The sequence below is a fragment of the Flavobacterium psychrotrophum genome, assembly GCF_003403075.1.
GTDB lineage: Bacteria > Bacteroidota > Bacteroidia > Flavobacteriales > Flavobacteriaceae > Flavobacterium > Flavobacterium psychrotrophum.
Genome location: NZ_CP031557.1, coordinates 634,385 through 692,055 on the forward strand (window position 1 = coordinate 634,385; position 57,671 = coordinate 692,055).

General features: G+C 39.2%; 48 protein-coding genes and 1 CRISPR repeat array (2 of these 49 running past the window's edge). Of the genes, 10 read left to right on the forward strand and 38 right to left on the reverse strand.

Features of this window, described 5'->3' with window-relative positions; all coding sequences use genetic code 11:
* Window positions 1–892, reverse strand: partial view of an aminotransferase-like domain-containing protein gene (locus tag DYH63_RS02690; protein WP_116787329.1) — the 5' portion only. It extends 602 nt beyond the left edge of the window; the window shows 892 of its 1,494 coding nt (coding positions 1–892); the start codon lies at window positions 890–892; its stop codon lies beyond the left edge, outside the window.
* Between the two features lie 64 nt (window positions 893–956).
* Between DYH63_RS02690 and DYH63_RS02695 the strand changes: the two genes are divergently transcribed.
* Window positions 957–2,822 (forward strand): TonB-dependent receptor plug domain-containing protein, encoded by a 1,866-nt coding sequence (locus DYH63_RS02695; protein ID WP_116787330.1) that lies wholly within the window; start codon window positions 957–959, stop codon window positions 2,820–2,822.
* A 65-nt stretch (window positions 2,823–2,887) separates the two neighbouring features.
* A CRISPR array of direct repeats spans window positions 2,888–5,702; the repeat unit is 47 nt; unit sequence GTTGTGAATTGCTTTCAAAATTCATACTTTAGTGGATGATTCACAGT.
* A 109-nt stretch (window positions 5,703–5,811) separates the two neighbouring features.
* Here DYH63_RS02695 and cas2 read toward each other — a convergent pair.
* The 13 genes from cas2 to gcvT all read right to left on the reverse strand — a co-directional run bounded on the left by cas2 (window position 5,812) and on the right by gcvT (window position 22,084).
* Entirely contained in the window at window positions 5,812–6,117 is a 306-nt protein-coding gene (cas2, locus tag DYH63_RS02700; RefSeq protein WP_439952029.1) for a CRISPR-associated endonuclease Cas2, read from the reverse strand.
* A 47-nt stretch (window positions 6,118–6,164) separates the two neighbouring features.
* The gene (gene cas1, locus DYH63_RS02705) at window positions 6,165–7,073 is read right to left on the reverse strand and encodes a type II CRISPR-associated endonuclease Cas1 (protein WP_116787332.1); all 909 of its coding nucleotides are present in this window, start codon (window positions 7,071–7,073) and stop codon (window positions 6,165–6,167) included.
* A 51-nt stretch (window positions 7,074–7,124) separates the two neighbouring features.
* Window positions 7,125–11,324, reverse strand: coding sequence for a type II CRISPR RNA-guided endonuclease Cas9 (cas9, locus tag DYH63_RS02710; protein ID WP_116787333.1), 4,200 nt, complete (start codon window positions 11,322–11,324; stop codon window positions 7,125–7,127).
* A 596-nt stretch (window positions 11,325–11,920) separates the two neighbouring features.
* Window positions 11,921–12,061 carry an SsrA-binding protein gene (locus DYH63_RS02715; RefSeq protein ID WP_116787334.1) on the reverse strand — a complete coding sequence of 47 codons (141 nt, stop codon included), beginning with the start codon at window positions 12,059–12,061 and terminating at the stop codon, window positions 11,921–11,923.
* A 103-nt stretch (window positions 12,062–12,164) separates the two neighbouring features.
* Window positions 12,165–14,204 (reverse strand): M56 family metallopeptidase, encoded by a 2,040-nt coding sequence (locus DYH63_RS02720; protein WP_116787335.1) that lies wholly within the window; start codon window positions 14,202–14,204, stop codon window positions 12,165–12,167.
* Between the two features lies 1 nt (window position 14,205).
* The gene (locus DYH63_RS02725) at window positions 14,206–14,565 is read right to left on the reverse strand and encodes a BlaI/MecI/CopY family transcriptional regulator (protein WP_116787336.1); all 360 of its coding nucleotides are present in this window, start codon (window positions 14,563–14,565) and stop codon (window positions 14,206–14,208) included.
* A 176-nt stretch (window positions 14,566–14,741) separates the two neighbouring features.
* A complete protein-coding gene (locus DYH63_RS02730) occupies window positions 14,742–15,464 on the reverse strand; it encodes a head GIN domain-containing protein (protein WP_116787337.1) in 723 nt (240 codons plus the stop codon).
* 117 nt (window positions 15,465–15,581) lie between these two features.
* Window positions 15,582–16,640 (reverse strand): DUF4097 family beta strand repeat-containing protein, encoded by a 1,059-nt coding sequence (locus DYH63_RS02735; protein WP_116787338.1) that lies wholly within the window; start codon window positions 16,638–16,640, stop codon window positions 15,582–15,584.
* Entirely contained in the window at window positions 16,624–17,175 is a 552-nt protein-coding gene (locus tag DYH63_RS02740; RefSeq protein WP_116787339.1) for a hypothetical protein, read from the reverse strand. Before DYH63_RS02740 ends, DYH63_RS02735 begins: the two co-directional genes overlap by 17 nt.
* On the reverse strand, window positions 17,172–17,726 hold the full coding sequence (locus tag DYH63_RS02745; RefSeq protein WP_116787340.1) for an RNA polymerase sigma factor: 555 nt from the start codon (window positions 17,724–17,726) through the stop codon (window positions 17,172–17,174). Before DYH63_RS02745 ends, DYH63_RS02740 begins: the two co-directional genes overlap by 4 nt.
* 333 nt (window positions 17,727–18,059) lie before the next feature.
* A complete protein-coding gene (locus DYH63_RS02750; RefSeq protein ID WP_116787341.1) occupies window positions 18,060–18,770 on the reverse strand; it encodes a YebC/PmpR family DNA-binding transcriptional regulator in 711 nt (236 codons plus the stop codon).
* A 68-nt stretch (window positions 18,771–18,838) separates the two neighbouring features.
* A complete protein-coding gene (locus DYH63_RS02755) occupies window positions 18,839–20,875 on the reverse strand; it encodes a S41 family peptidase (RefSeq protein WP_116787342.1) in 2,037 nt (678 codons plus the stop codon).
* Between the two features lie 126 nt (window positions 20,876–21,001).
* A complete protein-coding gene (gene gcvT, locus DYH63_RS02760; RefSeq protein WP_116787343.1) occupies window positions 21,002–22,084 on the reverse strand; it encodes a glycine cleavage system aminomethyltransferase GcvT in 1,083 nt (360 codons plus the stop codon).
* Between the two features lie 162 nt (window positions 22,085–22,246).
* On the opposite strand from gcvT, the gene DYH63_RS02765 reads away from it, so the two are divergent.
* The gene (locus tag DYH63_RS02765; RefSeq protein WP_116787344.1) at window positions 22,247–22,801 is read left to right on the forward strand and encodes a hypothetical protein; all 555 of its coding nucleotides are present in this window, start codon (window positions 22,247–22,249) and stop codon (window positions 22,799–22,801) included.
* 91 nt (window positions 22,802–22,892) lie between these two features.
* Here the strand turns inward: DYH63_RS02765 and DYH63_RS02770 are convergent, their stop codons facing one another.
* Complete coding sequence (locus DYH63_RS02770) at window positions 22,893–24,470, reverse strand: L,D-transpeptidase family protein (protein ID WP_116787345.1); 1,578 nt, start codon at window positions 24,468–24,470, stop codon at window positions 22,893–22,895.
* Between the two features lie 189 nt (window positions 24,471–24,659).
* Between DYH63_RS02770 and DYH63_RS02775 the strand changes: the two genes are divergently transcribed.
* Both DYH63_RS02775 and trxA read left to right on the forward strand, forming a co-directional pair.
* Window positions 24,660–26,072, forward strand: coding sequence for an MBL fold metallo-hydrolase (locus tag DYH63_RS02775; protein WP_116787346.1), 1,413 nt, complete (start codon window positions 24,660–24,662; stop codon window positions 26,070–26,072).
* Between the two features lie 95 nt (window positions 26,073–26,167).
* Window positions 26,168–26,470 carry a thioredoxin gene (gene trxA, locus DYH63_RS02780; protein ID WP_116787347.1) on the forward strand — a complete coding sequence of 101 codons (303 nt, stop codon included), beginning with the start codon at window positions 26,168–26,170 and terminating at the stop codon, window positions 26,468–26,470.
* 78 nt (window positions 26,471–26,548) lie between these two features.
* Here trxA and DYH63_RS02785 read toward each other — a convergent pair whose 3' ends face one another.
* The 4 genes from DYH63_RS02785 to DYH63_RS02800 form a co-directional block, all read right to left on the reverse strand.
* Window positions 26,549–27,619 (reverse strand): agmatine deiminase family protein, encoded by a 1,071-nt coding sequence (locus DYH63_RS02785; RefSeq protein ID WP_116787348.1) that lies wholly within the window; start codon window positions 27,617–27,619, stop codon window positions 26,549–26,551.
* 101 nt (window positions 27,620–27,720) lie between these two features.
* Window positions 27,721–28,596: a carbon-nitrogen hydrolase gene (locus tag DYH63_RS02790; RefSeq protein WP_116787349.1), complete on the reverse strand. Its 876-nt coding sequence runs from the start codon at window positions 28,594–28,596 to the stop codon at window positions 27,721–27,723.
* Window positions 28,597–28,841: 245 nt separating this feature from the next.
* On the reverse strand, window positions 28,842–29,279 hold the full coding sequence (locus DYH63_RS21425) for an SRPBCC family protein (RefSeq protein ID WP_205528275.1): 438 nt from the start codon (window positions 29,277–29,279) through the stop codon (window positions 28,842–28,844).
* A gap of 136 nt (window positions 29,280–29,415) precedes the next feature.
* Window positions 29,416–29,616 (reverse strand): DUF4134 domain-containing protein, encoded by a 201-nt coding sequence (locus DYH63_RS02800; protein WP_116787350.1) that lies wholly within the window; start codon window positions 29,614–29,616, stop codon window positions 29,416–29,418.
* Window positions 29,617–29,879: 263 nt separating this feature from the next.
* Between DYH63_RS02800 and DYH63_RS02805 the strand changes: the two genes are divergently transcribed.
* Window positions 29,880–30,113 carry a hypothetical protein gene (locus DYH63_RS02805; RefSeq protein WP_116787351.1) on the forward strand — a complete coding sequence of 78 codons (234 nt, stop codon included), beginning with the start codon at window positions 29,880–29,882 and terminating at the stop codon, window positions 30,111–30,113.
* A 93-nt stretch (window positions 30,114–30,206) separates the two neighbouring features.
* Here DYH63_RS02805 and DYH63_RS02810 read toward each other — a convergent pair whose 3' ends face one another.
* The 3 genes from DYH63_RS02810 to clpB form a co-directional block, all read right to left on the reverse strand.
* A complete protein-coding gene (locus DYH63_RS02810; RefSeq protein ID WP_116787352.1) occupies window positions 30,207–33,275 on the reverse strand; it encodes a choice-of-anchor tandem repeat GloVer-containing protein in 3,069 nt (1,022 codons plus the stop codon).
* Between the two features lie 100 nt (window positions 33,276–33,375).
* Complete coding sequence (locus tag DYH63_RS02815) at window positions 33,376–35,790, reverse strand: T9SS type A sorting domain-containing protein (RefSeq protein WP_116787353.1); 2,415 nt, start codon at window positions 35,788–35,790, stop codon at window positions 33,376–33,378.
* Window positions 35,791–35,879: 89 nt separating this feature from the next.
* Window positions 35,880–38,489 (reverse strand): ATP-dependent chaperone ClpB, encoded by a 2,610-nt coding sequence (gene clpB, locus DYH63_RS02820; protein WP_116787354.1) that lies wholly within the window; start codon window positions 38,487–38,489, stop codon window positions 35,880–35,882.
* Between the two features lie 66 nt (window positions 38,490–38,555).
* Between clpB and ytxJ the strand changes: the two genes are divergently transcribed.
* A complete protein-coding gene (gene ytxJ, locus DYH63_RS02825) occupies window positions 38,556–39,011 on the forward strand; it encodes a bacillithiol system redox-active protein YtxJ (RefSeq protein WP_369692816.1) in 456 nt (151 codons plus the stop codon).
* A gap of 209 nt (window positions 39,012–39,220) precedes the next feature.
* On the opposite strand, the gene DYH63_RS02830 is transcribed toward ytxJ, so the two are convergent.
* Together DYH63_RS02830 and DYH63_RS02835 are read right to left on the reverse strand one after the other, a co-directional pair.
* Entirely contained in the window at window positions 39,221–40,333 is a 1,113-nt protein-coding gene (locus DYH63_RS02830) for an endonuclease (protein ID WP_116787355.1), read from the reverse strand.
* Between the two features lie 75 nt (window positions 40,334–40,408).
* A complete protein-coding gene (locus tag DYH63_RS02835) occupies window positions 40,409–41,626 on the reverse strand; it encodes an RsmB/NOP family class I SAM-dependent RNA methyltransferase (RefSeq protein WP_116787356.1) in 1,218 nt (405 codons plus the stop codon).
* A 79-nt stretch (window positions 41,627–41,705) separates the two neighbouring features.
* On the opposite strand from DYH63_RS02835, the gene DYH63_RS02840 reads away from it, so the two are divergent.
* The gene (locus tag DYH63_RS02840; protein WP_116787357.1) at window positions 41,706–42,299 is read left to right on the forward strand and encodes an XAC2610-related protein; all 594 of its coding nucleotides are present in this window, start codon (window positions 41,706–41,708) and stop codon (window positions 42,297–42,299) included.
* Window positions 42,300–42,314: 15 nt separating this feature from the next.
* Here DYH63_RS02840 and DYH63_RS02845 read toward each other — a convergent pair whose 3' ends face one another.
* The 11 genes from DYH63_RS02845 to DYH63_RS02895 form a co-directional block, all read right to left on the reverse strand.
* Window positions 42,315–43,211, reverse strand: coding sequence for a bestrophin family protein (locus DYH63_RS02845; protein WP_116787358.1), 897 nt, complete (start codon window positions 43,209–43,211; stop codon window positions 42,315–42,317).
* Window positions 43,212–43,298: 87 nt separating this feature from the next.
* Window positions 43,299–44,168 carry a carboxypeptidase-like regulatory domain-containing protein gene (locus tag DYH63_RS02850; protein WP_116787359.1) on the reverse strand — a complete coding sequence of 290 codons (870 nt, stop codon included), beginning with the start codon at window positions 44,166–44,168 and terminating at the stop codon, window positions 43,299–43,301.
* An 84-nt stretch (window positions 44,169–44,252) separates the two neighbouring features.
* Window positions 44,253–45,803, reverse strand: coding sequence for a serine hydrolase (locus tag DYH63_RS02855; RefSeq protein ID WP_116787360.1), 1,551 nt, complete (start codon window positions 45,801–45,803; stop codon window positions 44,253–44,255).
* 73 nt (window positions 45,804–45,876) lie between these two features.
* Complete coding sequence (locus DYH63_RS02860) at window positions 45,877–46,371, reverse strand: hypothetical protein (RefSeq protein ID WP_116787361.1); 495 nt, start codon at window positions 46,369–46,371, stop codon at window positions 45,877–45,879.
* A 73-nt stretch (window positions 46,372–46,444) separates the two neighbouring features.
* On the reverse strand, window positions 46,445–48,061 hold the full coding sequence (locus DYH63_RS02865) for a fibronectin type III domain-containing protein (protein ID WP_116787362.1): 1,617 nt from the start codon (window positions 48,059–48,061) through the stop codon (window positions 46,445–46,447).
* 214 nt (window positions 48,062–48,275) lie between these two features.
* Entirely contained in the window at window positions 48,276–49,664 is a 1,389-nt protein-coding gene (gene lpdA / locus DYH63_RS02870) for a dihydrolipoyl dehydrogenase (protein WP_116787363.1), read from the reverse strand.
* A gap of 95 nt (window positions 49,665–49,759) precedes the next feature.
* The gene (locus DYH63_RS02875) at window positions 49,760–50,833 is read right to left on the reverse strand and encodes a sensor histidine kinase (protein ID WP_116787364.1); all 1,074 of its coding nucleotides are present in this window, start codon (window positions 50,831–50,833) and stop codon (window positions 49,760–49,762) included.
* Window positions 50,823–51,587 carry a response regulator gene (locus tag DYH63_RS02880; protein ID WP_116787365.1) on the reverse strand — a complete coding sequence of 255 codons (765 nt, stop codon included), beginning with the start codon at window positions 51,585–51,587 and terminating at the stop codon, window positions 50,823–50,825. Before DYH63_RS02880 ends, DYH63_RS02875 begins: the two co-directional genes overlap by 11 nt.
* Window positions 51,588–51,744: 157 nt before the next feature.
* Entirely contained in the window at window positions 51,745–52,314 is a 570-nt protein-coding gene (locus DYH63_RS02885) for a YceI family protein (RefSeq protein ID WP_116787366.1), read from the reverse strand.
* A 33-nt stretch (window positions 52,315–52,347) separates the two neighbouring features.
* Entirely contained in the window at window positions 52,348–52,986 is a 639-nt protein-coding gene (locus DYH63_RS02890; protein WP_116787367.1) for an NAD(P)H-dependent oxidoreductase, read from the reverse strand.
* Between the two features lie 9 nt (window positions 52,987–52,995).
* Window positions 52,996–53,454 carry a MarR family winged helix-turn-helix transcriptional regulator gene (locus DYH63_RS02895; protein WP_116787368.1) on the reverse strand — a complete coding sequence of 153 codons (459 nt, stop codon included), beginning with the start codon at window positions 53,452–53,454 and terminating at the stop codon, window positions 52,996–52,998.
* A gap of 189 nt (window positions 53,455–53,643) precedes the next feature.
* Between DYH63_RS02895 and DYH63_RS02900 the strand changes: the two genes are divergently transcribed.
* The 3 genes from DYH63_RS02900 to DYH63_RS02910 are packed head-to-tail and all read left to right on the forward strand — an operon-like array spanning window position 53,644 to window position 55,147.
* The gene (locus DYH63_RS02900; protein ID WP_116787369.1) at window positions 53,644–54,177 is read left to right on the forward strand and encodes a TlpA disulfide reductase family protein; all 534 of its coding nucleotides are present in this window, start codon (window positions 53,644–53,646) and stop codon (window positions 54,175–54,177) included.
* A gap of 12 nt (window positions 54,178–54,189) precedes the next feature.
* The gene (locus DYH63_RS02905) at window positions 54,190–54,798 is read left to right on the forward strand and encodes a thioredoxin family protein (RefSeq protein ID WP_116787370.1); all 609 of its coding nucleotides are present in this window, start codon (window positions 54,190–54,192) and stop codon (window positions 54,796–54,798) included.
* Window positions 54,799–54,832: 34 nt separating this feature from the next.
* The gene (locus tag DYH63_RS02910) at window positions 54,833–55,147 is read left to right on the forward strand and encodes a rhodanese-like domain-containing protein (protein WP_116787371.1); all 315 of its coding nucleotides are present in this window, start codon (window positions 54,833–54,835) and stop codon (window positions 55,145–55,147) included.
* A 275-nt stretch (window positions 55,148–55,422) separates the two neighbouring features.
* Here DYH63_RS02910 and DYH63_RS02915 read toward each other — a convergent pair whose 3' ends face one another.
* The 3 genes from DYH63_RS02915 to DYH63_RS02925 all read right to left on the reverse strand — a co-directional run.
* Window positions 55,423–56,472, reverse strand: coding sequence for an NAD(P)-dependent alcohol dehydrogenase (locus DYH63_RS02915; protein WP_116787372.1), 1,050 nt, complete (start codon window positions 56,470–56,472; stop codon window positions 55,423–55,425).
* A 153-nt stretch (window positions 56,473–56,625) separates the two neighbouring features.
* Window positions 56,626–57,330, reverse strand: a complete 705-nt coding sequence (locus DYH63_RS02920) for a LytR/AlgR family response regulator transcription factor (RefSeq protein WP_116787373.1) — start codon at window positions 57,328–57,330, stop codon at window positions 56,626–56,628.
* A protein-coding gene (locus tag DYH63_RS02925; RefSeq protein WP_116787374.1) for a sensor histidine kinase crosses the window boundary here: on the reverse strand, window positions 57,327–57,671 show its end. Its footprint extends 684 nt past the window's final position; the window shows 345 of its 1,029 coding nt (coding positions 685–1,029); its start codon lies off the right edge, out of view; the stop codon is at window positions 57,327–57,329. Before DYH63_RS02925 ends, DYH63_RS02920 begins: the two co-directional genes overlap by 4 nt.

A 57,671-nucleotide genomic window follows, 5' to 3' on the forward strand; every position in this document is an offset into this window, starting at 1 on the left:
ACTGGTTAGCAAGTTCGAGCAGCTCTATCCTCCGTTTGGCACTCAGCGCAGTTGTAGTAGGGTAGTGGTAACTGGAGGTTAGGTACAGTACCCTGATGGTTTTTTCCTGACAAATGGTTTTTAAATCTTTGGTGCTAATGCCTTCTTTATCTGTAGGCACCGGGATAATTTTAGCTCCGGTATCTGCAAGTGTCATGTTAGACCGGTAATATCCGGGAGAAGCAACCACCACATTGTCGCCGGGAGCCAGCAGCAGTTTTGTAACTAAATACAGGCTAACTTCGTGACTGGTTGTGGTAAGCAGGTTAGCGGGAGCAATGCGTATGCCACGTGTAAGGTTGAGGTAATTAGAAAAATGTAATTTAAAACTCTGGTGCGACAGTGTTTGTACCTGTTCCCATGTATTGGTGCTCTTTTGCCGTTTTAGTTTAGAAACATACAGGCGTGCCAGTACATCAGTTTGTACAAGCCTCAGGTCGGGCAGGCCATCATTAAACTGGTGGGGCAGGGTACTTACTTCCACAGGATTTTCCAGCAGGGCAGAGCGTGTAAAGGTAAAGCCGGTATTAATTTTAGAACTTTTGTTTGTAGATTGGCTAACATCAGCCTTGGAATTTTGCTTTGCCTGAGATAGTATAAACGTCCCCTTATTAGGCAAAATCTGTATCCATCCCTGTGCCTCCAGATCCTGGAACGACTTTATGAGCGTATTACGGTTAACCGATAGCAGCTTGCACAGTGTGCGGGTACCGGGCAGTTTTGTACCTTCGGGCAATAGTCCCATTTGTATGGCTTTAATAAACTCAAATACTATTTGCAGGTACACCGCAGTTGGTTCCTGAGGCTTTAGTGTGATGAAGCTTTTAAAAGGAATTTGAACCGGACTATCCATTATTCTTAAACTGGTATACTTTAGTGGTACGGCAAGGTACTACTTTTGACAAAATTTTTAAACCATGAAGAAACTTTATTTTGGTATGTTGCTACTGTTAGGTACTGCTATGTATGCGCAGACTGAAAAAGACAGTACTAAAACCATTGATGAATTAGTAATTAATGAAAACCGCTTTAGTACCCCTATTTCTAAGCAGAACCGTAATGTATATGTTATAAACCACAAAACAATAGAAAAATTGCCAGGCAGGTCTTTAAATGAGATATTGCAGTATGCCAATGGTGTAGATATAAGGCAGCGCGGACCCTTTGGCAGCCAAGCAGACATCAGTATAGATGGTGGAAGTTTTGAGCAGACGGTTGTGCTGCTAAACGGTGCAAAAATAATCGATTCGCAAACGGCCCACAATATGCTTAACCTGCCCATACCGGTAGAAGTTATAGAGCGTATAGAGGTTATACGCGGCCCGGCTGCAAGGATATATGGCATTAACAGCTTAACGGGCGCTATAAATATAATCACCAAGAAACCAGCAGACTCTGGGTTTTTAATAAGTACCTACGCAGGTTCTAATTTTGAGAAAGATGCAGAGGGCAATGGTGATACCTTTTATGGTAAAGGAATTCAGTTAGGGGGTGTTATAAGCAAGCAAAAGCACCAGCATTCCATCTTTGCATCGCATGATAAAAGTAATGGCTACCGTTACAATACAGGCTTTGAAAACAACAAACTGTTTTATCAGGGCAATGTACAGGTAAATGATAATAACGAGATTTTAGGCGCATTTGGGTATATTAAAAACGGATTTGGCGCTAACGGGTTCTATGCTTCTCCGGGCGATAAAAACTCAAGCGAAGTGGTGCAGACAACCTTTGCATCTATACAGTCTAAACACCATCTTTCAGATAAATGGTCGCTGGCACCACGCGTAAGTTACAGGTATAACTATGACGATTACAGGTATTTTGGCATTGCCAATTTAAATTCGGGCAGAAGCCAGCACTACACAAATTCGATAGCTGCTGAGGTTAATACATCGTATAAAATGGAAAAGGGAGAACTGGGCTTTGGCGCAGAGGCCCGTAATGAAGATATAAAATCGTCTAACATAGGCGAGCACAATCGTAACAATGTTGGCGTATATGTAGAATACAGAACCTACCTTACAGAACGTTTCAATGTAAACGTGGGCGCTTACCTTAATTATAATTCAGATTATAAATGGCAGGCTTATCCGGGGCTTGATGCCGGGTACGCCCTTACCGATGCCTTTAAAATTATAGCCAACATTGGCACCAGCCAGCGCATACCTTCCTTTACAGATTTGTACCTTAATCAGCGCCCGGGCAATATAGGCAACCCCGACCTTAAGTCAGAAAACGCTTTCCAGAGCGAAATCGGTTTTAAATTTTTAAAAAAGGCATTTACTTTTAATGCTAATTATTTTTACAGGAACATTACCAATTTTATCGACTGGACACGTAATGTTACTACAGAGCCATTTCAGAGTGTAAACTTTGGCGGCCTAAATACAAGCGGTATTAATATGCGTGCAGTATATAATGTAGAGCTGGCAAATAGTTCTAAATTTAGTTTTAACCTGGGCTATTCTTATTTAGATTCTGAGTTTAAAAACATCAAACAGGATGTGTTTTCTAAATATCTTATTTCCTCGTTAAAGCACCAGGTAACAAATACAGTTGATTTTCAGTATAAAAAATTCACGGTGCTTTTTGCAACACGTTTTAATGAGCGGGCTACCGGAGCATCATATTGGATAAATGATTTCAGGCTAAGCCAGGCCATTAATAAGCTCGTAATTTTTGCCGACGCACAAAATATTTTCAAAACAACCTACTTTGAGGCCGGAGCTATTCCGCTGCCATCAAGATGGTTTAGTGTAGGTGTAAAGTTTACAGACCTTTAGTATTTATTTGAGTAATGTAGAAAGCCGGGAGAATATCTTCCGGTTTTTTATTATTAGCTAATGAATAAATAAATTGCTTTCAAAATTCATACTTTAGTGGATGATTCACAGTTTCTATTGTAGGCGGCAAGAACGATAATGAGTTGTGAATTGCTTTCAAAATTCATACTTTAGTGGATGATTCACAGTCTATTGCAATCGCAACGGGCTTGTTAGCCAGTTGTGAATTGCTTTCAAAATTCATACTTTAGTGGATGATTCACAGTCCGTGACTTTGTCCTGCATTTATACCATGAGTTGTGAATTGCTTTCAAAATTCATACTTTAGTGGATGATTCACAGTCCGACTTTTTGAGCCTGTAGTGTACATTTAGTTGTGAATTGCTTTCAAAATTCATACTTTAGTGGATGATTCACAGTGCTTACGGACCTACAAACACAACGCCTGGGGTTGTGAATTGCTTTCAAAATTCATACTTTAGTGGATGATTCACAGTCTGTCATCCAAGCCCCTGAATCTAATATAGTTGTGAATTGCTTTCAAAATTCATACTTTAGTGGATGATTCACAGTAACTTTCATTTGTCAAAACGGGCAAATGCAGTTGTGAATTGCTTTCAAAATTCATACTTTAGTGGATGATTCACAGTTACCTCTTTAAATTTTAAACATTCAACAGGGTTGTGAATTGCTTTCAAAATTCATAATTTAGTGGATGATTCACAGTACTTTAGGTGTAACAAGCGTTATGCCGGTAGTTGTGAATTGCTTTCAAAATTCATACTTTAGTGGATGATTCACAGTGGCAAGTGAGAGGATTATCGGGGGTTCGAAGTTGTGAATTGCTTTCAAAATTCATACTTTAGTGGATGATTCACAGTTACGTAATTAAGTGGAATAAAGATATAATGGTTGTGAATTGCTTTCAAAATTCATACTTTAGTGGATGATTCACAGTACACCCTCGGTTTGCAAATCTTCTACCGCAGTTGTGAATTGCTTTCAAAATTCATACTTTAGTGGATGATTCACAGTGATAGGGAGAACAAGCATAGAACCGTATAAGTTGTGAATTGCTTTCAAAATTCATACTTTAGTGGATGATTCACAGTTAATCATCAACAGATGCTTTTGTCATTGGCGTTGTGAATTGCTTTCAAAATTCATACTTTAGTGGATGATTCACAGTAATGGCTGTTCAGCGCATAATGGCAGCAGTGTTGTGAATTGCTTTCAAAATTCATACTTTAGTGGATGATTCACAGTTAAACGCAGGTATAACAAAAGGCTCGTTATGTTGTGAATTGCTTTCAAAATTCATACTTTAGTGGATGATTCACAGTACGCACTTGCTACAAAGCTGTCCCCGTCGTGTTGTGAATTGCTTTCAAAATTCATACTTTAGTGGATGATTCACAGTTAACATTGCGGTAGAAAACTATGAAGTTGTGTTGTGAATTGCTTTCAAAATTCATACTTTAGTGGATGATTCACAGTTGTGGAAAGTAGTATTGTAAGCCCGGATTAGTTGTGAATTGCTTTCAAAATTCATACTTTAGTGGATGATTCACAGTGATGCTAGCTGCGTTATCATCGAGGGCATGTTGTGAATTGCTTTCAAAATTCATACTTTAGTGGATGATTCACAGTAGGGTTCAAAATCCTGTGCAAAGCTTTGAAGTTGTGAATTGCTTTCAAAATTCATACTTTAGTGGATGATTCACAGTTCAAAGACTTTTTTTTTCGAATCTTCCATAGTTGTGAATTGCTTTCAAAATTCATACTTTAGTGGATGATTCACAGTTATTTCAAAGTTAAAGAGGAAGATAAAGAAGTTGTGAATTGCTTTCAAAATTCATACTTTAGTGGATGATTCACAGTAGGCCTGGCGGCTCTTTGCCTTGCCTTTGGGTTGTGAATTGCTTTCAAAATTCATACTTTAGTGGATGATTCACAGTGAAATCGGTGTTATTCTAGATATCACACATGTTGTGAATTGCTTTCAAAATTCATACTTTAGTGGATGATTCACAGTAATTGAAAATAACATGTGGCAGCTAAAACAGTTGTGAATTGCTTTCAAAATTCATACTTTAGTGGATGATTCACAGTATATTCATTTGATGGTCTTGGCAGACGTGTGTTGTGAATTGCTTTCAAAATTCATACTTTAGTGGATGATTCACAGTTTTTTTAATACAGGGGTGTGCGGAATTAAGTTGTGAATTGCTTTCAAAATTCATACTTTAGTGGATGATTCACAGTTTAGTAAGTGCCGTCCACGCTGTAGCACTTGTTGTGAATTGCTTTCAAAATTCATACTTTAGTGGATGATTCACAGTTAGTTTAATCGCTTTCATAGTGTTTATTAGTTGTGAATTGCTTTCAAAATTCATACTTTAGTGGATGATTCACAGTATTCGTTACCGCGGGTTTCTGAATGCTATAGTTGTGAATTGCTTTCAAAATTCATACTTTAGTGGATGATTCACAGTGCATTAAATCAGAAGCATCACCCTTAGCCAGTTGTGAATTGCTTTCAAAATTCATACTTTAGTGGATGATTCACAGTTAAAACTGGTTTTGGCAAGACATTGTAAGGGTTGTGAATTGCTTTCAAAATTCATACTTTAGTGGATGATTCACAGTCCATAAGTTCTAAACAACTATCATTGAGCCGTTGTGAATTGCTTTCAAAATTCATACTTTAGTGGATGATTCACAGTTTATCTTATGCGCTGGGCTGTGTTCTATAAGTTGTGAATTGCTTTCAAAATTCATACTTTAGTGGATGATTCACAGTAACGCCCTGTTTTTCTGTTATATACATTCAGTTGTGAATTGCTTTCAAAATTCATACTTTAGTGGATGATTCACAGTATACCAGCTATAAAACGCTGGTATACTTGTTTTTAACTGGTTTAATAGGAATTAAAAACATATACTTTTTATACCCCATTATAAGCATATGATCTGTAATCTGTTAATCCTAAAATAGTTCTAGCTGCTGACCAGGAGTATCTTTTTGAATTTCTTTTTGTGCATAAAATATCTCCATCATCCCAAATTGCTTGTCTGTAATTTGCATAATACCCACCTTACCTCGTTTGGGCAATACGCGTTTTATGCGCTTGGTATGTACATCTGCATTTTCCCTACTTGGGCAAAATCGCAGATAAATGGAAAACTGAAACATTGTAAAACCATCATCAAGAAGGTCTTTCCTGAAACGGGCTGCTGATTTACGTTCTAACTTTGTTTCTGTTGGCAAATCAAAAAATACAAGTACCCACATACTCCTGTACTGGTTTAACCTTGAATAGTAATCAGGTTCCATGCGGTTTAAACTGTTGTTTCAAAAACCGGATATAGTATTTTCCTGCTGATACCTGCATAGCATTCGTACAGGCTGTTTGTTGTACGGCTCATGGCCACCATAAGTGGGCTGCGTTTTCCTTCTAATACCACATCTATTGCCGGAATGCTTAGCATTAAAGCTTTTAGCTCTGGTGTAAGTTCTTCAAAATTATCATTTTTTTGCGTTACGTCATAGACCAGCATATCTACATAAATACGATATGGCTCCATAATATCATCGGCAAGACAAAAAGCATTATATTTATTGCTATGAAAAATGCCTACAGATGGTAACAGCCCAGTACTGATAATAGCCCGCGCGGTAACAGCTCTAAGAATGGCATATCCGTAATTAAGTAATCCATTTGGAGCTATTCCCTTTTGATTACGGCTAAAATCGGGTATATGGTTAAACAAGCTCTGAAAATAGTGTGCCGCAGCTATTGCTTCATGGTTTTCTGTATCGCCACTTTTTACATCTTCTGCCCAGCGTTTTAGCTTCTTGCTGTCTTTGCCTCTTGCAGATAAATGATATGCCTGGTTTGTTATTTTAGCACTTACAGTTTGTTGCCAGAGATTTTTCTTTAGCGGTGTGCTTATATTAAGCTGATGCCTGTAGCGTTCAGTTTGTTCACTATGTCCTGTAAGCGGCTGTAATAGCGCATTTGGCAAATGCTGCTTATCACAGGTTATAACAGCTGTCTTGTTTTCGATTAGCTTGCATATAAGCCCGTTTGTAAGCGTTATTTGCGGATGTTCCAGCACTATATACCCCAAATCTTCAATAGGTATGGTTACGGGCAATTTTACATCATTAGGAAAACTTACAACTAACTGCTCATTCTTGGTACTTAAATAAGCAGGATTACTAAAAAAGAGTGTGCGTTTTACCATAATTGATAGATTTAAAAAGGTCTTTAAAAAAATAAGACCTATTCATATTTGTCAGATTTTAAATATTACAGTGCCATCAAGTGCCATCTCAAAATCCGGCCCCTCTACAATAAAGTTCCATTGCTTTTGGGTAAGACGTAAAAACATTGTTTTTTCATCTGCATTGTAATAAGGTAATTCTTTATTATCCTTTTTAAGTTCCGTATCCATACCAGCCGCCAAATGATGCTTAAACCTTATCCTCCCATCACCTTCAAATCCATACATTTTATACATTCGAGTGGACAATTCAACCTTTGACAATTCTAATAATTCTTCAGGCGAATCCTTATAGAATATTGCTTTTATCCCTGACTTTAAAACAGCGTGTAGAGGAATTCTTTTTGATTTTTTTAATTTCCCTATTTCCACATGATTATAATATGGTTCTTCAAAATATTGTTGGTCATTCATTATTTTTGACTCCGCTAGTGAACCTATACTTAATACTTTTATATTTTTATCATTCCCGTCTTTACTCTTATAAAACAAGCATACAGGATTTCCGCCATTTTCAGCTAATGTGTTATGCTTATAATCTTTTGATGAAGCAAAGCTATGTCTTTGGACACGAATAGCCGAATCATACTTTAATTTATCATTTATACAACGTATCCTCCTAATCTTGTTTATCTTTTCACCATTCTTTCCAAGCATATATACCCCTTCTGTCAAAGCCGTTTTGAAATCCGAGGCCTCCACCTGCTGTTTAATCATCCTGAATAAATCTTTGTCAACTATTTCTTTCTCTATCTGCTCTAAAGATTTATACCCCGGAGAATTAGGGTCTTTACTATAAACTAATGGCTTTCTGATTACTAAATGAATTTTCTCATCAAGTTTCATCTTACCATTTTCTTCAAATAGTATTTTTCCATCTTCATTTCTAAGCGGTAATTTTATAGCTCCGAAAAGTGTTTCTTTATGCAGTTGCCCGCGTATAGTATCACCTTTGGCAACCCGTATGGTTCCATCATTGTTTTTTACAATTTTTCCGCGTTTTCTTACCGTTTTATATGTAGGTAAAGTGGTTTTGTTTTCAGCAATGTTATTAATCAGTATTTGGTGCTCAATACCAAGTATTTTTCCTGCCGAAAAGTTTTTCCAGTCCTTCGGGTTTTCATGATAGCACGAGGTATTGTCTCTATCCTTTTGTTCGTTATACTTTTGTAGTATCTTATCCCTGTCATAAAACGGCGGAATTAACGTAAGTATAGCGGCATCGATGGCATGATGGCTGTGTACTTTTCTGTTCTTCTTTTCAAAAGGCGGATTTACCTCATAAATTTCTTTAAACGCATGTACTACACTGCCTTTTTCTACCGCTACTTTGCTAAATACCGTTTTTAGGTAGGGTAGGGTATATTTAGTAATTATTTGGGTATCGCGAAGCTGGCTGTTTTTCCACGCCGGATTATACTCTACAAGAGTAAAGGTGCGTAGCTTGGATTTCCAGTAATCTAAATCCATCTTAGCCATATGCTTGCGCTGAATGCAGTTATCTTTAATCTCTTTGGTTGAAGCAAATTTTGCCCTGTTACGCCAATCGTCATAAAGTTTCTGAAGATCTTCGATTTTTTTCCAGGATTCCCTTATGTCTTCTTTTCCCTTTCTGTCGGTTACTACTTTTAAAGACCTTTTACCAAAAATGCGCTCCATAGTGCTTAAAATGGCCGGATAGGTTTTGCCGTTAACAGTTGCGTCGTGCTCGTAATTAGGCAGTTGAGTAGGGAACAGCTTACCTTTCACATGCCTGTTGTAATGTGTATCAGCCAGGGTAAGATTTTTAAGTTCGCTATCAAAGCTCATGCTTGCCGGTATGGTATGTTCTATATCAAACATCACTCCGTTAAACACCTCACTACCACTAATAGGCTTACCTGTGTATAGGCATATTCTGCCCTGTTCTTCCCACAGGCGTATTTTACGCACAAGGGTTTTATCATCTTCACTAAAAGTGGTTCCCGATTCGGCATTAATTTCCCTTATAATATCGCGGAACTTCTGGTTTTCACGCTCGCGCTCGTTATTCCATTTTTCAATGGCTTTACGGGTATTGGCATCATTAAGTTCACGTGCAATTTCAATAACTATGCGGGTATCTTCTTCTATGGCATTTGTTTTAAGAAGATGATTAACCAGCTGTTTCAGCTTGTGCATAGTCTTTAATGCCATAGGGTTTTTAAGCCCTTTGCTTATTGGCTCCGGGCTGCCTAGCAGCTTTAATGAACGCCCCTCATAATCTGCGTCCGGGTGTTTATTTACAAAGGTTTCTTTTTTCTTAAACGGTACATAAACATCTTTACCCTTTAGTGTAAAATGAGCATATTCCTGAGCAGCGGTATAGTTTTCCTGTTCAGATGGATGCCATAAAAAGTTCTTTCTTTTATCAGGAAGGTTATATGCTTTTTGAAGGTAATCAAAAACCTGGTCGTGCAGCCGCAGTGGCTGGGTAAATACACCACTTTTTTCTCTGACAGATGTCATTAAAAAAGATTTAAATTTTGCTGATACATCAGCTATTATGCCTTCTTTTTCCTCTTCGGTAAATTCTTCCCAGGTTTTGGTGCTAAATGTTTCTATAATTTTTTTGTACACACGTGCCTGTTCCTCATCATCCAGCAACCTGCCATCTTCTATGGTGTAGCGTCCTGCATTTAGTTCATCGGCTATCAGGCTGTTTACAACTGCATTTATCTGTTTTTGCCTGCCATTCTCTCTAAATATTTTTTCGGTTTCTTCAGAGAAATGCTCAATAAGCCCATCAGTAATGCTATCGGCACCTAAAACCTTATACAAGTTAGCCATATACACAGCCTGGCTGTAAATGTAACCTCTTTGCAGGTAAGGGAGTATCTTTTTAATTGCCGAAAGGCTAAGTGTGGCATACCCTTGCTTTAAGCTTTTTGAAGCAAACTTATTGGCAATATCCTCATCTAAACCAAGCTTATTCACCGCAAATTCTTTCAGGCTTTCGCGGTCATCAAAGGTACTAAGCACATGCCAGATGTCTTCAAAAGTATATCCTGTGCCTGTTTTTTTTTGTTGTCTGGCTTCGCGGTTGTTTATATCATCCCAACCGTATTTATCTTTCCAGTTATCGCCTAAAATATCATTAAAAAACTTTAGCAACTTTGCCGAAACTATTTTAGTGTCTTCCTTAAACCTTGCATTAGTTGCAGCACCATCTTTTTTTAACTGGGTTAAAATTGATTTAAGTTCAAAATCATCAGATGCCTTAAAGAATAGCGGATAAATTTTATCTTTCAGATAATCTGCTTTTGCAATGCCTGCAGGCGGCTCTATGTTTAGGTTATTTATAAAAATCCAGGTACGGTATTCCTCATACAATGGGTGGCTTATAGGGGCACGTTTTTTACCCGGCTCATAAATGCAGTTGCCTATAAGCCCTTTTTGTGTACGCAACGGGCGCTGCCAAATAATGGCTTTCCATAGTTTTTGATAATCTTCATCACTAATGTTATGTACCCGGCATATCTCTTTTAGTTCATTTTCATAATCTTTACGCAGGTTGTAACGTTGCCTTATGCGCCCGCCACGAGCTTTTTGATATTGATATAGTGCGGCACCCAGAGTGCCATAGTCATCTATATAAGCAGCAATGTCATTTCGGCCGGCTGTGCCATTCTTATCACTACCTGTTTTTGCTTCCTCCTCATCACGGCCTTTAAAACCACGGCGTTGTACCAGCTGGTAAAATACCCTGCCCAGTACATGTAGATTATCCTGGTATACATTATGGTAATGCTCATCGGCGGCAAAAGCACGAAACGCATAATAACTCTCATCTTTATCTTTACCCAGCAAATGAAAATCGGGTTTACCATCACCGTTAAAGTCAAAACGTAACCAGTTTATAAATGCTTCAGACTGCGGATAACGGCGCCCGTATGGCTTAGTATATTTTCGCCATTCATTCAGTTCTGCAATTGTAAGCGGACACATATTATGGTCTATAAGAAATTGCAGCAGAGCATACTTTCTGTATTTTTCTGACTGGTAGTTACGGCGTTTGTTGCGGCTTTCGGTACGTTTTTGTACACGGGGAAATTCTATCCCTTTTTCTGAAGCTACACCTTTTTCAAAGGTTAGTACACCGCTATGTATAATTTGGTTATCTCCTGCTGCAGTATCTCTTATAGCCCAGCCTATAGAATTTGTGCCTAAATCAAGGCCTAATGTTTTGCTCATCTTATTGTTGGTTGGTAGAAGGGGTGATTATTTGATCTTAATCAAAAACTAAATTAAGAAAATATTAAACGAAAATGTACTTTGTAAGTTATTTTTTATACATTCGTAGTATTGAAAGCAATTCACAATAAGGCTATAAGCCGAAGAAAATCTTTAGTCCTGCGTCTCGTGGGACTTTTTTTATTTTAAGGGATAAAATAAATCAAACGAGATCATTCAAAAACATTCAGCAAAAATTTTACTTGTAAGCAAAATAGGAGTCAGGTTCTGATTTAACCAAGGATTTTTCTTGGGGAGTATATTACCTGAAAAATAATATTATGGTACAGGGCAATCAATATTTATAATGGGATATTTTAAAAAGGAAGGGGCGGCTTAAAAAACAAAATGCCCTTCTAAGAAGAAGGGCATTTCAAACCAACCAACCAATATAAGTTTTCAGGTCGAAAACTTATAATGCAAATATAAGGCGTACATCTGATACTATTTGTAAATGATTTGTTAATTGGGCAAATCTTAAGAAAATACAGCTAACTTTACAATGCTTCAAAAAGAAACAGTTAATTAGATGATAATATTTCAGCTTTTAAAGCTAATTAATTAACGGCACGTGTTGTTACCCAATACTTCCAGGCTATTATGGCTTTCTGAAATTTAGTGGCTTTAGCCAAATCCAGTTGCTGTTTTGTATAATTAGGCAGTAGTATATGATTTAGTTTTGCTAAAATTTTAAACATGGCGGTACGTTTTTGGTATAATCAAATATAACAAAAGGCAGCCTTTTAGAGCCGCCTTCTGGTCATAATAAATTGTTATTTATTATATTAACTTAACCTCAAATTATTTTTGTGCCTTTTGTGCTTTCTTCCTTTCGGCTTTATATTTTGCACGTTCGGCTTCCATTTCTGCTCTTATTTTTTTCATTTCTTTACGGGCATCATCCATCTCCTGCCTTGATTTCTCCATTTCCATTTTCATCTTTTCGGTAAAGAAACTTAATTTGTAAGCACTCTCTTTTTGTAGTTTCGCTGCTGCCCGTTCACTTATTTGTTGTGGCCTGTTGTCATATCCGTTTGCAGTGGCTGTAGTAAAAATTCCTGCGCTTCTGGTTGTTGCCAGTTCTTTTTTTAGCTCATCAAGCGTTAAATCGCTATAAGCCTCATCGCTGTCTTTTATCAACAGGTACTGGTCATCTGTCATCTCTTCATATGCCTTAACATCGTCATTAACGTAAGAGCCTATAACTACACGTTGCCTTATAGTTGGTGTACTAATAGATGTAGGCTCTGAAGTGTAAGCATATGCCTGGGTACGCGGCAGCATTGCAAACCCTCTTGCTGAAACGGTGCGGCGGGTTGTAATCTCAATTACACCTTCTTTTGCATCTTTACCATACTTCTTTTTAGCTTCTTTATTTTTAAGTACTGTCATTCCTTCTACCTCTTCGCCGGCAGGTAGTTTAAGAACTTCTCCTTTAGGTAATTTTTTACCATTTAAAACTATAAGTACATCTCCCATATTTATTTCTGTTGGCTTCGATACCGTCCTTACAGCACCACCATTTTTAGGAGAGTCGGTATATGTTCTGCTTGAAGTGCTTATAGAATAAGTAGAATCGGCAGCAACAGCATTAGAAATAGCCTCTGCTTTTGCATAAGTAACTCCGGTAAGTTTTTTACTTACATGGCTTCCAAAAACTATTTTAAGAAGGCCTGTATCATCCTTTTCAACTTCAATGGTAAAGGCTGTTATAGGATCGGTACCGTTTACTTCATATACTTTATCCTGGTCTTTTGCCTTAACAGCTACCCTGATGCCGGTAATCTCTTTTTTACTGTTGCGTTTAATGTTACTTATGGTTACGTCGGTATCAAACTCTTCTTTAAAGATGTCTTTTTCGGCCTGTAATTCTTCATCTTTACTGTCTTTTGTAATTTCAATGGACATTTTAATCCTTTCAGAAATTTTAGGCTGCACAGGGAGCTGTTTTTCCTGTGCGACAACTTTTACCTGAAAGGCCAGTACGAAGGCTGTAAGTGCGGGCAGCACAATGGCATACTTCCAGAAATTGCGCCTGCGCGATTTTTGTTTGTTTAACATAACGATTCGTTTTTTGATTAGTGATTGATAAAATTGATTGGTAATGCTTATATATTGTGGCTCTATCGAAAGGCGCAACATGGTTTTTTGATAAGCCTTTACATCTGCAACTAATTTAGTAGCCTCAGAATCTGCAATAAACTCCAGGTTTTGAGAAATAGCCTTTTTATATAGCCATACGATAGGGTTGAACCAAAACACGATGCAAAATGTTTGTGCAAGCAGCATATCTACCGAATGTTTTTGGCGGCTGTGCACTTTTTCGTGTGTAAGGATGCTATCCAGCTCCTGAGGTTGTAGTACACCCGAATTATATACGATATAATTGAAGAAAGAAAATGGCGAATCGACATCGGCTGAGTCTACAAGTTTATATGTTTCTGATTTCGTAACACGTTTACCAGCCAGCATTTTCCTTATCTTAAACACATCTGCTAATAGCCTGATGCCAAAAAATGCAAGCCCGATTGCATAAACACCTAATGCTACATAGAACCAGTTTATTTCAAAAGCAGGTTCCGGTATTTTTTGTTCCTGAAGCATAGCGGTATTCATCATGGTGAGTTCCTGCGATGTAAAGGGACGTGCGGGTATAGGGTCTACAAAAATAACCTTAGTGTACTCTGCCAGTGGCAGTAGCGCAGACGTGATAAGCCCGGCAATCAAAAAAAGGCGGTTAGTACCAAAAAAGGTTTCTTTTTTTAGTAATGTATGATATGCCAGAAAAAATACTGCCAGTAGGGCAGAAGCTTTTAAAATGTAAGGTAGCAGGTTTTCCATATCATTCTTTATTTTCGATCATGTTAAGTATTTCACGAAGCTCATCAGCGCTGATTTTTTCTTCTCTTGCAAAAAAGGATACCATGCTTTTGTATGAATTGCCAAAGTAGTTTTCTATAGCGTTGTTCATAAACGCTTTTCGGTACTCTTCTTTAGCAATAATAGGGTAATACTGGTGGGTGTTGCCAAAGGCATTATGGGCTACATAGCCTTTATCTTCCAGGTTACGTATTATGGTACTGTATGTATTGTAATGTGGCTTATCGTCGGTTACTTCTGCCAGTACATCTTTTACAAAAGCTTTTTCAAGCTTCCAGAGTATGTGCATTACTTCTTCTTCTTTATTGGTCAACTTTTGCATGGGTTATCTTTTTATGTATTTCAAAGCTAAAACTATTTTTTTAGTTACACAACTATTTTTATAGTTTAATAACGATAAAGTTAGTTATGTATTGTGTTGATACTATAAATTTACAAAAAAATAAAGCCCCGCCGGATAGGGCAGGGCTACTAACTAACAGTTTAACAGTACTATATTTAAAAAGCTGAAAACTCTCCGGTACCTTCGCGCATAAGGTCTTGTTTTTCGGGTTCGCCGCCAAAGGCAACACTACCTCCGCCATTTATGCGCCCTTTGATTGATTTATTTGTAGCAACTTTGATCGTACCAGATCCCATAAGTACTACATCGGCAGCATCACTTTGCAGTTCTTTTGCCATAATGGTACCTGATCCGGTTAATTTGCAGGCGATGCTTTCAGAATAGCCTGTAAGGGTTACAGATCCTGATCCTACCATGTTAACATCGGTCTTAGGCGAATGCAATGATAGTTTTATAGATCCTGAGCCATTTAGTTTTATGCCCAGGTTAGTATCAATAGTTTTTTTTGAGGTAATGCTGCCCGAACCATAAAGGCTTACTTCATTAAGGGCATTAAAGGGCACCTTAATAAGTATCCTGTTGTGTTTAGACGGTTTTATTTTAAGTCCGTCTTTTATGGCAATGGTAAGCACCTGGTCTTTTACTTCGGCAGTAATAAGCGGAACAATGTTTTCTGCACCCTCTATAGTTAGGGCATCGGCCTTATCTTTTACTAAAATAACATCAAAGGGGCCGTTTACATAGAGCTTGCTGTAGCTGCTTATGTTGTGCTGTGCTGTAACGTGTTTTTTAGCGGCTTCTATAAAGCCAGATTGGTCTTGTGCTGTGGCTGCAAGGGTACATAACATACCCAGTGCAAGTAAAATTGCTTTTTTCATAAAACTGTTCGTTTTTTGGACACTGCTTTAGGACAGTGCGGTTAATGATTGATTAAAAAATGATTGATGATTATTATAAAGGCAGGGTGATTAAGCCTGCCTATGTAACAGGGATGATTAGTTCCTGCTTAATTTTATGTCTCCGTATTCTGCTTTTGCATACAATTTGCACTGCCCTGTACCGCTTGCGCTGTTACCTTTGTAGTATACCGAGAAATCTTTTTCGATTTTTTCTGTAAACTTTAGCAGGTCTTTGCCGCTTAGGCTTCCGTATTCAAGGCTAAACTCAAAACTAAATCCAAGGTTGTTTGCCAGCCCCAGCTTTGTTGTGCCATAAGTGCTGTTTACTACAATATTCCTGGCAGATGTGGCCACTTCGTTTACGTTTACGTCGCCATAGTTTATGCCTACATTCAGCAGGTTATCTACACGGCCAAATTTGCAGGTAGTATAATCTGCCTTAAGGTTTATTTTATCGGCAGTATTTACTTTAAAGTCGCCATATTGTATGGTCATGCTGGCATCGCCTACATCGCCTATTTTTACGGGAGTGTATTGGGCATCGCCTATTATTTTTCCTGCCCTGGTTATATCCATGTCACTGTATTGCATTTTAAGCTGGGCTGCCTTAATGTATTTTATGTGCGATCCGCCACAGTATTGCAGGTCTATACGGTTATTGTCAGCATGAGCTTCATCAATGGTAAGGCTACCATACTGGCAGTCAATGTTCATACCGCCATATATTTTACCCAGGCGTATGCCGCCATACTGGTTGTTTAAGCCCAGCGTGCCGTTTTTAGGAATCCTTATGGTATAGTTGATCTCCATATTAATGTTCCTACCCCTGGCTCTAAAGTTGCCTATGCGTGTACGTGCAGAAACCAGGCTTTTTGTAGCCTCAAAATCTACATCAAGGCTGTTGAGCCTTTTTACAACGTCTTCTTCATCATTGCCGCTAACGGTAATGGTAACTTCAATATCGGTACGGTCTTCATCCCAGGTAGTAATTACAATGTTGCCATATTTGTTTCCTACCTGTAGGGCGGCGTTATTGTTTACGGCATACACTTTATTTATCTTTTTCTCTTTTGTGTATTTTCCCTTTACAATACCTGCAAATGCCAGTGTGGGTATAAACATCAGAAGTAACAGGTAATTATGTATTGTTTTCATGATAGCTCTCTTTAATTTTTTTGATGTTTTCTATTTGTGTAAGTACCTCTTCTAAAAATGATATCCGTGTTTGCAGGTTGGTTATCATGGCATGTATTATTTTTTTGCTCTCGCCTTTTTGATCTAGTTCCTGTGCCAGGGCATCATAATCTTTTTCCAGCTTATCTAAACGTTGCAGGGCATCGCTAACAAGCTTTTTAGTTGCAGGTGTATTTTCTTTTTCTACCTGTGCCAGTTCTTTTTTAATAACCAGCGAAAAGTATTCCTGTGCCTCACGGTTTTTGGGCGACATATTATTTAGTGCTGTAGCATTATTGCTTACAGAATTGAATATGGCATACAGGCCAAATATCATGGCTATTGCTGCAGCTACGGGTGCTGCCAGCTTTAGCGAAAAGCGTTTTTTAGTTTCTTTCTTTCCTTCTAGCCGTTCCATAAAACGGTGGTGGTGCCCAAGTGCAGGCTCTTCGGTATCCCACTGCCCGTTAAGATGGCTAAAAAGGTTGTCTAACTCGTTTTGATTCTCTTCTTTCATAGTCCTTTCATTTTGTTTAGCAGGCTTTCCCTGGCCCTGCTTATTGTTGTGCGGCAGTTGCCCGGGGTAATATCCAGTATGCTGCAAATTTCGTCCTGGTCATAGCCCTCTATATACAGCAGGGTAAGTATAATGCGGTAACTTTCTTTAAGGCTTGCTATGGCTGCGCCTACCTGTTGTAGCTGTACCTGCTGAAAATTGAGGGTTGCCTCTTCTTTATCATTATCATCCTCCACCTTATACATTATATCTTCCAGCGAATCCATGGCGCCGCGGTTGATCTTTTTGTAACTGTCGAGGCTGTGGTTTACCACAATTTTTTTTAACCATGCACCAAAAGCAACTTCTCCCTTAAACGATGTTATTTTTGTAAAAGCTCTTAAAAAAGCTTCCTGCATTACATCTTCGGCCCAGTGCGCATCTTTTACTATACGCAGTGCGGTATTGTACATAGCTTTATAATAACGGTTGTACACCTCAAACTGCGCATTACGGTTACCCTCCCTGCATAGGGCAACTAAGTGGTCGATATCCTGGTCTGTCTTGGTCAATGTCTTTCTGACTGGTTTTAATATAATGACGTGGCCTTTTTTAAAATGTTACAGTTGGGTAGAAAATATTTAGATTTAAGAGTTAAGATTTTAGAAATAGCTTCACTCTTACCGGTAAAACTGCTTGCCGAACGATATAAGAGCCGTGATTTTAACGTGCCAATGTAGCAATTTTAGAAGTATATAAGGATAAGGCATAAAAAAAGCTGTCTTTTCAGACAGCTTTTGATTATTGTAGTTTAAGGATTGAAGAATTTAAAATTCCGGTCTGATAACGCTCACTAATCCGAGTGAAGCTCATTCTGAAATCTTAATTCTAAAATCTTAAATGCATTATTCCTGCATAGTGTGGTACACGTTCATAACGTCGTCATCTTCTTCAATTTTTTCAAGAAGTTTTTCAACGTCTGCTACCTGGTCTTCGGTAAGTTGTTTGGTTACCTGAGGTATCCTTTCAAAGCCCGATGAAAGTATTTCAATGCTGCGGTGCTCCAGTTCTTTCTGGATAGCGCCAAAGCTTTCAAAAGGGGCATACATCATAATACCGTCTTCGTCAGCAAAGATCTCTTCTACACCAAAGTCGATCATCTCCAGTTCCAGCTCCTCTACATCGCGGCCTTCAGCCGGTATACGGAAGTTACAGGTATGGTCAAACATAAATTCTACAGATCCCTGTGTACCCATGGTACCGTTGCACTTATTAAAATAACTGCGGATGTTAGCTACCGTACGGTTGTTGTTATCTGTTGCCGTTTCTATAAGTATAGCAATACCGTGAGGTGCGTAGCCTTCAAACAGTACCTCTTTAAAGTTAGCGGTATCTTTATCAGATGCTTTTTTAATGGCGCGCTCTACGTTGTCTTTCGGCATGTTTGCCGCTTTCGCGTTTTGTATAACAGCCCTTAACCTGGAGTTGGTTTCGGCATTTGGCCCGCCTTCTTTAACGGCCATCACTATATCTTTACCAATGCGTGTAAACGTTTTGGCCATAGCCGACCAACGCTTCATTTTCCTGGCTTTTCTAAATTCAAACGCTCTTCCCATAATGTTTATGTATTTGCGGCACAAAAGTATAATTATTCGCCGTTTTTACAAAACCAAAATTAGTGCTATTAATGCTTTTTATGATTGCTAAGGTCGTTTAATATATTAATGCTCTCAAAAATGTATGGATCTGTCTTTATACTTTTAATTTTAAAGTCGTTTACCGTTTTTTTATAAGCATCTGTACCTGCAGCATTAAAGCTGCCCGTAACGGTTACAGCATTTTCTTTATCTGCTATTGCAGATACCTCTTTATAAATACCATCAGTACTATGTATCTGGTCGTACACCCGGCTAAAAGTTACCGGCAGCGGTGGCTTTTTAGACTGGTATACCTCGTTAATGCGGCCGTCAAGTGTCTTTATCTCATTCAGGAATTTATTAGTTGTAATGCGCTCTTTACTCAGGGTAACCGCTTTTTTAATTTCGGTATCCGGCATTTTTGTATAGCGAAGGTGCACGTCTATACTATCGTTTGGCATAGCATTAGGCATTGCGCTTTCGCGCGGTATTATCTGGCTAAAAAGCATCGGCATCTCTACATCTGGTATAATGCCGGTATACTGGCTGCTACGCCCGCTTACACGATAAAACCTGTCAACGGTAACCTTTATAAAATTAGCTTCGTCATTTTCTTCCAGTGGCATAATGGTTTGCATAGTAGCTTTGCCCAGAGTAGGGCTGCCCACAATTACGGCACGGTTATAATCCTGCATTACCCCGGCAAAAAATTCGCTTGCCGAAGCGCTGAGGCCATTTACCAACACTACCATAGGGCCGTTGTACAGCATACCGCGGTTGTAATCGCGTATGGTGTTGTATTGCATATTTTTATCTGTGAGTACAGATATGGGGCCAAAGTTAATGAACATTCCCGCCATGCGGATAACCTCTTCCATAGAGCCGCCGCCATTAAACTGAAGGTCGATTATTAGCCCGCTGATGCCTTGTTTCATGAGCGATGTAACTTCTTTTGCTACATCTTCGGCAACACCGCTTTGGCCTTCCTTGTCAAAGCTGCTGTAAAAAGTCGGGATTTTTATATAACCTGTTTTTTGTTTCCCTTCGCCTAAGGCATAACTGTATACCAGGTTCTCATCATCTTTCATTACCTCCTTAGTAAGCGTTACGGTATACATAGTACCGTCTTTTTTGCGAAGCGTAATGTCTACATCTCTGTAGGTGTCGCTGTTTACAATGTTTGTAATGGCATCCATAGATGCGCACGATACTATAAACTCTGTTTTATTAGAACCCAGTTTAATGATCTTGTCGCCCTTTTCTATTTTATTTGTACCAAAGGCAGGCCCGCCGGGAACTACTTCTTCTACCACAATTTCTTCTTCCTGGTTCTGGCTTACATACAGGCCCAGTGAATAATTTTGTGTAGAAATGCCTGATACAAATGATGCCCTTTCGTTATAATTAAAATAGGTAGAATGCGGGTCAAAATAGGAGCAGAACACATTGTAGAATTTGCCATACATACTGTCTTCAAAACCTTCGGCAGGAGCCAGGTCGTTATCTGTGCGGCATATATAAGTATCTATAACCTTTGTTTTAGTGGCAGGAAATAGTTTTGGCAATTGTTTAGTAAGCGAATCTTTATTTTTAGAAAGCTCAGAAATATCTTCCAGTATATCAAAAGTTATTTTTTTGCGCAGGTATTTTTTAATGCGCTGCGGGTCTTTTAAAAAAGGATAACTTTTTTTAGAATAGTAAATGGTATCTGTAGTGTTATAAGTAAGCTGTTCTGTAGCCAGCTCCTGTATAAACTTTTTATTGCGTTGCAGGGCGGTACGATAGGTATTTATAAAATCGGTAAAAAAAGAACAATCTTTCGCTTTTATATAATCGTCTATTTTTAGTTTATGTACAGCTAATTTATTGAATTCATCTTCGGTAAACAGTACGTGGTTATCATCAAGCTGGTCAATAATAGTATTAAACACATAGGCAGAAAGGCTGTCGTTTACAGGCTTGGGCTTAAAATGTTTTTCCTGCAAAACATCGCTTATGCGGCTAAACACCCGGCATGCTTTAGCATTGTCCTGGGCATAAGAAATTGATGTTATAAGGATTGCGAGGGCAGCCAGCTTTTTCATAGTAGTAATGCGGTTTATCTCAAATTTAGAGAAAATCTGTAAGCGATTTTTTATTTTAACCCCATATTTACAAAAAAAGCCGCAAACCTGTAAAGATTTGCGGCTAATATATTGATAAGTATATCCTTACTTTTTGTAGAACGGTAGTTTAACCACTTTTGCAGGGATATCATTCTTACGGATGCGGATAAATATTTCACTATCTTCTGTAGCATAAGCCACCGGCACATAGCCCAGGCCAATACCTTTATTAAGCGATGGCGCCATAGTACCCGATGTTACAATACCTATAACGGTACCCTGTGCATCTACAATTTCGTAATCGTGGCGTGGTATGCCACGTTCTGTAAGTTCAAAGCCTACAAGTTTGCGGCTAACACCGGCTTCTTTTTGCTGTTTAAGCGCTTCGCTGTTTACAAAATCTTTACTGAATTTTGTAATCCAGCCCAGCCCGGCCTCAAGCGGAGAGGTAGTATCATTAATATCATTACCATACAGGCAGAAACCCATTTCAAGGCGAAGAGTGTCGCGTGCAGCAAGGCCTATTGGCTTAATGCCATAAGCAGCTCCGGCTTCAAATACCTTATTCCATATCTGTTCGATCTCGCTGTTCTTGGCATAGATCTCAAAACCACCGCTACCGGTATATCCTGTAGCAGAAATAATAACATTTTCGATACCTGCAAAATCTGCCACTTCAAAATGGTAGTATTTAATGGCAGCAAGGTCTATAGATGTTAGCGGTTGCATGGCCTCCATAGCTGTAGGCCCCTGTATGGCAAGCAGCGAATAATCTTCGCTAATGTTGCGCATGTCTACACCCAGGTCGTTGTGCTGCGATATCCAGTTCCAGTCTTTTTCTATGTTGCTGGCGTTTACTACAAGCAGGTATTGCTCGTCTTTAATTTTATATACAATAAGGTCGTCTACAATACCACCTTCTGCATTAGGCAGGCAAGAATACTGTGCACGGCCTATGGTTAGCACAGACGCGTCATTACTGGTCACTTTTTGTATCAATGCAAGTGCATTAGGGCCGCTAAGCAAAAACTCGCCCATGTGCGAAACGTCAAAAACGCCCACACCGTTTCTTACGGTTTCGTGTTCTGCAGTAACCCCTTCATATTGTACCGGCATATTATAGCCTGCAAACGGCACCATCTTGGCACCTAAAGATTCGTGAATGTGCGTAAGCGCTGTATTTTTCATTTATTATCAGAATAAAATTTAAAAGCGCTAATTTATTGAAAAAAACGCAACCAAACGCGTTATTTTTCGGGTATTACTATTTTAATGTGCAATGTTATAAATTTGTGAGTCCATTTACGGCCGGCTTATTTTTTCATACATTTGCCTATACTTTATTATGTTATGCGGTATCTTTTTTTGCTTACAGTTTTTATATGTTTTTCGGTTAATGCACAGGTAGGTGCTACCATGCACTGCGGTTATGACTTTACCTCTTATTTTGTGGTAGATGCGCATGAGGCAGGTAAAACAGAAAACGTAAAAAACCTTAAGGTAACCATAGTAGACAGCCTGGGGCGCGAAGTAATAAACATTAATAATATATACAGCTGGCAAAAGTCGAACCAGCCAATGGTATTTAGTATGAACTACAGGGTGGGTAATGACAATAAACCGTTGCCGCCGGATGCCGTTATTACGGGAAAAGAGCGCTTTTTCTTTCCGTATGCAAAGGACAATTACTTATTATCAGTTTCTAATAAATTTCCTGCTGAAAACTTTAGCTTTAAGATAGAAGACATAGACGGTAAAGAAAACGGAGGGCATTTTAAAACCGTAATCGTTCCGCTAAATGCTTATAATATGTATGTACTGTGCAGTAGCGAAAGCCAGCAGGCAGCCATTAAATTTGGGCGTAAAATGAACAAGCCCATTGATGTAGTGCTTGAAAAGCAATGAGGTAAAAAAATGCCACGAATTACTCTAAAATGCACAAAATAAATTCGTGTATATTAGTGCAATTCGTGGCAAAATATAATATTAAAAGCTCTTAATTATACAGTAAGCCTGCAAGGCTGTTATCTCTATCGTAGATATCATCAAAAAAGGCTACGTTACCGTTATCATCTGCCCAGGCAGTAAAGTAGGTAATATATACCGGTATTTTGTTTTTAAGGGCATAGGTATTTTCTTTGTCAGCATTCATGGCTTTGTCTACTTTAGCGGCATCCCAGCCACCATCTTTACCCGTAATTTTTATCGCAAGTTCACGGGCTTTTTCTACACGCACACAGCCGTGGCTAAAGGCGCGGTCGTCCTGGTTAAACAGGCTTTTGGCAGGGGTATCGTGCAGGTAAATGTTATTAGAGTTAGGGAACATAAATTTCACCTTACCAAGCGAGTTTTGCCCACCCGGCTTCTGACGAATATTACCATTATTGTAATACTCCATATTGTGGTTAGCAAGGTAATTTGGATTTTTAGCAATGCCCGGTTTAATCTCTTTCTCCACAATACTTTTCGGAATGTTCCAGTACGGGCTAAAAGCCAGATAGCTCATATTACCGCTAAAAACTACAGTTTTATTTAGCTCTTTACCTACTACTACGTTAGATATCAGGTCGATCTTGCCATCTTTAACATAACGCAGCCTGTATGATGGTATGTTTACCGCAATGTACTCTTTTTGTGTATTAATAGCCGGTGTTACCCAGCGGCAACGTTCCATATTTACGGTTATCGATTTTATCCTGTCGTCTATAGATACATTAAGCTCTTTAATAATTGCAGGGCCTACCTTACCGTCAAATTCACGGAAATGATTTTTTTCGTATAAGGTAACAGCGTCTTTAAGGCTGCTGTCAAACACATTGCTTTTACTGTCAGATTTCAGATAGCCTTCGGCAGCAAGCCTCGCTCTTAGTTGGGTAACTGCTACACCGCTGTCGCCTTCTTTAATGGCTTTAACACCTTCAGGCAGAGTAATACTTTCCCAACCGCCTTTCTTTTTTATATCACGGTATTTTACTAATCCTTTTTTCAGGGCAAAATATTGATTAAACATTCCTTCTTTATCACCCTTTACTTTGGCAGGGTCTTTCATTAGTGTGTCCAGGTAAGCTACATAATCGGTACGTTCACGCGGCAGATACCAGCCTGTTTCGCGGCTTTTATCTGCAGGCAGTCCATCTAATGTTTTGTTGGCCCAAAAAAAGTACATTGAGCTAATAAGCAGTTCAGACTGTACATTGGGTTTCTCACCACGTCCGGAATCCTGAAAAAGGTCATCGAGTACATTTTTGTAGGGCACTTTACTAGGCAGGCCGTCATTGCCAAGCTGGTTAACCTGGTTGTACAATGCTTCGGCAAATTCTATTAGCCCACGTTTTTCATGCCATATATAATGTGGATGTTTTTTGTATAAAGCGCTAATCTCGCTACTGTATTTTTTATAATCAGGATATTTATTGTAGAACTCTCCAAACTGAGTAGTGTCTAAAGGAATAGTTTTTTCTGCATGGTCGTGCGTTTCGGTATCGGCACCTACATTGTCTTTGTCCTTTTTACAGGAAGTAAACGAGAGCGCCAGTAGTAGTATGGAGCCAATAATTAACTGAATCTTTTTCATAGTATGGTGTTTGTTTTATTTAATAAATGTAGGAAGAATTTTATATTTAAAAAGTATTAATCCTGTCGTTTAACCAATAATTAGTATTAATTGCCAACGATTTATTAAAGTTTAACAGCATGATAAATATCATAGTTTACGCTCTATGCCGGGTTTACTTTTACATTGCTAATGATAAAGTTTTGAGTGATGAAAGTAGAACAGATTTATACCGGATGCCTTGCCCACGCGGCCTATTATGTAGAGAGTAATGGCGAGGCGGCAATTTTTGACCCGCTGCGCGAAGTACAGCCGTATATATACCGTGCCACCAAAGATGGTGCTAAAATTAAATATGTTTTTGAAACGCATTTTCATGCCGATTTTGTAAGCGGGCATCTTGACCTCGCCGATAAAACGGGCGCTGAAATTGTTTTTGGGCCGTGTGCCAAACCCTTGTATGAGGCTGTAATTGCCGAAGACGGCCAGGTGTTTACCTTAGGCGACTATAAAATAAAAGTACTACACACGCCCGGGCATACTATGGAGAGTACCACATTTTTATTGATTGATGAAAATGATGAGCAGCATGGCATCATTACCGGAGATACCCTGTTTATAGGAGATGTGGGCAGGCCGGACCTTGCACGGCATGTAGTATTTGAACTCACCCAGGAAAAGCTTGCAAAGCACCTTTTCCGTTCGCTGCGCGAAAAGATCATGCCATTGGCAGACAATATTATTGTATATCCTAACCATGGGGCGGGCAGTGCCTGTGGTAAAAAGATGAGCAAAGAAACTACCGACACCCTGGGCAACCAGAAAAAGACAAATTATGCCCTTCGTGCTGATATGACCGAAGATGAATTTGTGCAGGAAGTACTTGCCGGGCTGGCACCACCACCGGGCTACTTTCCTAAAAATGTACTGATGAATATTAAAGGCTACGAGAGTTTTGATACGGTACTGAAACGTGCCAGCAAGCCACTTGACCCAGTAGAGTTTGAAATTGCAGCTAATCTTACCGGTGCACTGATACTCGATGTGCGTAACCCGGCTGTTTTTGCAGATGGCTTTATACCTAACAGTATAAACATAGGACTGGACGGTAGTTTTGCCAACTGGGTGGGAGAGATGGTAATGGACATTGACCAGAAAATATTGTTAGTCGCTGATCCCGGAAGGGAGGAAGAAGCCCTAACGCGCCTGAGCCGCGTGGGGTATGATCATACAATAGGATACCTTAGAGGTGGTTATGCGGCATGGTACAACGCCAATAATCCTGTAGAGACCATTGACAGGATAACAGCGGCGGAGTTTGAGATGATTCACAGCCCGTTTGGTTTTGTAGTTGATGTTCGTAAGAAAAGCGAATATGACAGCGAGCACGTTATTAATAGTATAAACGTACCGCTAAACCGCATTTTTGAGCAACTGGCAGTATTCCCTAAAAATAAGAGATTTGTATTATGTTGTGCCGGTGGCTATCGTAGCATGATTGCAGCATCGATATTAAAGAAACTTGGGCACGATAATTTTTTTGAAGTAGAGGGCGGTTTTGCTGCTATTTCTAAAACTTCAGTACCTAAAACAGATTATACAAGCCCCATAAGTTTACTATAGTTGAGTTCATACCCTTTCCTTTTTTTTAAAGCCCTGTTAATGTATTTTGCAGGGCTTTTATATTTAGCTAATTTTATGGCTTAATACTTTTTAGCATGAATGCATTTCAAACACTTATAAATGGCGATACCCCTGTATTGATAGACTTTTTTGCGACATGGTGTGGTCCCTGCAAGATGATGGCGCCCATACTGGACGATGTAAAAACCGAGCTGGGTGACAGCGTAACCATTATAAAAATTGATGTAGATAAAAACCAGGCATTAGTGGCTACATCGCAATTTCAGGTTAGGGGAGTACCCACGCTGATGTTGTTTAAAAATGGTGAAATGCTTTGGAAACAATCTGGCGTAGTGCCGAAGGAAGATTTGGTGAAAACAGTTAAAAGTTTTCAGTAATCAGTGGTCAGTCCCAGTTTACATTCTATGTTCCGTTGATTGAAACTTCTGTAAACTGCGACTGAACACTGCAAACTGTTACAAAGGCTCCTGCTGGCTCAGGCAATGGAAGCTGCCCAGTCCCCAAATAAGGTCTGTGCTGTCTATGCCTATAACCTCGCGGCCTTTAAAGCAATCTGTAAGTATATCAAGTGCTTTTTTATCATTAACATCATCGCGGAATGTAGGTACAATTACGCTTTCATTTGCAATGTAAAAGTTTGCGTAGGATGCCGGTAGTCTTTGGTCTTCCCAAATAACAGCTTTAGGCATTGGCAACTCAATAATGTTTACCTGCTTACCATCCTGCAAGCGCATGCCTTTAAGCAGTTCAAGGTTTTCGTGAAGCAGGTGATAATTTTCGTCGTTCTTATCTTCCTCTACTACAGTTACTACGGTATCTTCGTTTACAAAACGGGTAATATCATCAATATGCCCATCAGTATCATCGCCTACTATACCATCGCCCAGCCATAAAATATGGTCTGCACCATAATATTCAGAAAGATATTCTTCTATTTGCTTCTGGTTGAGGTGTGGATTACGGTTTTCGTTAAGCAGGCAGGCTGTTGTTGTAAGCAACGTGCCTTTGCCGTTAAACTCTACACTGCCGCCTTCCATTACAATACCCGGGTTAAAAAACTTAAGTCCCAGTGCTTCGCCTATGCGTGTAGGGATAACATCATCCAGGTCGTATGGAGGATATTTGTCGCCCCAGGCATTATAACCCCAGTCAACAATAGCCTTTTCTCCGGTTTGTTTATTAACTAGGAAAGCAGGGCCATGATCGCGGCACCAGGCATCGTTAGTAGGATGAAAGTAAAAACTTACGTTTTCTAAAACAGCTCCTTTTACAAGGGCGGCATACATATGCAGTTCGCTTATCGCGAAGTTTTTCATAGCTTCATCAGCTACGTTTATACACACTTTTTGATGGCGCGATACCTGCAAAATAAATTCGCAGTACGGCTTGTAAATGGTGTGTAATTTACCCGGCCATGAAGCCTCTTTGTGCGGCCATGAAAGCCATAGCGCACGCTGCGGCGCAAATTCTGCCGGAAATGTGAAACCCAGTTTCTTTGGAGTCTCTATGTTTTGGAATTGTGACATTTTTTTCTTTTAACCGTACAAGTAGATTGCCGCGCTTCGCTCGCAATGACAGGCCGGTGTGGAACACTGATTATAAACAATAAACCGTAAACAGCCTGGGGCTATTCTTCATCAAGATAACGCTTTGTAATAGGCTGGTAGCTGTCTATCCTGCGGTCGCGAAGAAAAGGCCAGTGTGTGCGGTAATGGTCTGTAGCCTTAGTGTCTACTTCTACCACGGTTGTTTCTTCTTCTTCGTGAGTACCAAGGTACAACAGTTTACCCTGAGGGTTGGCTACAAAGCTGCCACCCCAGAATTTCATGGCACCGTCCTGCTCAAAGCCTACACGGTTAACGCTTACAACGTGTACGCCATTTGCAACGGCGTGAGAGCGCTGAATGGTTTGCCAAGCGTCATATTGTTCTTTGTTTGTATCTTCATCCTGGTCTGTAGCCCAGCCTATAGCGGTAGGGTAGAACATGATTTCTGCGCCCATAAGTGCTGTTATGCGGCTTGCTTCAGGGTACCACTGGTCCCAGCAGATAAGCACGCCAATTTTGGCATATTTGGTCTGGAAGGTTTTATAACCCAGGTCGCCGGGTGTAAAGTAGAATTTCTCGTAGAACGCAGGGTCGTCCGGAATGTGCATTTTGCGGTATTTACCCAGGTATGTACCATCGGCATCTATAACCGCCGTAGTATTGTGGTATAAGCCTTCGGCACGCTTTTCAAATAACGAAGCTATAATTACTACGTTAAGCTCTTTAGCAACTTCGCTAAGCGTTTCGGTGCTTGGGCCGGGAATGGCTTCAGCCAGTTTAAAGTTTTCATAATCTTCTACATCACAAAAATACAGCGATGTAAAAAGTTCCTGCAGGCACACGATCTGAGCGCCATTTGCAGCAGCATTACGAATTTCTCGGATGGCTTTATCCATATTGGGCTGCTTTTCTTTTTCGCAGCTCATTTGTACCAATCCTATCTTTACTTTACCCATGGTGTTTAAATAAAAATTTGAAGCGCAAATTTACGCATTTTTTCGGGATTTTCTTTGCTATGTGCGTTATGCTTTCAGGGCAAACGCATCATTTCATTTGCTTAAATTTTTTGCCACGAATTGCACGAATTTTCACAAATTTCAGGAATCATCAAATTCTTAATATTCAAAGTGATTAAGGAGGAATCAAAATTTGTGAAAATTTGGGCAATTCGTGGCTTATTTTTATAATGCGTATGCTTTAGCTAAAGTAGTATCTCCTTTTTCTCGGCCAGTTCTTTAATTTTTTGCGAGGCTGTTTTTCCAAAATGGGCACTATCATCAAACAGTTTGTCATTTTCGGTAAGTAATGCAAAATCACCTATTTCAATGCCGAGCCAGGTATAGCCGTCAATGTCCGCATTTAGGGTGTAATCATAGCCAATGTGCGATACACCCTGTTCCTGCCACTCGGGTACATAAAGCTGGTACCGCAGGTTTTTATTGATCTTGTATTCTACCACGTCCATGCGTCCCTGGCCGGCGAAGTTAATAATGGTTGCAGGATGGATATCATAATCGCCAAAATCTTCGGGTAACTGACTCCATTGGCGAATGTAATGGGGTTTTGTAAGTACTTCCCAAACACGGGTTACGGGTGCATCTATACGCACGCTTTGTTTTACTACAAGTGAGGTTTCCATAGCTGATTATTTTTAATGTTAGTTCTCAAATTCAATACAAGTTACCCAATCCATATCCGGAAGGAAAGCCTTTTAACGATACATTAAAAAAGCCCATGCTGTTGCACGGGCCTGACTATAAGTTTCAATATACGTTTTAAACGTTCGAATCGTCTCGTGTGCGCTTTACAAGGCTTATGCCGGCAATAAAGAAAATTAGCCCTAAGATGCCGTAAATGGCAATGGTTTTGATGCTCTGCTCTCCCGTATTGCTGTTTACAAAAATATATCCTCCGTAAATAAGCCCTATAATACCGAGGATGGTGAGTACGGTTCCAAAAATTCGTTTCAGGTTCATAGTAAAGATGTTTTGTTTAGTGTGTTGTAAATTTCAGGTTTATTTAAAAATCAGGCATTGTATTTTATAAAACCTTAACGAAATTGTTACTGAATTATCATCTCATTAGCATTTATTGGGAGTTAAAAACAGTAGGTAGTTTTTTACTTACTAATTATATCTTAAGCAAAAGTTATAGTGTTATAAAGTTCTATATACTAAGGTTTTATTTGCTGAAATTTGAGGTGTAATAACGACTGTTTATCTCATTAATACCTTATGCTATGAAACTACTTTACATTCTTCTGGCTTTGTTCATCACATCGGTTGGTGGATATTTTATAGTAAATAATTTTAGCTTTGACAGTAGTGCGTTTAGCAGTTTTCTGATCAATAGTTTATTTATCCTGATGATCCTGGGGCTTGTAGCGGCAAGTGTTGCAGTAATGTTTACTTTAAAGAAAAAGCAGCAGAACAGGAATGTAATGACAATAAGGCAATACTACGATTATAAATAATAAAGCGTTCGTTAAACAAACGGCTACGCTTTTAAGTGAAACGGGGCTATCTCTAAATTGAGTAGCCCCGTTTCTGTTTAAATACCGGATAAATTATCTTTTTATAAATTTTTCCCTTGTTATACCACCTTCGGTTTGTACTATTGCAAAATATACTCCTGTTTTTACAGATTCGAGGCTTATTTTCGCATTCCCGTAATTTCGTACAACCAACTGCCCCAGTGCATTAAAAACAGCTATTTGTTTTACGGTATTTGATGTAACAATTTCCAGCATATTTGTTTCATTGTTTACAAATAGAAAAGCGCTATTGGCATCATAGCCTTTAATGTCTAAGGATTGTACAGGAGAACAATCTGAAATTACTTCGCAGTCATTGAGTGTTATATTTACGGCATAGCTGCCTATAGCCTGGGCTATAAATACCTGCTGTGTAGCACCACTTATAGATAAACCTGTACCACAGTCAAACCATTGGTACTGCGCATTGGGCTGTTGTGCTACAAGGACTGCATTGTTAGCTACTACTAAAGAGCTTGGCTTACCGGTAATAGTCAATGTCATTGTAAAAGTTACCGTACCGCCATAGCCATCATTAGCAGTTACAGTAAGATTTGTAACGCCTGTCTGTGCATGTAGGGGGGTGTAGTTAAGTGTATAGTTGCCGTTATTTCCTGTTATGGCTATGTTCGCAACCGGTAACAATGTAGGTGTACTACTCGTAACAGTAAACTGTAGCACATCATTATCGGCATCTGTAATTTCAAAATCAAAATTATCTGCTGTGTTGCTGCAAGATGTAACCGCTTGTGGTACATTGCTTACAACAGGTTCCTGATTTGGTATTACTAATGTAAGTTGTGTAAACTTTGGATTTGCACCAAGCACGGGACCATTAATACCGTTAAAAAAAATTACATCAGTGATAGATGCTGTTGCAATGTCATATTCGAAAATACTGCCCATAACCGGCCCCCGTGCCTGCCCGTAACAAAGGCCATATAGTTTGTTATCATATAATGTTAAAGTACCCTGAGGCACAATATTATATCCCCATATGTTACTGGTGCCGGCGCTTAAAGCACCCATCATAATTTTAACATCAAAAGTATTAGTGGCAGGATCCCATTCAAACAGGCTTCCAAAACCCGTTTCGCCGCCTTTGCTTGTAAGCCCATAGAATTTTCCATTCGCCAGGGTTAGTGCTCCCGTGGGATATGTACCCTCAGCATCCGTAAAGATGTGCTTAAGGGTAACAGCATTAGTGGCAGGATCCCACTCAAAAATAGTACCTTTAAAAAGGTAGTTACCATTGCTTGATGTAATGCCATAGTATTTACCGTTATAATAAGCCAGGCTATTTGCTGCAGGTTCGCCCTGATACGTTTCAATAGATCCCTGCGATCCGTCGTTATTCAGTATCTGTATTTCAGTCGAGGTTTGCTCTCCGGCCGTATATTTATGTATTGCCCCACGCTGAGAATTTGCACCCCAGCCCAACGTGTACATATCGGCTGATTGTCCGTTGTTTACCAGCATACCATCGTTAAAACTTCCGCTGACCTTGGGTTCAAATATGTTAGTAGCGGCATCCCATTCAAAAATGCCTGTACCTGAATAAAATTGCTGGCTGTTGATTGGGGCATATGCTGTTTTACCATACAGTTTAGTGCCATTTGGCGTAAGGCCTATACCGCCATACCAACCTGTACTGGCATTAAAACGCACCTTAACGGCAAATTGCTGTGTGGTCATATCCCATTCAAAGATGTTGCCATGATGGTCATAATCGCCGGTGAATGTCATGCCATAGAGTTTACTGCCCACTTGTGTAAGGCTGCCCCGCGGTAACGATCCGTTTGTTGCACCAAAGTGTACCGATCGGGTATGGGTATGCGTAGTTGTGTTGAACTCAAACAATACACCTGAATTGCCCTGCCCGTAAGCTGAACTGGTGCCATAAAGTTTGTCGCCTATAACAATCATAGTAGCATAAGGCATAGCTACTTCTGTTACAATAACCTCGACACCGGGAGCGCAAACCGGATAATTTGCAGCTTCTTCAGTCGTGTTGTTAGTAGCAGGATCCCAACTAAAAATAGATCCTTTGCATACACCATTGCCATCGCTGGCAGCACTTGTTATAAGGTAAAAGATATTGTCTTTAAGGGTAAGAGAGCCCAACGGTTTTGTGGTGCGGTAATTTGTGCCGCTATAAGCCCCACCAAGGTCTTTCTTTTTTAAGTAGGCGTTGGTAGCAGGGTTCCATTCAAAAATAACCCCACCGGCATTACTGCCTCCAAGTGTGGTAACACCATAAAATTTGTTGTTATACAGCGTAAGATGCCCGTTAGGGTTTTCGCCATCAGCGCCGGTAAAGTCTTTCTTTTTGGTAAAAGTATCAGTAGCAGGATTCCACTCGTATATAACGCCTTTACCAGAAGTGCCGCCGGCACTCGTCATGCCGTATAATTTACTGTTGTAGGCTTCAAGCTTTGCTATAGGGACGCTACCATTGGTAGTTGTAAAATCATGCTTTTTTGTAAAGGTGTTTGTGGCAGGATCCCAGGTAAAAAGTACCCCGGAATTTGCGTTTCCCCCTGCTGTGGTAACACCATAGAATAAGCCATTGTATAAAGTAAGCGTGCCAATAGGATTGAAGCCGTTACTTCCGTCAAAGTCTATTTTTTTAGTGTAGACATTCGTTACAGGATCCCATTCATAGATCACACCACCGTTACCGGAGCCTCCCAGGTGTGTCATGCCATAAAATTTTCCATTGTGCAAAACTAAAGCACCACGGGCATCGGTTCCGTTTGCTGTTTCAAAACTATAGGGTTCGGTATAGGTATTTGTGGTAAGGTCCCATTCATAAATAACCCCTGCGTTGTTTGCTCCGCCCAGGGTAGTAGTGCCGTAAACCTTTCCGTTACCGCCATCAGTAACATCAGATTTAGATACTTTGCCATGAACTACTTCGTCAAATGAAAAGTCATGATGAAACGTATGGTCTTCGGGTGTGTAATGAAAAATGGTACCTACATTACCTGTGCCGCCCTTTTGAGTTAAGCCATATAACTGGGCAGTATGTTGTGCTGTTGTTTTTTGTAATGATAAGATTGTCAGGAGTAAAATAATTACAGAAAGTAATTTTATTTTCATAGCAGGTTTCTTGATTGATGTGTTTAAGAAACAGGCAGATGTTAAAATACCCTAAGTTGTAAAAAAAATGCCACTGCTTATGCAGAGGCATTTTTACAACTTATTTATTTAATTTTATAATCTTATCGGTGTATGTTTTTCCTTCTGTTTCTATACTAAAAAAATACATTCCATCTTTAAGATTGCTAAGATCAAAAGTGTTTTTAGTATGTTCTTTTTTTTCCAGTACAAGTTGTCCTAATTCATTATAAATTGAAATACTATATACACCAGGGATATTAATATTAATGACATCTGTAACAGGATTTGGATAAAATAAATGCTTATTGTTTAATGTTGGCTGTTCATCAAACAGTAACGTTTCGTTATAATAAATTACATTTCGTCCTACAAAATAAATTCCCGCCAGTATATCGCTTTTACCATCATTGTTAAGATCATTAAATTGTAAATCCATAGACTCTGCAGAATCATAAATTGTATCAATAATGTTTTTAGTATATGAGTTACCATTATTTAAAAAATAGGCTAAAACCTCATGAGCTGGGTTTTCTGTAGCATATATTCCAACAAAATCTTTATCACCATCATTGTCAATGTCTTTAAAAACAATTGCCTGCATTCTTTGGGTTTGGTTGATTACTTTTTTTACAGAAAAATTCAAGTTATTGTTTCTTAACCAGTAGATATTTGATGTGCCAGCCCAATAAGGTCCTCCGGAAACAATATCAAGCCATCCGTCATTATCAATATCTACTAATTCAATTAATCCCGCTACTGTTTCAGAATAAACATTATGTACATTAAAAACTCCTTGTCCATTATTTTCTAGCCACTGTATTGTAGATGTTTCGCTACTACTCACTGCCATATCAATATCACCATCATTATCAATATCACCACAGGCAATTTTATTAGGCACATAGTATATCTCCTGAAAATTAATTGTTGTAAGATTTTCAAACGTGAAATTACCTAAATTTTTAATAATGCCCATATGGTTAGCCCCAGACAAAATTAATACAATGTCTTTGTAGCCATCAGCATTAAAATCAGCAACTTTAATATCAGTTGTATTTGTTGAAATAGATAAGCTGTGTTGAAGTGTAAAAGTACCATCGCCCACATTTTGATATATTTCAAGTCTAGAATTTTTAACGCCAATAATATCAATAAACCCATCGTTATTTAAATCTGCAACTTCAATTAGATAGTTGTAAAGTATATCATTATATGGAGATATAAGTAGAGGGGATGAAAAAACGCCATTACCCTGATTTTTATTCCAGTATATAGATTTTGAGCCTGTTACAATATCATTTAATCCATCGTTATCAATATCTATGATCCTATTGTTAATAATTGCCCCGAAGTACATATTAAAAAGTATTTCGTTAAATGTACCATCCTCATTATGCTCAAAATATGATGCTTTTCGTTTTCCGTAGGAGCTGCTCGAGAAGGATGTAGCAATTATTTCTTTGGAGCCATCATCATTCAAATCTTCGATAATGAAGGAATTTACTAAACTAACATTATCAGTAATTTGCCTATAAACTTCAAAACCTGTATCAGCGTGCTTATACCATCCAATCTTACTATATGATGCTATGATTAAATCTTTTTGAGTATCTCCATCAATGTCATTTATTGCGATTGTTTCTACATCAAAAGGAGTTGTAAGTAATGTTTCAGATTGCTCAAAATATTCTCCACCGACATTTGTATGAACAGAAACACTATTATAAGATGCTGTAAGTAATTCATAATAGCCATCATTATTAATATCATAAAATTCTAATGCTGAGGAACCCCTTGTATATGCGATTTGGGTTCCATCATCAAATTCATTTCCTTCGTGGCGATATAATATAATTTCATTTCCCCGTCTGATGCCAAATAGGTCTTTATCGCCATCATTATCGATATCAAAAAGTTTAAAATTTTCAATGTAAGAATTGGATGCAATAGTCTGGCCAACTATAAAAGTATTATTAGCACTGTTTAAATATGTTACAATAGATATCCCATTTGAAGCAATAAGATCTATTGCTCCATCATTATTAATGTCTAGACTAATAATTGAATAAGCAAGAGGAAGAGTTGCAATTAGAATTTCTTCGGAAAATTCAAAATTACCCAAATTTTTGTACAATAATATTTTACCTGTTATCTGGCTGGAAACAACTATGTCTTCAAGGCCATCAGCGTTCATATCTGTTGCAAGTATTTTTTTTGGATATGCTATATTATCTACAACAACATGGGCCTGATCATATTTAATATTTCCATTTACATTTTTATAAAATACGAGCGAACTATTATCTGCACCTGATACTAAGATTACCTCAAGAAGCCCATCATTATTTAAATCGGCAGTAGTTAAAGCAGATTCTTGTGAAGGAAAATATGTTTTGCTGTCAGAGAATAAATGCTGATCCCCAAAATTTACTTGTGAATAAGCTAATTGGTTAAACAGCACAAATAATAGAAGAAGTAAATAATTTTTATTCATTTTTATGATTGGTTTGCGACAAAAATAAGCATATTAATTAAAAAGCCATCTGATAAAGATGGCTTTTTAATTAATATGTGAGAATTTGATTATTGCTTATTAACCAAATCCGTCTGGTTCCTGAAAACAAGCTGTCCGTCAAAACTATCCAGTAAGATGATGCTATCAGTCGTAACCCTGCCGCTTAGTATTTCCTTACTCAGCTGGTTCATTACCTCTTTCTGAATTACACGTTTTACAGGGCGTGCACCAAAATCCGGGTCAAAACCTTTTTTAGAAAGATAGGCAATGGCTTCGGGAGTGGCATCAAGCGTAATGTTTTGCTGTGCCAGCAGTTTAGTAACACTCTTAAGCTGTAACCCAACAATCTCACGAATGTTATCGGCACTAAGCGGCGTAAACATCACGATATCATCAATACGGTTAATAAACTCCGGCCTAACGGTTTGCTTTAATAAGCCGAGAACTTCGGTTTTTGCAACTTCAATAGCGGTGTCTACATCACCTTTAAAGTTCTCCAGTTTTTCCTGGATAATGTGGCTGCCTATATTGCTCGTCATGATAATGATCGTGTTCTTAAAGTCGGCTACACGGCCTTTATTATCCGTAAGGCGGCCTTCGTCAAGCACCTGAAGCAGTATGTTGAATGTATCAGGGTGGGCTTTCTCTATTTCGTCGAGTAGTACAACGCTGTAGGGTTTACGGCGCACGGCTTCGGTAAGCTGTCCACCCTCATCATAACCTACATATCCCGGAGGCGCACCCACAAGGCGGCTCACACTATGACGTTCCTGGTACTCGCTCATGTCAATGCGCGTCATCGCATTTTCATCATCAAACAGGTAAGAGGCAAGCGCTTTTGCAAGCTCTGTTTTACCCACACCCGTAGTGCCCAGAAACAGGAATGAACCTATTGGCTTCTTCTGGTCCTGAAGCCCTGCACGGCTACGGCGCACAGCATCGCTTACAGCCTCTATGGCTTCTTCCTGGCCTACCACACGTTTGTGCAGTTCGTCTTCCAGCTTAAGGAGTTTTTCGCGTTCACTTTGCAGCATTTTGGTAACCGGTATACCGGTCCATTTGGCTACAACTTCGGCAATGTCCTCATGGGTTACTTCTTCTTTAATAAGAGTCTGGCCTTTTTGGGTTTCTTGAAGTTGTTTTTCAAGTACTACCAGTTGCTCTTCGGCATCTTTTATCTTACCGTAGCGCAGTTCTGCTACCTTACCATAATTACCTTCGCGCTCTGCTTTTTCTGCTTCCAGCTTAAAGTTCTCGATGTCTGTTTTCGCGGCCTGAATGCCATCTACAACATCCTTTTCACTTTTCCAGCGGGCATATATTTCGTTACGTTCTTCTTTAATATTAGCCAGTTCCAGCCCTAACGATTTTAGCTTGCTTTCATCATTTTCACGCTTAATGGCTTCTATCTCAATTTCAAGCTGCATTATCTTACGGTCCAGTACATCCAGCTCTTCCGGTTTCGAGTTGATCTCCATGCGCAGTTTAGCCGCTGCTTCGTCCATAAGGTCAATCGCCTTATCAGGAAGAAAACGGTTAGTAATGTACCTTTGGCTCAGCTCTACGGCTGCTATAATGGCATCGTCTTTAATACGCACCTGGTGGTGGGCTTCATATTTTTCTTTAATACCACGAAGTATGGATATGGCACTTTCGGTATCAGGCTCATCAACCATCACCTTTTGGAAACGCCTTTCAAGCGCCTTATCTTTCTCAAAATATTTCTGGTACTCATCAAGCGTGGTTGCACCTATAGCACGCAGCTCTCCACGGGCCAGGGCAGGCTTAAGGATGTTTGCAGCATCCATGGCGCCATCGCCACCGCCGGCACCCACAAGGGTATGTATCTCGTCTATAAATAGTACAATATCGCCTTCGGCAGCAGTAACTTCTTTCACTACCGATTTTAAGCGTTCTTCAAACTCACCTTTATATTTTGCACCTGCTATCAGCGCCCCCATATCCAGCGAGAATACAATTTTGTTCTTAAGATTTTCCGGTACGTCTCCCTGAATGATGCGGTGCGCAAGCCCTTCGGCAATGGCGGTTTTACCCACGCCCGGTTCGCCTACAAGCATAGGGTTATTCTTGGTACGGCGGCTTAAGATTTGCAATACACGGCGAATTTCTTCGTCGCGGCCTATAACCGGGTCAAGCTTACCATCGTTAGCCAGCTGGTTAAGGTTTTTTGCGTATTTGTTAAGTGAATTATACGTTTCTTCGGCACTTGCGCTGGTTACCCTTTCGCCTTTGCGCAGTTCGTCAATGGCGGCTTTAAGTGCTTTCTCTGTTACGCCTTGGTCTTTTAATATCTGGGCTACCTTACTGCGCGATGCAAAAATGGCAAGCAGCAAATGCTCAATGCTTACAAACTCATCATTCATTTTGCGGGCAATATTGCTTGCTTCATTCAGTGCGTTAGACGCATCGCGGGAAATGCCCATTTCGCCGCCCTGCACTTTAGGAAAGCTTTGTAGTGTGGCATCAAGCACCTGGTTAAACAGGGGCAGGTTAACATTTAGTTTTTTTAGCAGGAACGGGGTCACATTTTCATCCACCTCAAGTATGGCTTTTACAATGTGTTCGTTCTCTATCTGCTGGTGGCCATAGCTTTGGGCTATCTGCTGTGCCCGCTGTATGGCTTCTTGTGATTTTATAGTAAAATTGGCAAAGTTCATATCGTAAATTGATTAAATTTGATATGTAGTATTCAACAAATATTCCAATACGTAAAATCTGACGAAATGACCGCTAAAGATGAGAATAATACATCTGATGCAGACAAATTGTCTCAAAATATCAAAAATATGGGCTTTTTAGATAAGATGTTCGGTAATTCTGACAGTAAAGATACAACAGATAATGGTGTTAACTGGACAGCATTAACACAACTACAACAGTTGGATACCCTTGTTGAGGAATCTGCACAAACTCCGATTATCATTTTTAAGCACAGCACCCGTTGCCCGGTAAGCCGTATGGCCTTAAAAAGTTTTGAAAATGAGTATGGCATAGAAGAGGGGAGTGCTAAACCGTACTTTCTTGACCTGATAGCCCACCGTGACGTGAGTAATGAAATAGCCAGCCGCTTTAATGTGGTACACCAAAGTCCGCAGGTGCTGGTTATTAAAAACGGGCAATCTGTTTATGATGAATCGCACGATGGTATTGATGCGGGAGTTGTAAAGGGGAAGGTGTAGTGTTACTCTTTTAACTCAACTTTTTCTATTTCAGTTTTTACAAGCTTCCATTTGCCATTTTCGTCTTTAATATTTATCAATAATAAAGTTAGTTACCTCTGTACTAATTCTTTCTATTAGTATGATATAAAGTGTAATAGCCGGTTAATATACGGGTATAAAAAAACCTCCGCAAAACGGAGGTCTTAATGAATATATATTTTCAGGATTTAGTTTACTACAATTTTCTTAGTAGTAGCCTGGTTGCCCGATGTCATTTTTATAAAGTAAAAGCCGGTAGGTAGTTGTGCTACTGTATAAACATTAGCATTGCCCTGCGGTTTGCTTATTTGCTGTACCAGTTGACCGTTAATGCTTATAACCTGTATGTTATCCAGTGGAGTTTCACTGTAGATGTTTACAAGATGGTCAGTAACCGGGTTAGGGTAAACAGAAAGGGTAGTAGTAAAATTATCTTCTACGGCTGCTACCGTACCCCAAACTGCTGCTACATATTCCGGGTGATCAATGTATGGGTTACGATTGCGCTGACGCCCGTATATGGCATTGTTACGGTCTATTTCTCTCTGGCTTACAGGATCCTGTGCGCTCCAGGTAAGCAGTATGTTTAAGAAAGTAGGCGAGAAGGCATGGTTCTCGGTACCGTCAAACATGGCTTTAGATTGTGTAGACGATACATTTACTGCATTGTAAAAGCCTGCAAGCTGGCCTTCATATCGGGTTGCGAAATAAAAGAACATACGTGCTACATCGCCTTTAAACTCATCTATTGGTTCAAATACGATACCTCCATAACCTGCAGAATAGCCTGAGTTACGGTTTCCGCCTTTTTTAGATCCGTTAGTTGTAGTAAGTGTTGCAGAGGCTACCACCCCAAAAGGGTAGTTACCGCGCTGGCCGTTTACATATTTATCTGTAGGCAGGATATAGTGTGCATCTGCATACATTGGTAATGCTGAGGCAAAATATGACTGTGGTATAATGTGCTCACGGTTATATTTCTGGCCTTCCTGTGTACCACCACTACCATCATCCTGCTGTCCGCCGCCGTAAAAATATTCGTAAGCATCAGGGCCTTCCGGTTTCTCTGAATAAATATCTAACAGCGAATTGTCGTTTTCATAATACTTATCCCTGTCAGAAAGTTCAAAAGTGGCATAAAGGCCTGAATAACCGCGGTCTGTATGGCCATCTATAATATTATGCAGCTGCGTTTTAAGCGTGTAGCCCGTTCCGGTAGCGCTGTTGTAATATCCTGACGGAATTTGTGCAAGCGCACCAAGTGTGGCAAGCGCAGAAAAAAGAGTAAAGATTTTTTTCATTCTAAAAAAATTAGCGCACAAAGATAAGTACTTTACCCTTGTGCGCTACATATTTAACATCAATATGATGCAATGTTATTTTTTTCGTTCCATAAGCGCCATATAAAAGCCGTCAAAACCACTCTCTGAGGCTAAAACCTTTTGGTCTTTTATAAACGTAAATTCTTTACCTATCTCGGTTTCATCAAGAAAACGCTTTACCTGTTCCTGGTTTTCGCTAGGTAATACACTACAGGTAGCATATACCAGTTTACCGCCCGGTTTTACTATTTTACTATAGTTTTCAAGTACTTCTGCCTGCGTTTTTTTAATATTGTCTATAAACTCAGGTTGCAGTTTCCACTTACTGTCAGGGTTACGCTTAAGTACGCCCAGTCCGCTGCATGGCGCATCTATAAGTACACGGTCTGCCTTTTCGTGCAGTTTTTTAATAACCTTAGTACTGTCTATAATACGGTATTCAATATTAAAGGCACTATCGCGCTTGGCACGTATCTTTAGCTGCTTTAGCTTGCTTTCATACAAATCCATCGCTATAAGCTGGCCTTTGTTTTGCATAAGGGCAGCCATGTGCAGGGTTTTACCACCGGCACCGGCACAGGTATCTACTACGCGCATACCCGGCTCCACTTCAAGAAAGCGGGCCACAAGTTGGGACGATGCATCCTGAACCTCAAAAAGGCCTTCTTTAAACATATCAGTAAGGAATACGTTTGCACGCTCCTTAAGTACAAGCGCATCCGGATACTCAGGTAGGATAATGGTTTCAATGTTAGCATCCATCAACAGGGCACGCAGTTTTTCGCGTGTGGTCTTAAGGGTGTTAACACGTAGTATTACTTTAGCCTGCTCGTTTTGTGCGGCAAGCTCTTTGCTCCATTTTTCTTCGCCAAGCTCTTTTACACCAAGCTCATCCATCCAGTCTGGAATGGCCTCTCGGTATTTACGAATTTTACTCAATTCGTCAAAACGCCCCTTAATGCGGCGTATCGGGGTTTCTTCAAAATACTTCCAGTCCGGTAACTGAATGCCACGTAATACTGCCCATACGGCAAAAATGCGCCACAGGTTATCGCGGTCATAAGGTTCTTTAACTTCGGCTATTTCTACATAAAGGCGTTTCCAACGCACAATTTCGTAAATTGTTTCGGCTACAAACTTGCGGTCTGCACTGCCCCAGCGCTTGTCTTTTTTAAGCGCGCGCGCCACTACCTTATCGGCATATTCTCCATCATTAAAAATAAAGCCCAGTGAATCGATCACTGTAAAGCATAAATTTCTGTGTAATCTCATTTCAAAAATTTGAACTGCAAAGGTATTATTTTTTAGCAGAATTGCGTTTATATTTACATACCACCTGACATTGTGTTTTATGAAAATTTTTTCGCTGTTATTTATAAGTTTATTTTCAATACTGGTACATGGACAAGATTGTACATACAGCAAAATTTCTAAGCAGTACAACTTTAAAGTTCATATAAAATCTGTTCCCCAAAAAGGTGATGCTGATTCTGTATTTGTATCTGTAAGAATTTTTAATAAGGGAGAAATGTTATTACAAAAAATAGAATTTAGCAGCAATCTTTTTCTTTTGCCATTGACTGATTGTAACGACTACAGGTCATATACCACAGGTGTAAATAAGAATCGTAAAGTTTTAGATTGGGATTATGGCGACATCATTACAGCCGATTTTAATTTTGATGGGCTTGAAGATATTGCTGTTAAAAGGGAACAGGGTGGCAATAGCGGGCCAAAGTATTATTTCTATGTTAATACTAAAGATGGTGTTTTTAAGCGGGATAAGTTTTTAAGTGGTATTGGCTATTTTCCTGCTGAATTTGTAGCCATACAAAAGAAGCTCATATTTAGAATACGGGCTAATTCTAATGAAACAGAGATAATTACCAGCCAGTATAATGCTGCTTTACAAAAATGGAAAGTGCTTAACAAGGTTGTCAAGTAATTTGCTTTCAAAGTTTTACAAACTATAAAAACTATCCCTTTCTAATGGCTTAGGTACGCACTTTTCGCCCAGCATCTGGCGGATGTTAATTTCGATATTGCGTGCTATGGTAGTCATATTTGTATCGCTGGGACGATTGCGAAACGGATCCTGCATATGGTAGGCCGTTTTTTCGAGCAGAAAAAATACCATAGATACCACTAACAGCAGCGGTATCTCATATACCAGCTTTACATTGTTTAACCCTATAGAAAGTATAACCACAAACAGGTAAATGGTAAAATGCAGGTACAGGCGATAGGTAGTAGGGAAGACTGTGTTGTTAATGCGCTCTGCCATACCCATGTTATCTGAAAAGCGGATAAAGATGTTGTTAAACTGCACATGTGTAAAATCTGATATTTCGCCCTGTTTGTGCAATTCGCTTATCTGCTTTACATTTTGCTGGAGTATGCCCAATACTTTATTTGTATGGATATCCAGTTGGGCAATATCCTCAGGGCTAAGCAAATTTTCGCAATCTTCAAGTGGTGCAAGGCCACGCAATGAACGCCCTAACACATAGTTCCATGCTATCTGGCGGTAGGCCATGGTTTTTATTTGAGGCTTTAGTGCCGGGTTATGTAAAAAGGCCTGCATTTGCAGCACATAACTGCGTGAGTCGTTTACAATGGCACCCCATATCTTGCGGGCTTCCCACCAGCGGTCGTAGCTTTGGCTCATTTTAAAGGAAAGCAGCACCGATATTGCTGTTCCTAAAAAGGTAGCTATGGTAAGTGGCATTTCGGGCAGATAAGGATCAAGCGACTCTGTAGTGTAGTGGATAATAAAACCCAGTACACATACAAACAGCATTTCATATTTTATCTTACCAAAGACGTAAGCAAAAGGTGGGACTTTATCTACCAGCATATAGCGTGTTTAATTTCTTATAAAGTTACACAACTGGTTATTTGATTTTACAGACGGGAGAAATTTTTACAATAAATTTCACACAGGTTAGTTGGTAATTAAAAGTTCTGCATCAATAGTATATCCATCATCTAAACCAATATTCCACTTACCTCTTGAATATCTTGCATCGTTATAATCGGTATTTGTTTTTAAAGTTCTGGCAATTGAGGGATTGTAAGCGGTAATATGTTCTGTCTTATATGGTTTGCTAATATCTGTAACACGCTTTTCAGTAAACTGGTTTTCGTCAATAATTAACCACTCAAAAATTACATAAACGCCTTGCGGTGGCATTACTACATTAAATTGTGAAATGTCAATTTCAGTATGTTTCAGGCCTTTCTCAACAGGGCATACAAGATTTTTGTTGAAGATATATTTTCCGGGAAGGCCAGAGGAATCAATACTCATCAGTCGGATATTCATTACCGATTTTTGTTGCCTGCTATCACTCAAAAAAGAAATTTTCCGGATAAAAAAATTATCGTACTGATTGTCATTTAACACAAATTTTTTGCCAATCATCCAGGGTGTAGACCTACAGCCAAAGTAATGATTAATGTTGTTAGTTATAAGCTTCCCTAATTTTTTTTCATGGTAAGTAGTTTTTTTAAGTACTAATTCCTGTAGTTCAATAGCCATTTCATTTAACAATATAACTGATGGCATTTCTTTAATTTTAATCTTTAAAGGCTTATATCCAATAGCAGAAAATACAAGAAACTCTTCGCTGTTACTATCAGGAATTGAAAATTTTCCGTTCTCATCTGCGGTGGTTCCTTCAGTTTTTTCTGAGAATGTTATATTTACATACGGAACAGGCTCTCTGGTGTTTTCGTCTTTAACAGTGAATATTTGTTGAGCAGAAGTAAAGCATGTAAGCCATAAGGCTATTAAGGTAAGGAATGATTTCATTTTCAGGTTGGTTTATTCAAATATATAAAAAAATCCATCCCGGTAATTCGGAATGGATTTACATTTTATTGAGATAGAAGCATATTACTTCTTGCTTTCCACCCTTTTAAAATCAAGATCCTGAAAATCGAAGCTAAAATCAGTTTCTTCGCTTATAGGTTTAAGTTTAATGCCAATGGCTTTTCCTTCTTCATCAAGAGAGAACATAGCAAAGGCATCGGCAGGCATGTCCTGATATTCCCATTTAATGGCGAAGGTATTAGCTTTGTACAATTGCATAGGCCCGTTAAGCTTTGGCGAACGCAGCGACTTAAACCATAGCTGCTTACCTTTCATAAATATTTCAGCTTTACCAAACCACGGATCTTCATATATACCTATATAATCGGCTGCGTTTACTTTTGTTTTGGCGCTGGCTTTTACCGTTTTCCAAATTTTATCTACGGCTTCGTTGTTGCCACTTTCCCTTTGTTTTAAAGCAGCTTCATATTTAGCTGCCCATTTAAAATCGTCCAGTCCCATATAGCTATCCAGTAGGGTATTGGTAATGGCGCTGAATGCCCCGTATCCGCCATCGGCAGTATTGGTAAGTACTACAATACCCAGGTTAAGATCAGGTACTATGGTGGTAATGCTCAGCATACCCGGAAGTCCGCCTGTGTGCTGCACTACCATATTACCTTTCATATCGCTAAGCTGCCAGCCCAGCCCATAACCGCTAAAGTGGGTGTTGTAGCGTGGGTTGCCGCTGCGGTCTGTTACCGTGTGTATTGTCCACATGGTTTGGCTGCTTTGCGGGCTAAAAAGGGTTTTATCTTTTTTATCGCCATACTTGCCTTTGTTTAGCTGTACCAGTAGCCACTGCGTCAAATCGCTAACGTTAGCCAGTATGCCGCCGGCAGCGCCGTTCATCATGTCTTCAAACTGCGGAATTTCTTTTAATGTGCCATGGGTATCGGCGTGCGGGGTTGCAAGGCTACTTTTATCGGCCAGCATAGCAAAAGAAGGGGAGGTATTACCCATGCCAAGCGGAATAAAAATGCGTGCCTGCACAAACTGCTCCCACGTTTGGCCTGTTGCCCTTTTAATAACTTCTCCGGCAACTACATACAACAGGTTGTCATAATCAAACTTGGTGCGGAATGCCGACTGCGGCTTTTGATACTGGAAAGTGTTTAGCAAATCAGTAATGGTAAAGTCGCCACCGGCAGGGAAGAAGATAAGGTCGCCCGCGCCAAGGCCAAGGCCGCTACGGTGGGTAAGGAGGTCTTCTATGGTAAAGTTCTCGGTAACATAGTCGTTATACATTTTAAACTCCGGAATGTATTTTTTAACCTTATCTGTCCAGGCCATTTTGCCTTCGTCTACCAGTATGGCGAGTGCCGCACAGGTAAAAGCCTTGCTGTTAGATGCTATGGCAAAGTTGGTTTTGTCGGTTACCGGCTCTTTAGTACTAATCGATTTTACACCATAACCTTTGCTGTGTATTATTTTACCGTCTTTTACAATAGCCACGGCACAGCCTGCCGTATTAAAGCGTTTAAGGGCATCGTTTGTAAGGCTGTCAATTTGTGTAGTTGATAGTTGCGCAAATGCACCCTGGCATAGCAGGAGCATGAGTAGTAATTTTTTCATTAGGATGATGTAGTAATTATTGGTTTCCTTACAAAAGTAGCGATTGTACCAATAAAGCAACGCAGTGCCTTAGTTAAAACCTGAAATAATCACGCTGCGCATCGGTAAGGCCGTAAAGGTGAATATCTGCACTATGGTTTTTTAGGGAAGATTCGCCGTATTCAATATAAACCGATTTACTAAACGAATCGGGATTTATCTTTTTGATATCCGGTAAAATTTTTGATGCCAAAAACTCTGAATATCCCGTAATGTTTTTTGTAATAAGTAATGGCCTGCGTGCTACTTTCATTCCAAATATTGGTAAATAGGTAGCGATAAATACTGCATCGGGCAAGATGTATACGTCGCATCTTTTAAAGTGCGATTGCTCTGCATCTTTGCTTCTTTTTCCTGAAACCAGGCTTTCTGCTTTAATATCGTTTATGGTTTCTATAATCCTCCCTTTAAATAAAGACAGTATTTGTGCAGTAAGGCGCTTTTGCTCCTGGCCACGGCCATAGGTTATAAAGAACACGCCGCCGAAAAGGATTAGTATATATATTGGGGCTATAAAGGCTGGGTTCATAGTATAAAATTACAAAAAAATCCGCCCTGAAAGTATCAGGACGGATTGATGTTTTATGTATAGGTATTAAAACTTAGGGTAAAATATATTTCATAAAATAAGTAGTTTCAGGATTATCAGTAAAATGGTCGTCTATTGATATAGTAACTATTATTGTATGGTCATCTGTAAAGATGAAATGCTTTGTATCGGGGTCGTTAAACGGGCCGTAGCTTAATATTGTATTCAGGCTATTATAGTTATATACGTTTGAGTCACTTGAAAGATAAATATTGCCTGGGCTGCAAGCTAACATTTTTGACGGAAATTCCCTAATTAGGTTTAAAGTTGCAGTTAGCTGGTAATTTTCCCAAAAAACAGAGTTTTTGTCAGGTGATAATAACACAAATGGTGAAGGGTATGTAATGCCTGGCCAATTTGTTGGAAACATAACATTATCAAATACAAGCGTAGTTCCTGTAAAATTTGCTGTTCTTATGACGCCGTCGCTGGTGTTACTTTCGCCGAGATAGACTTTATTGTTAATGCTATTATATTCAATATCACCATGGCTATTTGTAATGAATGATGTACAAGCACCTGTATTTTTATTTACTAAATACATCTCAGTATTTCCAGATGTAGGGGGTTGCTTATGGCATATTAGGAAATCAGTGTTCGTGTCTTCAACTTTATGAAACCCCCAGCCATTTGTGCTAGTGTTTATTTGTGTAGTCGTAAACGTATTTAAGTTAAGTACAGTAATTTTATCAATATGTTTCTGTGTAAGGTACATCGTGTTTCCGTCGGATGAAATAGATGCGTCATTATATACCTCAGATTGTAAAATTGTATTTTCTATTTGCATATTGTCTGGATTTAATATAGCGATGCCCAATATGGTGGTTCCCCCGCTAGACCCAGGTGAAAGTAGTGAGTAAATCCTATTTCGATAAGAATCGTAAATTGTTTTAGTTACATAATATGGCATTTCTAAGGCGGGGTGTCCAGAACACTCTGTAATTGTGCTTCCATAAATAAATGCAGAAGGAGTAGAGGTATTTACTACTACCTGATATGAATACTTTTTAGCGACAAAATCAATTTCACTATCTATGAAATTAGTTTGGTCTATATTAAAAATCTCACCAACCGGTTCGAAATTGCCACGGTATATTTTGTACGATACGAAATCAGAACCTTCATATTTGTTCCAATCAAGTTTTATATTATTTCCTTGTCCTTCAGCGTTGAGTTTAATTATGTTAGATACAATCAAAGAATCTTTTTTTACAGTTTCAGGGAAACCATTTAGATATGCTTCAAGTTTAACGGTGTGCATCCCTTTACTCAGCAGCCCAAGATAATTAGTATTATAAGAACCATCAGGAGTTCCTTCAGATAATATGCCATCTATATTACTACTCCATTTTACAATAAAATCATTATTGGTGACTTGCTGACTTCCTGATGTTATAAGGATTTTACCTTTGATGTCTTTTTGCTGTGCTGGGTCTTCAAAAATTCCGTAAGAGCCATAATTTGCATAAGAGTAATCTCTATTTTGATTAGGAACATTTATGGTTACATTGAATTGAACCTGTGGTACCTCAGGTTGTGGTTCTGTCGAAGATGAACTATCATCGCTACATGAAGTAATAAGTAATGATAAAACTACTAGCAGGATGATTTTTTTGAAAAAATATTTCATGATTGACTTTGGTTGATTTTTGGCAAATGTATAAACATTTAAAAAAAAAATCATAAAAAATCCGCCCTGAAAGTATCAGGACGGATTAGTATTTTGGATTGTTAGAATTTTAGATTTTAAAGAAAGAAATCAAGGAGATTTCTCAACTCCGCTGAGCTAGTTTCGAAATGGAACAACTGATTGCAGTTCAATCTTTTAATCCTTCAATCTTAAATTATATGTGTATTACCTCGTCATACGCAGCAGCGGCAGCTTCCATAATAGCTTCGCTCATTGTTGGGTGTGGGTGAACCGACTTGATGATCTCGTGGCCTGTAGTCTCCAGCCTGCGGGCTACAACAGCCTCAGCAATCATATCGGTAACGCCGGCGCCTATCATGTGGCAGCCCAGCCATTCGCCGTACTTAGCGTCGAAGATAACTTTTACAAAACCATCTGAAGCACCAGAAGCTTTAGCTTTACCAGAAGCTGAGAACGGGAATTTACCCACTTTAATCTCATAACCTTGTTCTAAAGCTGCTTTCTCTGTTAAGCCTACCGAAGCAATTTCCGGCGTAGCATAAGTACAGCCCGGTATGTTACCATAATCAAGCGGTTCTACATGCAGGCCTGCAAGTTTCTCAACACAAAGGATACCCTCTGCAGATGCTACGTGTGCAAGCGCCTGACCCGGAACGATATCGCCAATGGCGTAGTAACCCGGTATATTAGTCTGGTAGTATTTGTTTACAAGCACCTTATCACGGTCTGTAGCAATACCCACCTCTTCAAGGCCTATGTTCTCGATGTTAGATTTGATACCCACAGCAGAAAGCAGGATGTCTGCCTCAAGGGTAATTTCGCCATTAGCCGTTTTTACGGTAGCTTTAACGCCCTCGCCTGTAGTATCAACTTTTTCTACAGAAGCGTTTGTCATAACCTCGATGCCTGCTTTTTTAAGCGAACGCTCAAATTGCTTAGATACATCTATATCTTCTACAGGAACCACGTTTGGCATAAACTCTACAATGGTAACTTTAGTGCCCATAGAATTGTAGAAATGTGCAAACTCTACGCCTATGGCGCCAGAGCCTACCACGATCATGCTTTTTGGCTGCTCAGGCAATACCATAGCCTGGCGGTAGCCTATAACTTTTTTACCATCCTGTGGCAGGTTAGGCAACTCGCGGCTGCGTGCACCTGTAGCAATGATAATGTTATCTGCGCTTAGTTCGGTTACGTTTCCGTCTTTATCGGTAACGTCAATTTTTTTGCCCGGCTTTACTTTACCGGTTCCGAATATAACTTCGATCTTGTTCTTTTTCATAAGGAACTGAACACCTTTGCTCATACCCTCTGCAACGTTACGGCTGCGGGCTACAACGGCACCAAAATCCTTGTCAAACTCTTTTATGGTTAGGCCATAGTCTGAGGCATGTTTCAGGTAATCAAATACCTGTGCACTTTTTAAAAGCGCTTTTGTAGGGATACAACCCCAGTTAAGGCAGATGCCGCCCAGGTTTTCCTTTTCTACAATGGCTACCTTAAAGCCCAGTTGCGATGCCCTGATGGCGGTAACATATCCGCCGGGACCGCTGCCTAAAACAATGATATCGTATTTCATTAGCTTGTAATATTTCGCGTTAAGATTAATGCGGTACGAAATTAAGGATTAATTTAGAATTAGGGAAATGTTTTGGAGATTGAAAAATTGAAAGATTAGTCCTGTAACAATGGTAACTCAAATGTAAATATGTTTAACCCAATAAGTTTATTTTCTTTAACGTCCTTAAAGTAATTAAGTTTACTATCGTGAGCCAATAAAATTTGTTGAGCTATGTATAATCCCATTCCTATCCCTTCCTTTGAAAATTCCTCGCCAAATGGATCTCTAAAAAATTTTTCAAATATTTTATTTTCATTTTCATCTGAAACTATTGGTCCAATATTTTTAATTATTACCCTTACATTATTGCCTGATTGTTCAAATTTAATTTCAATTGTTGAATTTGGAACGGAATATTTGAGGGCGTTATCCAATAAAATTAATGGAATGAATTCAATCGATTCGTAACAATATGAATTATCAATCCATGTTTCTCGGCTTACTTCTATATTTATATCCCTTTTTTTAGTTGAAAGATGATTAAAAAGCTTTGTGATTTTTTCAAATAATTGAAAAATATTAATATTTCTTTTTGACCCAAAAATTATACTTTTTGGGTTTATAATAACATCAACCATTCTTAGTTGTGAAGTAATAAGTTCTAATGAATTGTATAAATCCTTGTAGGAACGGTCACTACCTTCAATTTTTTCTAAAAATGTATTTCCAGGAAGCTTATTTATAATATCCTGTGTACAAGAGAAAAAGATTGTCATGGATGTTTTAAAATCATGAAACATTGAAAAGTTTTTTTCAATTGTTTCGTTTACTCTTTTTTCAATATAGTTTTCAATTCTACTAAGTTTTTCAGTATGTTCAACTAATTTTTTTCTCTCGATAATATAGTCTCTACGCACATCTTTTCTGCCTTGTGGCACATCTTTATTATCATTATAGATTAAGCCATTGTATATAACCTTTGTATCACCAATTTCATGTAAATAATTGTTGTATCCTTTTGAACAGATATAATCTTTATTGTAATAAGAGTCAAAAAGATTTAAGCAATCCTTTTCTTTGCATCTCTCACTGCACGTTTTATTCTGCGCTAAACTTATCGAATCATGAAATTCATTATTTAAAATAAAAGGTAAATTAGAGATACCTGATAATAACTCAACGTCCATTTTTATAAAACTTTAAAATTGTTTGACTTAAGCTAGTGATTTCTTGAATTAGCGTGTGGTCCGTATGGTTTAAAAACTTTAGAGTAGAATTCCAGTCAGGATCTGAGTTTCTCTTAATTGCTTTAGCAATTTCATTATTAATATTTTTTGTGTTTTTAGCATCGATATGATGATCGTGTAGTTTCTTATTTAACGCACTAATATATCGACTAGGTTTAAATTGAGTCGTGATTAAATTATCTAAAGTTGATTTAATACGCAGAAAATCACTGGGTTTTGTTATATTATCATCTGCCATTTGAAAAAATTGCACTTTGCTTAAATCATAGCTATGTTGAGAGTATGAAATAATTATTTGAGAAGAATTTTTTTTCTTAAGTTCCACAAGAACTCCTAATCCATCATCGTCAGATATATGTTGTGCAACTCCTTTAATGTCAAGTACTATTATATCGAAATACCCTGACTCCAACTTCCCGTAGTCTTTTACAGTATCCCATTTAGTAATGTTGTAACCCTCATTTGTGAATAGTTCTATTGGGAAACTATTTTCGTCATCAATAACAACGATTCTTGTCCTTCTCTTTTGTTCGTGAAATTCACTATTAAAATTGAAAGTATTTAAGTCAATTCTATTTTCATACCATAGAAAATTTTTTTGGCTACCAGTAAAATGATTATAGCATTTTGTGGCAGTAAAATTTATGAGAGAACCGCCAACTGTAGCTGCCGTTCCAAATAATAACTCTTCCATAAAGTTGAGTGATTTAATTAAAAATTGGTTGATAATATCAAAATTAACATATTTTTATCAAATGTATGGTGAAATATTTTCAAATGTTATTCAGTTATAACCACAAAAAAACCGCTTCTCAATGAGAAGCGGCCTTTCAATTTAAACCCTATATTATTTAGTAAACTACTTTTACAGTAAGTTCAAACTCATCATAAACAGCTTTGTCGCCAATGCCTTCGAAGAAGTTTTTAGAACCAAAAGTAATTCCGTATTTAGTCCTGTCTACGTTAAATGCAGTAGCAGCAGCATTTTTACCTGTAGTAAGGTCAAAAGTTACAGGAGCTGTTTTGCCTTTAATAGTAAGGTCAGCTGTAACTGTGTAAACGTTTTTAGATTTTTCTTTAACTGAAGTAAACACTAAAGTAGAAGTAGCAAATTTATCAGTACCAAAGAAATCGTCAGCTTTAAGGTGGCCTTCAAGTTTCTCTTTACCTTCACCTGCTTTAAGGTCAGTAGCAGTAATAGAAGTCATGTCGATAGTAAAAGTACCGCCGGTAAGTTTACCACCTTTCCATACAAGGCTACCATCTTTAAAGTTTACAGTACCATTGTGAGAACCTGTTACTTTTTTACCAACCCATGCAATGCTACTTTTAGCGGCATCGATTTTTTTAGTTTGTGCTGTAGCCGTAAGTGTTGTAAGCGCTACTACGAAAGCAATTGCAATTGTTTTTAGATTTTTCATCTGTCGTTAAATTTAAATTAAGGTATTTATTAATTAAAGTGTTATAAATAATTCTTCTTTTGGTTTGCGCACCTTTTTAAGGTGTTGCATCGCATCTTCATCATGGCGGTAACCCACGGCAGCAATAACGGCGGCGTTAAGGCCTTTTTCGTTAAGTCCCAGCAGTTCGTTTACTTTAGCCGGATCAAAACCTTCCATAGCGGTAGTATCTATTTTAAGCAGGGCAGCGCTGTTAACCAGTGTGCTCAGGGCTATGTAAGCCTGCTTGGCTGTCCAGATATTTTTTTGCTCTTCGGTAAGGCCTGCAAGGTAACCCTTAATGTAATCGCCAAAACCGGCAACTTCCTCTTTAGTTAAGCTACGCTGTATGCTAATGTTGTTTGTGTATTTCTCTACATGGTCAGGACCTACGTTAAGCTCATTGGCAAACACAAAAATGTGCGATGCAGCAGTAACAATGTTCTTGTTGTTTCCGCCTACGGCTTCTATAAGCTGGTCTTTAACTTCCTGACTTTCGATAACAAATATCTTATAAGGCTGTAACCCTACAGACGATACGCTAAGGCGCACAGCATCTTTAAGCAGTTCAATTTCTTCCGCAGAAACTTTTTTTGTGTTGTCGTATTTTTTTACGGCATAGCGCCAGTTAAGGCTGTCTATATAATTTTTCATGGTATTATATTAGGGTTCAATGGTCCTGAATTTTTCCAGCAGGTAAATAAGCTGTTCCAGTTCAGGATGGTTAAGGTTATGTGCAAATTTCATTTCAGATTCATCTACAATCGGGTCAAGCTCACTCAGTAAATTCAAGCCTTTTTCGGTAATGCTTATTTCCATCTTACGGCGGTTGTCTGGGCATACCTCACGCTTAACGTAGCCTTTTAGCAACAGTTTATCTACCAGTCGGGTAGTGTTGCTGGTCTTGGCTATCATGCGTTCCTGTATTACGCACATATTGGCAGGTTTGCCTTTTTGTCCGCGGAGTATGCGCAGTACATTAAACTGCTCCGGAGATAGCTCGTACGACTTCATTACATCACTTACCTGTTCGCCTACCAGTTGGGAGGTGTACATCAGGTTCATTATAACCTGCTTGGCCAGCGTCATATTCGGACTTTTTATGATATCCTCTATTTTCATCAGTTCGCAGTTATTTGTAATTGTAACAATTGTAAATACAATATTTGTATATACAAATGTAGTCTAAACAAGTATTACGTCAATATGTTTTGTTGTTAATTTTTTGTTAACAGTGTTAACGCCCCTTTTTATGCCTCGGTTTTAGGTAATTTTATAGAATCAACACCGGGCGTTTGCCTAAGATTACTTATGAAAAAATTACTACTGGCCATTCCGGCCGCGCTTACAATCCTTGCTCTTACTGCGTTTACATTGCAAAAGGGTCAGGGAGAACCCAAACCCACTACCGTTTACACCAATGGTAAAACTACCGTTAAGGCCTACGAGTGGGAGGGACTCAGTTACTTCCTCAATCAAAAGAACGATACTACTTATGTGGTAAACTTTTGGGCTACATGGTGCGTGCCCTGCGTACAGGAGCTGCCCCAATTTGAACAGCTTAACGAAAAGTACAAGGATAAAAAGGTAAAAGTGATACTCGTAAGCCTTGATATGCCCAAGATGGCCGAAAGCCGCCTGTTGCCATTTATCGAAAAGAAGAAGCTTAAAAGCAAAGTAATATTAATGCGTGACCCCGACCAAAATGCCTGGCTGCCCAAGATTGATAAGGACTGGAGTGGCGCCATACCGGCTACCGTGATATATAACAAGGGCAAGCGTAAGTTTTACGAACGCTCTTTTACACTGGCTGAACTTGAAACCGAATTAAATACTTTTAAATAACAATCAATACTTATGAAAGCAATTAAATTTTTAGCATTATTCCTTGCTATGGGTGCCCTTACGGCCTTTACAGCAGATACTCCTGTGGCAGGTTATAAAGTGGGCGATACCGCTGCCGATTTCAGCCTTAAAAATGTAGATGGTAAACAAGTAAGCCTTAAAGACTTTAAGTCGGCTAAAGGGTTTATTGTGGTGTTTACCTGCAACCATTGCCCGTATGCGCAGGCTTATGAAGACCGAATCATTGCGCTCGACAAAAAATACAAGAGCCTGGGATATCCTGTTGTAGCTATTCAGCCAAACGACCCGGTTAAGAGTAAAGACGATAGTTTTGATAAAATGCAGGCCCGTGCCAAAGAAAAAAAATACGGTTTCCCGTACCTTATAGACGAAGGGCAGAAGGTATTCCCGCAATTCGGCGCTACAAAAACACCACACGTTTACATACTTGAAAAAACGGCTAAAGGCAATGTGGTTAAATACATTGGCGCTATCGATGATAACTACGAAGATGCCACTGCTGTAAAACAAAAGTATGTGGAGGGTGCAGTAGATGCTTTGCTAAAAGGTAAAGAAGTTTCGGTTAAAGAAACCAAGGCTATTGGATGTACAATAAAATGATAATATCTTTACGGCACAAACGAAACTTTTTAAAATGAACATAGCACAAGACCAATGGTGGGAAGGCGCTCAGCAAGATACAGACGCTGTTATACTGGACGTTCGCACACCGGCAGAATGGAATGAGGGTATTATTCCCGGAGCCATTAATATAGATATTTACCAGGGCGATGCCTTTATGGATGCGCTTGAAGAGCTTGACAAAAGCAAGGCCTATTATGTGTACTGCCGATCTGGCGCACGTAGTGGCAATGCCTGTAATGTTATGAGCCAGCTGGGCTTTGAAAAAGCCTACAACCTTAGCGGTGGCATCATGGGCTGGAATGGCCCTGTGGTAGCGCCGGAGTAAAGTTGTCGGTTGTCGGTTGTCGGTTGATGGTTGATGGTTGTCGGGAGCTTCACTCAATCGTGTCATTGCGATGAAGAAAAGACCGTGGCAATCTCATAATTCTGGCACATTGCTTTAAAAAACAAAACCCCGAAACGAATTATCGCTTCGGGGTTTTTCTATGGATATTGTTGCTAAAAATCCGTTTAAATCTGCGATTCCGAAGCACCCGCGTCACCCGCGTTCCATTCGTAGTCAGTCGAAGCTTCCAACAACTGACAACCGAAAACCAGCAACTAATTCTTCATCGAAGCCATATCTATCACAAAGCGGTATTTCACATCGCTTTTCAGCATACGGTCATACGCTTCGTTAATGTAGCTCATGTCAATTACTTCAACGTCAGACGTAATGTTGTGCTCTGCGCAGTAATCCAGCATTTCCTGGGTTTCTTTAATACCGCCAATAAGGCTTCCCATAATGCTGCGGCGTTTGCCAATAAGGCTGAATGCAGGTGTTGTAGATGGAGTTTCGGGCACACCAAGCACCACCATAGTACCGTTTTTACGCAATAGGTTAAGGTATGTAGCATACTCATGCTGTGCCGATATGGTATTGATAATAAAATCAAAACTATTTTGCAGGCCGGCCATTATAGCAGGGTCAGTGGTAAGTGCAAAGTTATGCGCACCCAGTTGGCGTGCATCAGCTTCTTTACTTGGGCTGGTGCTTAGCATCGTAACTTCAGCGCCAAAAGAGGCTGCAAATTTCACGGCCATGTGGCCAAGTCCGCCCAGTCCTAATACAGCAACTTTATGGCCTTTACCCACATTTAGGTGACGTAGGGGAGAGTAGGTAGTAATACCCGCGCAAAGCAGTGGTGCAACGCCCTCTAGTGGTAACTTGTCAGATACGTGCAGGGCATACTTTTCATCTACGCTAATGCTGGTAGAATAACCACCATAAGTAGGAATTGTAGTGCCACGCTCATAGCTGTTGTAGGTACCGGTCATGCCTTCTTCGCAGTATTGCTCTTCGCCCTCAATGCAGCTCTGGCAGTGGCGGCAAGAGTCTACAAAGCAGCCCACACCGGCAAGTTCGCCCACTTTAAAAGCAGTAACATCGCTACCCACAGCAATAATACGGCCCACAATTTCGTGGCCGGGAACCACAGGGTATTTTGCCGGCCCCCACTCGCTGCGCGCTGTGTGAATGTCGCTGTGGCATACACCACTATATAAAATATCGATTTGTATCTGGTGAGCCGTAAGTTCATTACGCTCAAATTCAAACGGTTTTAGCGGGTTTGTTGCATCATACGCCGCATAAGCATTTACTTTAATCATCGTTTATTGTTTTGGGTTATTTGTTTATTTTGTTCAGTGTTCAGTATTTCAATTATATCTCTAAAGTTTAGGTACTCATTTAAAATCTATAATTTAAAATAGAGTAGGCATCTATTATCTCTCATCTATAATCTTCCCTCTTATTTTAAACAATCACTTAAGCCTTTCGCCAAGCTCCCTGCGGTAAGTTATGCCTATGGGTACTTCGGTACGGCGTATTACCACATGGTCTTTATGTACTTCGTCAACCTTATCTAAAGCCACAATATACGACTTATGCGCCCTCATGAATTTAGACGATGGCAGCAGCTTTTCAAGGTCGTTTGTGGTAATGGTTGCCATATAATAGCGCTTTGGCGTAAAAATCTTTACATAATTACCAAAGCTCTGGGCATATAAAATCTGGTCGAGTTCTATGTTCAGGTTGTCGCTGTCTACCTTTACCGTAATGTGGCCGGTAACCTCCTGTTGTTTTTGATCAGGTTTTTCGCTCGCAAGCTCCAAATATCGGGTAATTGATTTTAAGAACCTCGGGTAAAAAATGGGCTTCAGCAGGTAATCCATCACACCGTAATCATAACTTTCCAGTGCAAACTCGCTGTAGGCTGTGGTAAGCACCGTGCGCGGGCGAACCTTTAGTTTTTTTAGCAGATCCATTCCGGTGATTTCCGGCATATTAATATCCAGGAACATTAAATCAGGTGTATGGTTTTCAAGATACTCTAAGGCGTCACGCCCATTATAGGCCTGAAAAACCAACTCCAGTGCAGGATTTTGTTTTATGTAACTGGCAAGTACATAATGTGCAGCGGGCTCATCGTCCACAATAATACATTGTATGATGGCGCTGTTACTCATAATCTTTTTAACTGTAATTGTAAATGTACTTCAAAAATACCGTTCTCCTTAATATCCAGCTTGTAGTTGCTGCCATATTGCAGGTTTAAACGTTCGGTAGTATTGCGTATGCCTATTTTGGTAGAGATAACTTCGCTTTTATTTTCGGGTACCGAGTTTTTTACCAGCAGGTCAAGCTTGCCTTCTTTAACAGAGATAATAATATCTACAAAGCACTTTTCTATGGTACAGGTACCGTGTTTAAAGGCGTTCTCTATAAAACAGATAAGCAGCATGGGCGGAATTTTATAGGCCCCTTCATCATCAATGTCGCTGGTAAAGCTAATGTTACAGCGGTAGCC

What these genes read in the sequence shown, in the direction of transcription:
- DYH63_RS02805 (WP_116787351.1), top strand. Translation starts at nt 29,880, where the DNA reads ATGAAACTACTTTACATTCTTCTGGCTTTGTTCATCACATCGGTTGGT.
- DYH63_RS02785 (WP_116787348.1), bottom strand. Translation starts at nt 27,619, where the DNA reads ATGTCACAATTCCAAAACATAGAGACTCCAAAGAAACTGGGTTTCACA.
- cas2 (WP_439952029.1), bottom strand. Translation starts at nt 6,117, where the DNA reads ATGTGGGTACTTGTATTTTTTGATTTGCCAACAGAAACAAAGTTAGAA.
- DYH63_RS02730 (WP_116787337.1), bottom strand. Translation starts at nt 15,464, where the DNA reads ATGAAAAAAGCAATTTTACTTGCACTGGGTATGTTATGTACCCTTGCA.
- cas1 (WP_116787332.1), bottom strand. Translation starts at nt 7,073, where the DNA reads ATGGTAAAACGCACACTCTTTTTTAGTAATCCTGCTTATTTAAGTACC.
- DYH63_RS02815 (WP_116787353.1), bottom strand. Translation starts at nt 35,790, where the DNA reads ATGAATAAAAATTATTTACTTCTTCTATTATTTGTGCTGTTTAACCAA.
- DYH63_RS02905 (WP_116787370.1), top strand. Translation starts at nt 54,190, where the DNA reads ATGAAAGCAATTAAATTTTTAGCATTATTCCTTGCTATGGGTGCCCTT.
- DYH63_RS02800 (WP_116787350.1), bottom strand. Translation starts at nt 29,616, where the DNA reads ATGAACCTGAAACGAATTTTTGGAACCGTACTCACCATCCTCGGTATT.
- DYH63_RS02915 (WP_116787372.1), bottom strand. Translation starts at nt 56,472, where the DNA reads ATGATTAAAGTAAATGCTTATGCGGCGTATGATGCAACAAACCCGCTA.
- DYH63_RS21425 (WP_205528275.1), bottom strand. Translation starts at nt 29,279, where the DNA reads ATGGAAACCTCACTTGTAGTAAAACAAAGCGTGCGTATAGATGCACCC.
- DYH63_RS02845 (WP_116787358.1), bottom strand. Translation starts at nt 43,211, where the DNA reads ATGCTGGTAGATAAAGTCCCACCTTTTGCTTACGTCTTTGGTAAGATA.
- cas9 (WP_116787333.1), bottom strand. Translation starts at nt 11,324, where the DNA reads ATGAGCAAAACATTAGGCCTTGATTTAGGCACAAATTCTATAGGCTGG.
- DYH63_RS02775 (WP_116787346.1), top strand. Translation starts at nt 24,660, where the DNA reads ATGAAAGTAGAACAGATTTATACCGGATGCCTTGCCCACGCGGCCTAT.
- DYH63_RS02865 (WP_116787362.1), bottom strand. Translation starts at nt 48,061, where the DNA reads ATGAAATATTTTTTCAAAAAAATCATCCTGCTAGTAGTTTTATCATTA.
- DYH63_RS02920 (WP_116787373.1), bottom strand. Translation starts at nt 57,330, where the DNA reads ATGAGTAACAGCGCCATCATACAATGTATTATTGTGGACGATGAGCCC.
- DYH63_RS02735 (WP_116787338.1), bottom strand. Translation starts at nt 16,640, where the DNA reads ATGAAAACAATACATAATTACCTGTTACTTCTGATGTTTATACCCACA.
- DYH63_RS02895 (WP_116787368.1), bottom strand. Translation starts at nt 53,454, where the DNA reads ATGAAAATAGAGGATATCATAAAAAGTCCGAATATGACGCTGGCCAAG.
- DYH63_RS02850 (WP_116787359.1), bottom strand. Translation starts at nt 44,168, where the DNA reads ATGAAATCATTCCTTACCTTAATAGCCTTATGGCTTACATGCTTTACT.
- DYH63_RS02830 (WP_116787355.1), bottom strand. Translation starts at nt 40,333, where the DNA reads ATGAAAAAAATCTTTACTCTTTTTTCTGCGCTTGCCACACTTGGTGCG.
- DYH63_RS02720 (WP_116787335.1), bottom strand. Translation starts at nt 14,204, where the DNA reads ATGGAAAACCTGCTACCTTACATTTTAAAAGCTTCTGCCCTACTGGCA.
- DYH63_RS02755 (WP_116787342.1), bottom strand. Translation starts at nt 20,875, where the DNA reads ATGAAAAAGCTGGCTGCCCTCGCAATCCTTATAACATCAATTTCTTAT.
- DYH63_RS02885 (WP_116787366.1), bottom strand. Translation starts at nt 52,314, where the DNA reads ATGAAAAATCTAAAAACAATTGCAATTGCTTTCGTAGTAGCGCTTACA.
- DYH63_RS02810 (WP_116787352.1), bottom strand. Translation starts at nt 33,275, where the DNA reads ATGAAAATAAAATTACTTTCTGTAATTATTTTACTCCTGACAATCTTA.
- DYH63_RS02890 (WP_116787367.1), bottom strand. Translation starts at nt 52,986, where the DNA reads ATGAAAAATTATATAGACAGCCTTAACTGGCGCTATGCCGTAAAAAAA.
- DYH63_RS02840 (WP_116787357.1), top strand. Translation starts at nt 41,706, where the DNA reads ATGAAAATTTTTTCGCTGTTATTTATAAGTTTATTTTCAATACTGGTA.
- DYH63_RS02790 (WP_116787349.1), bottom strand. Translation starts at nt 28,596, where the DNA reads ATGGGTAAAGTAAAGATAGGATTGGTACAAATGAGCTGCGAAAAAGAA.
- DYH63_RS02695 (WP_116787330.1), top strand. Translation starts at nt 957, where the DNA reads ATGAAGAAACTTTATTTTGGTATGTTGCTACTGTTAGGTACTGCTATG.
- DYH63_RS02770 (WP_116787345.1), bottom strand. Translation starts at nt 24,470, where the DNA reads ATGAAAAAGATTCAGTTAATTATTGGCTCCATACTACTACTGGCGCTC.
- DYH63_RS02855 (WP_116787360.1), bottom strand. Translation starts at nt 45,803, where the DNA reads ATGAAAAAATTACTACTCATGCTCCTGCTATGCCAGGGTGCATTTGCG.
- DYH63_RS02715 (WP_116787334.1), bottom strand. Translation starts at nt 12,061, where the DNA reads ATGTTTAAAATTTTAGCAAAACTAAATCATATACTACTGCCTAATTAT.
- gcvT (WP_116787343.1), bottom strand. Translation starts at nt 22,084, where the DNA reads ATGAAAAATACAGCGCTTACGCACATTCACGAATCTTTAGGTGCCAAG.
- DYH63_RS02765 (WP_116787344.1), top strand. Translation starts at nt 22,247, where the DNA reads ATGCGGTATCTTTTTTTGCTTACAGTTTTTATATGTTTTTCGGTTAAT.
- DYH63_RS02750 (WP_116787341.1), bottom strand. Translation starts at nt 18,770, where the DNA reads ATGGGAAGAGCGTTTGAATTTAGAAAAGCCAGGAAAATGAAGCGTTGG.
- DYH63_RS02725 (WP_116787336.1), bottom strand. Translation starts at nt 14,565, where the DNA reads ATGCAAAAGTTGACCAATAAAGAAGAAGAAGTAATGCACATACTCTGG.
- clpB (WP_116787354.1), bottom strand. Translation starts at nt 38,489, where the DNA reads ATGAACTTTGCCAATTTTACTATAAAATCACAAGAAGCCATACAGCGG.
- trxA (WP_116787347.1), top strand. Translation starts at nt 26,168, where the DNA reads ATGAATGCATTTCAAACACTTATAAATGGCGATACCCCTGTATTGATA.
- DYH63_RS02740 (WP_116787339.1), bottom strand. Translation starts at nt 17,175, where the DNA reads ATGAAAGAAGAGAATCAAAACGAGTTAGACAACCTTTTTAGCCATCTT.
- DYH63_RS02900 (WP_116787369.1), top strand. Translation starts at nt 53,644, where the DNA reads ATGAAAAAATTACTACTGGCCATTCCGGCCGCGCTTACAATCCTTGCT.
- DYH63_RS02880 (WP_116787365.1), bottom strand. Translation starts at nt 51,587, where the DNA reads ATGGAAGAGTTATTATTTGGAACGGCAGCTACAGTTGGCGGTTCTCTC.
- DYH63_RS02910 (WP_116787371.1), top strand. Translation starts at nt 54,833, where the DNA reads ATGAACATAGCACAAGACCAATGGTGGGAAGGCGCTCAGCAAGATACA.
- DYH63_RS02860 (WP_116787361.1), bottom strand. Translation starts at nt 46,371, where the DNA reads ATGAACCCAGCCTTTATAGCCCCAATATATATACTAATCCTTTTCGGC.
- ytxJ (WP_369692816.1), top strand. Translation starts at nt 38,556, where the DNA reads ATGACCGCTAAAGATGAGAATAATACATCTGATGCAGACAAATTGTCT.
- lpdA (WP_116787363.1), bottom strand. Translation starts at nt 49,664, where the DNA reads ATGAAATACGATATCATTGTTTTAGGCAGCGGTCCCGGCGGATATGTT.
- DYH63_RS02875 (WP_116787364.1), bottom strand. Translation starts at nt 50,833, where the DNA reads ATGGACGTTGAGTTATTATCAGGTATCTCTAATTTACCTTTTATTTTA.
- DYH63_RS02835 (WP_116787356.1), bottom strand. Translation starts at nt 41,626, where the DNA reads ATGAGATTACACAGAAATTTATGCTTTACAGTGATCGATTCACTGGGC.